At 45.3% G+C, this 56,640-nt stretch carries 58 protein-coding genes (1 of these 58 only partly in view); 38 read left to right on the top strand and 20 right to left on the bottom strand.

The window, feature by feature from the left end:
* Positions 1 to 480, bottom strand: the 5' portion of a protein-coding gene (locus QUA70_RS16830) for a PIN domain-containing protein (RefSeq protein WP_333329254.1). The gene continues 360 nt to the left of window position 1, outside the view; the window shows 480 of its 840 coding nt (coding positions 1-480); it begins with the start codon at positions 478 to 480; its stop codon lies beyond the left edge, outside the window.
* A gap of 1 nt (position 481) precedes the next feature.
* Entirely contained in the window at positions 482 to 952 is a 471-nt protein-coding gene (locus tag QUA70_RS16825) for a helix-turn-helix domain-containing protein (protein ID WP_333329256.1), read from the bottom strand.
* A 366-nt stretch (positions 953 to 1,318) separates the two neighbouring features.
* Here QUA70_RS16825 and purB point away from each other — a divergent pair, with 366 nt between their 5' ends.
* The 3 genes from purB to QUA70_RS16810 all read left to right on the top strand — a co-directional run bounded on the left by purB (position 1,319) and on the right by QUA70_RS16810 (position 4,443).
* The gene (gene purB, locus QUA70_RS16820) at positions 1,319 to 2,614 is read left to right on the top strand and encodes an adenylosuccinate lyase (protein ID WP_242725653.1); all 1,296 of its coding nucleotides are present in this window, start codon (positions 1,319 to 1,321) and stop codon (positions 2,612 to 2,614) included.
* A 169-nt stretch (positions 2,615 to 2,783) separates the two neighbouring features.
* Positions 2,784 to 3,644 (top strand): Uma2 family endonuclease, encoded by an 861-nt coding sequence (locus QUA70_RS16815; RefSeq protein ID WP_333348599.1) that lies wholly within the window; start codon positions 2,784 to 2,786, stop codon positions 3,642 to 3,644.
* A gap of 73 nt (positions 3,645 to 3,717) precedes the next feature.
* Positions 3,718 to 4,443 (top strand): M15 family metallopeptidase, encoded by a 726-nt coding sequence (locus QUA70_RS16810; protein ID WP_333329264.1) that lies wholly within the window; start codon positions 3,718 to 3,720, stop codon positions 4,441 to 4,443.
* A 73-nt stretch (positions 4,444 to 4,516) separates the two neighbouring features.
* Here the strand turns inward: QUA70_RS16810 and QUA70_RS16805 are convergent, their stop codons facing one another.
* Positions 4,517 to 5,356, bottom strand: coding sequence for an SH3 domain-containing protein (locus QUA70_RS16805; RefSeq protein ID WP_333348600.1), 840 nt, complete (start codon positions 5,354 to 5,356; stop codon positions 4,517 to 4,519).
* Positions 5,357 to 5,602: 246 nt separating this feature from the next.
* Here QUA70_RS16805 and QUA70_RS16800 point away from each other — a divergent pair, with 246 nt between their 5' ends.
* From QUA70_RS16800 to QUA70_RS16780, 5 genes are all read left to right on the top strand, one after another.
* Positions 5,603 to 6,970, top strand: coding sequence for an NACHT domain-containing protein (locus QUA70_RS16800; RefSeq protein ID WP_333348602.1), 1,368 nt, complete (start codon positions 5,603 to 5,605; stop codon positions 6,968 to 6,970).
* A gap of 151 nt (positions 6,971 to 7,121) precedes the next feature.
* Entirely contained in the window at positions 7,122 to 8,105 is a 984-nt protein-coding gene (locus QUA70_RS16795; protein WP_190740298.1) for an alpha-ketoacid dehydrogenase subunit beta, read from the top strand.
* A gap of 185 nt (positions 8,106 to 8,290) precedes the next feature.
* Positions 8,291 to 9,688 (top strand): protein translocase subunit SecD, encoded by a 1,398-nt coding sequence (gene secD / locus QUA70_RS16790; protein WP_333348604.1) that lies wholly within the window; start codon positions 8,291 to 8,293, stop codon positions 9,686 to 9,688.
* Between the two features lie 121 nt (positions 9,689 to 9,809).
* Positions 9,810 to 10,778: a protein translocase subunit SecF gene (gene secF, locus QUA70_RS16785; protein ID WP_333329276.1), complete on the top strand. Its 969-nt coding sequence runs from the start codon at positions 9,810 to 9,812 to the stop codon at positions 10,776 to 10,778.
* A 102-nt stretch (positions 10,779 to 10,880) separates the two neighbouring features.
* Positions 10,881 to 11,261: a hypothetical protein gene (locus QUA70_RS16780; RefSeq protein WP_333329279.1), complete on the top strand. Its 381-nt coding sequence runs from the start codon at positions 10,881 to 10,883 to the stop codon at positions 11,259 to 11,261.
* A 75-nt stretch (positions 11,262 to 11,336) separates the two neighbouring features.
* Here QUA70_RS16780 and QUA70_RS16775 read toward each other — a convergent pair whose 3' ends face one another.
* A complete protein-coding gene (locus tag QUA70_RS16775) occupies positions 11,337 to 11,501 on the bottom strand; it encodes a hypothetical protein (RefSeq protein WP_333329282.1) in 165 nt (54 codons plus the stop codon).
* On the bottom strand, positions 11,494 to 12,978 hold the full coding sequence (locus QUA70_RS16770; protein WP_333348606.1) for an ATP-binding protein: 1,485 nt from the start codon (positions 12,976 to 12,978) through the stop codon (positions 11,494 to 11,496). The genes QUA70_RS16775 and QUA70_RS16770 overlap by 8 nt, the downstream gene beginning before the upstream one ends.
* 1,428 nt (positions 12,979 to 14,406) lie before the next feature.
* Here QUA70_RS16770 and QUA70_RS16765 point away from each other — a divergent pair.
* Both QUA70_RS16765 and QUA70_RS16760 read left to right on the top strand, forming a co-directional pair.
* Entirely contained in the window at positions 14,407 to 14,805 is a 399-nt protein-coding gene (locus QUA70_RS16765) for a DUF4342 domain-containing protein (RefSeq protein ID WP_333348608.1), read from the top strand.
* Positions 14,806 to 15,789: 984 nt separating this feature from the next.
* Complete coding sequence (locus tag QUA70_RS16760; protein ID WP_333348610.1) at positions 15,790 to 16,632, top strand: hypothetical protein; 843 nt, start codon at positions 15,790 to 15,792, stop codon at positions 16,630 to 16,632.
* Positions 16,633 to 16,958: 326 nt separating this feature from the next.
* Here QUA70_RS16760 and QUA70_RS16755 read toward each other — a convergent pair whose 3' ends face one another.
* Positions 16,959 to 18,344, bottom strand: a complete 1,386-nt coding sequence (locus QUA70_RS16755; protein WP_333348612.1) for a hypothetical protein — start codon at positions 18,342 to 18,344, stop codon at positions 16,959 to 16,961.
* 811 nt (positions 18,345 to 19,155) lie between these two features.
* The gene (locus QUA70_RS16750; protein WP_333348614.1) at positions 19,156 to 20,685 is read right to left on the bottom strand and encodes a YifB family Mg chelatase-like AAA ATPase; all 1,530 of its coding nucleotides are present in this window, start codon (positions 20,683 to 20,685) and stop codon (positions 19,156 to 19,158) included.
* A gap of 356 nt (positions 20,686 to 21,041) precedes the next feature.
* Between QUA70_RS16750 and QUA70_RS16745 the strand changes: the two genes are divergently transcribed.
* The 3 genes from QUA70_RS16745 to lnt all read left to right on the top strand — a co-directional run bounded on the left by QUA70_RS16745 (position 21,042) and on the right by lnt (position 24,903).
* Positions 21,042 to 21,389 (top strand): histidine triad nucleotide-binding protein, encoded by a 348-nt coding sequence (locus QUA70_RS16745; protein WP_172188364.1) that lies wholly within the window; start codon positions 21,042 to 21,044, stop codon positions 21,387 to 21,389.
* A gap of 549 nt (positions 21,390 to 21,938) precedes the next feature.
* Positions 21,939 to 23,021: a photosystem II q(b) protein gene (psbA, locus tag QUA70_RS16740; protein WP_333348616.1), complete on the top strand. Its 1,083-nt coding sequence runs from the start codon at positions 21,939 to 21,941 to the stop codon at positions 23,019 to 23,021.
* 187 nt (positions 23,022 to 23,208) lie between these two features.
* Positions 23,209 to 24,903, top strand: coding sequence for an apolipoprotein N-acyltransferase (gene lnt / locus QUA70_RS16735; RefSeq protein ID WP_445251647.1), 1,695 nt, complete (start codon positions 23,209 to 23,211; stop codon positions 24,901 to 24,903).
* 122 nt (positions 24,904 to 25,025) lie between these two features.
* Here the strand turns inward: lnt and QUA70_RS16730 are convergent, their stop codons facing one another.
* Positions 25,026 to 25,931, bottom strand: coding sequence for a bestrophin family ion channel (locus tag QUA70_RS16730; RefSeq protein WP_333329304.1), 906 nt, complete (start codon positions 25,929 to 25,931; stop codon positions 25,026 to 25,028).
* 378 nt (positions 25,932 to 26,309) lie between these two features.
* Between QUA70_RS16730 and recJ the strand changes: the two genes are divergently transcribed.
* On the top strand, positions 26,310 to 28,391 hold the full coding sequence (gene recJ / locus QUA70_RS16725; RefSeq protein WP_333348618.1) for a single-stranded-DNA-specific exonuclease RecJ: 2,082 nt from the start codon (positions 26,310 to 26,312) through the stop codon (positions 28,389 to 28,391).
* Between the two features lie 121 nt (positions 28,392 to 28,512).
* On the opposite strand, the gene psb30 is transcribed toward recJ, so the two are convergent.
* Positions 28,513 to 28,653 carry a photosystem II reaction center protein Ycf12/Psb30 gene (psb30, locus tag QUA70_RS16720; RefSeq protein ID WP_190740284.1) on the bottom strand — a complete coding sequence of 47 codons (141 nt, stop codon included), beginning with the start codon at positions 28,651 to 28,653 and terminating at the stop codon, positions 28,513 to 28,515.
* Positions 28,654 to 28,870: 217 nt separating this feature from the next.
* Here psb30 and QUA70_RS16715 point away from each other — a divergent pair, with 217 nt between their 5' ends.
* The 3 genes from QUA70_RS16715 (at position 28,871) to QUA70_RS16705 (ending at position 30,152) form a co-directional block, all read left to right on the top strand.
* A complete protein-coding gene (locus QUA70_RS16715; protein ID WP_333348619.1) occupies positions 28,871 to 29,239 on the top strand; it encodes a YkgJ family cysteine cluster protein in 369 nt (122 codons plus the stop codon).
* A gap of 74 nt (positions 29,240 to 29,313) precedes the next feature.
* Positions 29,314 to 29,637, top strand: a complete 324-nt coding sequence (locus tag QUA70_RS16710) for a hypothetical protein (protein ID WP_333329314.1) — start codon at positions 29,314 to 29,316, stop codon at positions 29,635 to 29,637.
* Positions 29,638 to 29,864: 227 nt separating this feature from the next.
* Positions 29,865 to 30,152, top strand: coding sequence for a YggT family protein (locus tag QUA70_RS16705; RefSeq protein WP_333329317.1), 288 nt, complete (start codon positions 29,865 to 29,867; stop codon positions 30,150 to 30,152).
* A gap of 259 nt (positions 30,153 to 30,411) precedes the next feature.
* On the opposite strand, the gene QUA70_RS16700 is transcribed toward QUA70_RS16705, so the two are convergent.
* The 4 genes from QUA70_RS16700 to QUA70_RS16685 form a co-directional block, all read right to left on the bottom strand.
* Complete coding sequence (locus QUA70_RS16700) at positions 30,412 to 30,843, bottom strand: hypothetical protein (RefSeq protein ID WP_333083661.1); 432 nt, start codon at positions 30,841 to 30,843, stop codon at positions 30,412 to 30,414.
* Positions 30,844 to 30,950: 107 nt separating this feature from the next.
* The gene (locus QUA70_RS16695; protein ID WP_333348621.1) at positions 30,951 to 31,952 is read right to left on the bottom strand and encodes a shikimate dehydrogenase; all 1,002 of its coding nucleotides are present in this window, start codon (positions 31,950 to 31,952) and stop codon (positions 30,951 to 30,953) included.
* 184 nt (positions 31,953 to 32,136) lie between these two features.
* Positions 32,137 to 33,501 carry a P-loop NTPase fold protein gene (locus QUA70_RS16690; protein ID WP_333348623.1) on the bottom strand — a complete coding sequence of 455 codons (1,365 nt, stop codon included), beginning with the start codon at positions 33,499 to 33,501 and terminating at the stop codon, positions 32,137 to 32,139.
* A 908-nt stretch (positions 33,502 to 34,409) separates the two neighbouring features.
* Positions 34,410 to 37,190 carry a phycobilisome rod-core linker polypeptide gene (locus QUA70_RS16685; protein WP_333348625.1) on the bottom strand — a complete coding sequence of 927 codons (2,781 nt, stop codon included), beginning with the start codon at positions 37,188 to 37,190 and terminating at the stop codon, positions 34,410 to 34,412.
* A 475-nt stretch (positions 37,191 to 37,665) separates the two neighbouring features.
* Here QUA70_RS16685 and QUA70_RS16680 point away from each other — a divergent pair, with 475 nt between their 5' ends.
* Together QUA70_RS16680 and QUA70_RS16675 are read left to right on the top strand one after the other, a co-directional pair.
* On the top strand, positions 37,666 to 37,842 hold the full coding sequence (locus tag QUA70_RS16680; RefSeq protein ID WP_333329328.1) for a hypothetical protein: 177 nt from the start codon (positions 37,666 to 37,668) through the stop codon (positions 37,840 to 37,842).
* Between the two features lie 37 nt (positions 37,843 to 37,879).
* Positions 37,880 to 39,130, top strand: a complete 1,251-nt coding sequence (locus QUA70_RS16675) for a class I SAM-dependent methyltransferase (RefSeq protein ID WP_333348627.1) — start codon at positions 37,880 to 37,882, stop codon at positions 39,128 to 39,130.
* A gap of 206 nt (positions 39,131 to 39,336) precedes the next feature.
* On the opposite strand, the gene QUA70_RS16670 is transcribed toward QUA70_RS16675, so the two are convergent.
* Positions 39,337 to 39,618, bottom strand: a complete 282-nt coding sequence (locus QUA70_RS16670) for a hypothetical protein (protein ID WP_333201940.1) — start codon at positions 39,616 to 39,618, stop codon at positions 39,337 to 39,339.
* Between the two features lie 183 nt (positions 39,619 to 39,801).
* On the opposite strand from QUA70_RS16670, the gene QUA70_RS16665 reads away from it, so the two are divergent.
* The 7 genes from QUA70_RS16665 to QUA70_RS16635 all read left to right on the top strand — a co-directional run bounded on the left by QUA70_RS16665 (position 39,802) and on the right by QUA70_RS16635 (position 43,996).
* Positions 39,802 to 39,978: a hypothetical protein gene (locus QUA70_RS16665; protein ID WP_333348629.1), complete on the top strand. Its 177-nt coding sequence runs from the start codon at positions 39,802 to 39,804 to the stop codon at positions 39,976 to 39,978.
* A gap of 91 nt (positions 39,979 to 40,069) precedes the next feature.
* Positions 40,070 to 40,315, top strand: a complete 246-nt coding sequence (locus tag QUA70_RS16660; RefSeq protein ID WP_193972035.1) for a hypothetical protein — start codon at positions 40,070 to 40,072, stop codon at positions 40,313 to 40,315.
* Between the two features lie 398 nt (positions 40,316 to 40,713).
* Positions 40,714 to 41,286, top strand: coding sequence for a hypothetical protein (locus QUA70_RS16655; RefSeq protein ID WP_333410503.1), 573 nt, complete (start codon positions 40,714 to 40,716; stop codon positions 41,284 to 41,286).
* Positions 41,279 to 42,259, top strand: coding sequence for an SEC-C domain-containing protein (locus tag QUA70_RS16650; protein WP_333348633.1), 981 nt, complete (start codon positions 41,279 to 41,281; stop codon positions 42,257 to 42,259). The genes QUA70_RS16655 and QUA70_RS16650 overlap by 8 nt, the downstream gene beginning before the upstream one ends.
* Before the next feature lie 74 nt (positions 42,260 to 42,333).
* The gene (locus QUA70_RS16645) at positions 42,334 to 42,996 is read left to right on the top strand and encodes a hypothetical protein (RefSeq protein WP_333348635.1); all 663 of its coding nucleotides are present in this window, start codon (positions 42,334 to 42,336) and stop codon (positions 42,994 to 42,996) included.
* Between the two features lie 177 nt (positions 42,997 to 43,173).
* A complete protein-coding gene (locus QUA70_RS16640) occupies positions 43,174 to 43,767 on the top strand; it encodes a Uma2 family endonuclease (protein ID WP_333348636.1) in 594 nt (197 codons plus the stop codon).
* Positions 43,768 to 43,801: 34 nt separating this feature from the next.
* Positions 43,802 to 43,996, top strand: coding sequence for a type II toxin-antitoxin system HicB family antitoxin (locus QUA70_RS16635; protein WP_333348638.1), 195 nt, complete (start codon positions 43,802 to 43,804; stop codon positions 43,994 to 43,996).
* Here the strand turns inward: QUA70_RS16635 and QUA70_RS16630 are convergent.
* Both QUA70_RS16630 and moaA read right to left on the bottom strand, forming a co-directional pair.
* Positions 43,916 to 44,428 carry a hypothetical protein gene (locus QUA70_RS16630; protein WP_333348640.1) on the bottom strand — a complete coding sequence of 171 codons (513 nt, stop codon included), beginning with the start codon at positions 44,426 to 44,428 and terminating at the stop codon, positions 43,916 to 43,918. The two genes, QUA70_RS16635 and QUA70_RS16630, sit on opposite strands and share 81 nt — an antisense overlap.
* 61 nt (positions 44,429 to 44,489) lie before the next feature.
* Complete coding sequence (gene moaA, locus QUA70_RS16625; protein ID WP_333348641.1) at positions 44,490 to 45,479, bottom strand: GTP 3',8-cyclase MoaA; 990 nt, start codon at positions 45,477 to 45,479, stop codon at positions 44,490 to 44,492.
* Positions 45,480 to 45,656: 177 nt separating this feature from the next.
* On the opposite strand from moaA, the gene QUA70_RS16620 reads away from it, so the two are divergent.
* The 9 genes from QUA70_RS16620 (at position 45,657) to QUA70_RS16580 (ending at position 52,541) form a co-directional block, all read left to right on the top strand.
* Positions 45,657 to 46,106 (top strand): nitrate reductase associated protein, encoded by a 450-nt coding sequence (locus tag QUA70_RS16620; protein WP_333348643.1) that lies wholly within the window; start codon positions 45,657 to 45,659, stop codon positions 46,104 to 46,106.
* Between the two features lie 329 nt (positions 46,107 to 46,435).
* Positions 46,436 to 46,897, top strand: coding sequence for an ATP synthase subunit I (locus tag QUA70_RS16615; protein ID WP_333037348.1), 462 nt, complete (start codon positions 46,436 to 46,438; stop codon positions 46,895 to 46,897).
* A 55-nt stretch (positions 46,898 to 46,952) separates the two neighbouring features.
* On the top strand, positions 46,953 to 47,708 hold the full coding sequence (gene atpB / locus QUA70_RS16610; protein WP_333348645.1) for a F0F1 ATP synthase subunit A: 756 nt from the start codon (positions 46,953 to 46,955) through the stop codon (positions 47,706 to 47,708).
* Between the two features lie 128 nt (positions 47,709 to 47,836).
* Entirely contained in the window at positions 47,837 to 48,082 is a 246-nt protein-coding gene (gene atpE, locus QUA70_RS16605) for an ATP synthase F0 subunit C (RefSeq protein ID WP_242717122.1), read from the top strand.
* A 97-nt stretch (positions 48,083 to 48,179) separates the two neighbouring features.
* The gene (locus QUA70_RS16600) at positions 48,180 to 48,665 is read left to right on the top strand and encodes a F0F1 ATP synthase subunit B' (protein ID WP_333348647.1); all 486 of its coding nucleotides are present in this window, start codon (positions 48,180 to 48,182) and stop codon (positions 48,663 to 48,665) included.
* A gap of 87 nt (positions 48,666 to 48,752) precedes the next feature.
* Entirely contained in the window at positions 48,753 to 49,280 is a 528-nt protein-coding gene (locus QUA70_RS16595) for a F0F1 ATP synthase subunit B (RefSeq protein WP_333348649.1), read from the top strand.
* 3 nt (positions 49,281 to 49,283) lie between these two features.
* Entirely contained in the window at positions 49,284 to 49,829 is a 546-nt protein-coding gene (atpH, locus tag QUA70_RS16590; protein ID WP_333348651.1) for an ATP synthase F1 subunit delta, read from the top strand.
* Positions 49,830 to 49,940: 111 nt separating this feature from the next.
* On the top strand, positions 49,941 to 51,458 hold the full coding sequence (gene atpA / locus QUA70_RS16585) for a F0F1 ATP synthase subunit alpha (RefSeq protein ID WP_333348652.1): 1,518 nt from the start codon (positions 49,941 to 49,943) through the stop codon (positions 51,456 to 51,458).
* Between the two features lie 129 nt (positions 51,459 to 51,587).
* The gene (locus tag QUA70_RS16580; RefSeq protein WP_333348653.1) at positions 51,588 to 52,541 is read left to right on the top strand and encodes a F0F1 ATP synthase subunit gamma; all 954 of its coding nucleotides are present in this window, start codon (positions 51,588 to 51,590) and stop codon (positions 52,539 to 52,541) included.
* 150 nt (positions 52,542 to 52,691) lie between these two features.
* Here QUA70_RS16580 and QUA70_RS16575 read toward each other — a convergent pair whose 3' ends face one another.
* Positions 52,692 to 53,000 carry a DUF2442 domain-containing protein gene (locus QUA70_RS16575; RefSeq protein ID WP_333348655.1) on the bottom strand — a complete coding sequence of 103 codons (309 nt, stop codon included), beginning with the start codon at positions 52,998 to 53,000 and terminating at the stop codon, positions 52,692 to 52,694.
* A complete protein-coding gene (locus QUA70_RS16570) occupies positions 52,981 to 53,217 on the bottom strand; it encodes a DUF4160 domain-containing protein (RefSeq protein WP_333054534.1) in 237 nt (78 codons plus the stop codon). The genes QUA70_RS16575 and QUA70_RS16570 overlap by 20 nt, the downstream gene beginning before the upstream one ends.
* A gap of 108 nt (positions 53,218 to 53,325) precedes the next feature.
* On the opposite strand from QUA70_RS16570, the gene QUA70_RS16565 reads away from it, so the two are divergent.
* Positions 53,326 to 53,694: a hypothetical protein gene (locus QUA70_RS16565; protein WP_333327230.1), complete on the top strand. Its 369-nt coding sequence runs from the start codon at positions 53,326 to 53,328 to the stop codon at positions 53,692 to 53,694.
* 38 nt (positions 53,695 to 53,732) lie between these two features.
* Here QUA70_RS16565 and QUA70_RS16560 read toward each other — a convergent pair whose 3' ends face one another.
* Entirely contained in the window at positions 53,733 to 53,945 is a 213-nt protein-coding gene (locus tag QUA70_RS16560) for a helix-turn-helix transcriptional regulator (RefSeq protein WP_332958465.1), read from the bottom strand.
* A 57-nt stretch (positions 53,946 to 54,002) separates the two neighbouring features.
* Entirely contained in the window at positions 54,003 to 54,215 is a 213-nt protein-coding gene (locus QUA70_RS16555) for a helix-turn-helix domain-containing protein (RefSeq protein ID WP_006631112.1), read from the bottom strand.
* A 191-nt stretch (positions 54,216 to 54,406) separates the two neighbouring features.
* Between QUA70_RS16555 and QUA70_RS16550 the strand changes: the two genes are divergently transcribed.
* Positions 54,407 to 54,850 carry a hypothetical protein gene (locus tag QUA70_RS16550; RefSeq protein ID WP_333327228.1) on the top strand — a complete coding sequence of 148 codons (444 nt, stop codon included), beginning with the start codon at positions 54,407 to 54,409 and terminating at the stop codon, positions 54,848 to 54,850.
* A 451-nt stretch (positions 54,851 to 55,301) separates the two neighbouring features.
* Complete coding sequence (locus QUA70_RS16545) at positions 55,302 to 56,636, top strand: restriction endonuclease PLD domain-containing protein (RefSeq protein ID WP_333348659.1); 1,335 nt, start codon at positions 55,302 to 55,304, stop codon at positions 56,634 to 56,636.
* The last annotated feature ends 4 nt before the right edge of the window (positions 56,637 to 56,640 follow it).

The raw sequence follows: 56,640 nt of genomic DNA, 5'->3' as shown, positions 1-56,640 counted from the left end.
ATTATGAGGAGGGTTTTTTAGATCCTCAACCTGCTGCCGAATTACTTCGACCATCGACTCGGGATCGTTATCGAAAAGCTCAGTTAGAAATACATCCGGGTGCTGTGCCTCAATGCCATAAGGTTCCAAAGCCTCCTTTGGGAAATGTTTGAGGTTATCTGTAACGATGACCTTAGCATTTGCTACAATCGCAGCAGCTACAACATGACGATCGCCCGGATGATTTGTCATTGCTTCCACCAAACTTGCAGGCACTTCGATAATTCCTTCAGGAAAGGTGTTCTTTATCACCTCCTGAAAACGTGCTGCTTTGACCTCTGTCATTCTTCCTTTTTTTACCAGATTGCGGGTAGCACCATCTAAAATTTCTTGTGAAAAGTGAACCTCGTATAACTCAGCCTCAGCAGCACGTAGTAGTGTATCGCATAAAGGCATAGGGAAGATGACACAGGAGTCTAGAATAACGGATACGACTTCCATTCTACTCCTGAGTTATTGGGTCAACACCAGCTTCGTAAAACCCCTCATCCTGAATAAATTGGGTTAATTCCTTTAGTCCTTGGCGACGTTTCACTTGACGCTGTTCTTTGTAGTTAATTACATCTTGAAAAAGGACACGCCGATGTTTTCCTACTTTACTACAAGGAATTTCTCCCCGATCTAGTAACTTGACGAGAAATGGTCGCGATACATTAAGGATATTAGCTGCCTCCTGCGTTGTCAACTCGCAATTGTGAGGCATCAGAGAAATAGCTTGACCTGATGCCATTGCACCTACAATCTGACGCAAAAAGTTGTAGACTGATTCGGGAAGCAGGATCTCTTCTCCGTTACTTCCGACTAATTTTGGCTGTGCAGACTCTCTGCTCAGTATTTGCTCTAACTGAGCTATTGATTCCTTTTCTTGTTCTTGAACCAAAACTGACTCAAGTGATGTTTTTTGGTTCAACATAATTAATCTCTTGTTTGATGTGATTGTTTTTGAAGCACAGAGTAAATATGGTGGTATAAGTTGGTATAATCAGCGGTTTAAACCGCTGATTATACCAGACCCCGTTTTATTGGTCAGCAGACAGAATCTGCGATCGGGCAAAACCTGTGCACCCATTACTGGAAGGGTATGTAAGTATTGGGCCGGCATATACTTGGTTGTTTCCTTCACGATAACACTTACCGTGCCATAAACGCAATATCCGAAACAAACGAAATATTCAAATTCCCCAAAGGGACAGTTCGATCGCCCGAAATTCCCCATCCCGACTGAAGACGGATGCCTCGCAGAGGTACAATAGGACGATCGCATTCCCCAACTCCCACCGTGATAGAGCGCTACACTTTGCCCGAAATGGGCAACATCTGGACTGAAACCGCCAAACTGAAAACCTGGCTGCAAGTAGAAATCGCTGTCTGCGAAGCTCAAGCCGAACTCGGCTACATCCCCGCCGCCGCAGTCGAAGAAATCAAAGCTAAGGCTAATTTTGACCCGAAACGAGTCCTCGAAATTGAAGCCGAAGTCCGCCACGACATGATCGCTTTCTTGACAAATGTCAACGAATATGTAGGCGATGCCGGCCGCTACATTCACCTCGGTTTAACCAGTTCCGATGTGCTCGATACTGCTTTGGCGCTGCAATTAGTCGCTAGCGTCAATATCTTGTTAGAACGTGTCGAAGAATTGAGTCAAGCTATTCGCTATCAGGCTCAACAGCATCGCAATACCGTCATGGTTGGCAGATCGCACGGAATTCACGCCGAACCCATCACCTTTGGCTTTAAACTAGCAGGATGGCTGGCAGAAGTCTTTCGCAACCGCGCCCGATTGGTGAATTTGCGATCGTCCATTGCAGTCGGCAAAATCTCCGGCGCAGTCGGAACCTATGCTAATATCGATCCGCGAATTGAAGCGATCGCCTGTCAAAACCTCGGACTCGAACCCGATACCGCATCGACTCAAGTCATTTCGCGCGATCGACACGCCGAATACGTCCAAACCTTAGCACTCTTAGCAGCATCGATCGAGCGTTTTGCAGTAGAAATCCGCAACCTGCAACGCACCGACGTTCTCGAAGTCGAAGAATTCTTTTCCAAAGGGCAAAAAGGCTCATCCGCCATGCCCCACAAACGTAACCCGATTCGATCGGAAAGACTCACAGGCATGGCGAGAATCGTCCGCGCCAACGCCGTCGCAGCCTTAGAAAACGTGGCGCTTTGGCACGAAAGAGACATCTCTCACAGTTCCGTAGAACGGATGATTTTGCCCGACAGTTCCACTGTCACCCACTTCATGTTAGTAGAAACCACAGACTTAGTAAAACACCTGCTAGTCTATCCCGAAAACATGAAGCAAAACATGAACCTTTACGGCGGAGTCATCTTCAGCCAGCGCGTGATGTTAGCCTTAGTAGAAAAAGGCACGAGTCGCGAAGACGCCTACAAAATTGTGCAATCTTGTGCTCACGAAGCTTGGAACAAACCGGGCGGCAATTTCTACAATTTAATTGCTAAGGACGATCGGGTAACAGCTAAGATGACAACCAAAGAAATTGATGATTGTTTCGATCCGCAGTATCAATTGAGGCACTTAGATTTAGTGTATCAACGCTTGGGAATTTGAAGAAATTTTGAATTTTCTAGCTAATGGGACTTAGACATTTTCACCTCAGTTTTTGTCTAAGTCCCACTAGGTTATGTCAAAACCTGCTTTGATCGACACAATTGCAGCAGCAATCGCTATGCTGTGAACAGAGCATCAGTCCCGATCGCCAATCGATCGCGTACCCGTCATGACCCAAAGCCTTAGTCCTATAACCCCAGTCCGCGCCTTCCCAGATCACACGCAACTCCCCGAGTCCGACGGCACGTTTGTGAAAAACTTCCAAGAACATCCTCAGTGTATCCTGCTCACCGACTCCCTGGGAACCACGCTGCAAACCCTCCACCCCGACGGAATGTATGCGATCGGGCAAGATAGTGGCATATACTGGCGTGAAACCGACCCACCAGAACGCGGAGCCGAAGCTCCCGACTGGTTCTACGTCCCTAACGTCCCACCCCTGGTAGATGGAGAAATTCGTCGCTCTTACGTGTTGTGGCGCGAGTATATGGTGCCGCTAATTGCGATCGAGCTTGCTAGTGGAAATGGTTCGGAAGAACGCGATAATACTCCTCTATCTCGCAGCTCAGAAGGTGTCACTCAGAAGCCTGGAAAGTTCTGGGTATACGAGCAGATTATTCGGATTCCCTACTACGCTATCTACATCATCAAAACCGGTGAACTAGAAGTCTACAACTGGGTGAATACTCGTTATATTCGCTTGCAACCAAACGATCGCGGACACTACTCGATCGAACTAATGGGAGTAGAGTTGGGTCTATGGGAAGGTAGTTATCAAAATCAAACACAGCGATGGTTGCGTTGGTGGGATAACCAGGGTAATTTGTTGCTGATTGGAAGCGAACAAGCCCGACTCGAACGCCTTCATACCGAACAGGAACGCCAACGGGCTGAAGCTGAGAGCCAACGGGCTGAAGCTGAGAGCCAACGAGCTGAAGCTGAGAGCCAACGGGCCGATCGGGAACAGCAACAAAAAGAACGATTAGCGGCTTATTTGCGATCGCAGGGTATTGATCCCGATCTGATTTGAGCCTTGGCGATCGGTGTGTTGCATTTAGCTTTTGGTTGTAATCTACTCTCTAAGACTCACAATCAGAACAGCTATGAAATTTAAACGTTTTGGAAAATACCCGATCGCATTTATGCTAGTGTTGCTATGTGCGATCGGTCTGCACCATACAACATTTGTCCGCGCCCAGGAGCCGCCACAAGTGCAAATTACCCAACCAGGAACAAACCCAGTAGTACCTGAAAGTATTTTCATGAGTCAACTTCCCAGTGGGGCGCGACTGGTTGATATCCGCACCGTAAATCCCAACATTCGCCTCGATATCCGATACGCCACTACTAACAACTTTTTGAAACGAAAACTTTACCCTATATCGAAATGCGCCTTGAGAAGTTCTGTTGCTCAAAAGTTAGCGCTAGTTCAAACAGATTTGGAAAAAATCGGATTGGGTTTAAAAGTTTACGATTGCTACAGACCTTTCTCAGTGACTAAGCAAATGTGGGAAGTTTGGCCAGATCCGCGCTATGTTGCTAATCCTGCTAGAGGTTCGCGGCACAATCGCGGTGCTGCTATTGATTTGACTTTAGTCGATCGCACTGGCAAAGAATTAGAAATGCCCACACCTTACGATGATTTTACCGAAAAAGCTCACGCAGATTATCAAGGTGGCAGCGCCGAATCTCGGAAAAATCGTCAAGTGCTTAAGAATGCGATGAAAAAACACGGATTTATGGGTATCACAACCGAATGGTGGCACTTTGATTCGGAAGATTGGCAGAAGTTTGCAATTCTTGATATATCGCTTGGGGCGATTCCTTAATTCTACTATTTATTAAAACTCGCCGATAGGGGGAAGACAAGGCACTGCTGTATCCCTAAAGATGTCAGGAAAATTATCGCAATTCAACAGAAAACTCGTAGTCGTATCCCCGGAAATTGGAGTCTAATTGTAATGTGTAATTGCCTGTTACTGGCACTTTTCCCGTCCACTCTGTTTCATTGCCTTGATAAGGATCTCCGGCTAAAAGTTTGCCACGAGGAGTTATAATTTGCGGGAAAACTTCTTGCCGATTCCTAACAGTCATTGTTTGACCTTTTCTGGCGCGAATCCGGTAAGAGTGGCTACCGCTGCCGATAATTCTACCTTTAACGATCGCCTCATCTCCTCCCGGCAGAAAATTAATCTGCCGGTTGACGTTAGAACAACTGCTTTCGGTGCGGTTTTTGGCAATCCAACCGGGCGGATCGGTAATTCGCAGCCAACCGTTTTGTTCTTCAGCAACTGAAACAAAGGTATTATTTTTAAGTTTTCCTACTATGTTGCTGCCCCTTACTTGCGGCATCGATCGCACATTTAGCGGTGGATTCCGATCGCTGACTACAGCTTGGCTGATTTTGCAACCCGAATTTGGCGGTGTGACAACTACTGGCCCAACTTTTCGGGGGGAGACTCCTGCAACTAGCGAGGATTGAACAGCCGGGGTTTTTGCAGGTTGGGGTTGGGATTTCGGAGATTCTGCAGCCTGGGTTTGTGCTTGCAGAGATTTTGGTTGCCGAGATTCAGGGTTGTTCGTCGGCCCTGCAATCTGGTTTCTGGTGGATGCGGGCGATTCTGCAAGGGGAAGATGGGATTGTTTCATCGCACCCGACTGTATAGTTGCAACAGCTACTCCCACCGCTGTTGCCAGTCCTGCTAAGCTTACTGTGATGATTTGAGCCTTCGTAAATGACATAAAAAACCCTCTCTGTATCTATAACTAATAATTTTTGTTTGGGAGTTGAGGCGATCGCCAGTTAATTTATAGTGGAAATACCTAGTGCGGGCCACAGGGTCAGGATTTTTAGATAAAATTTCAGATCCATAATTGCCGCAATAATTGGAGTGAATATATACTGGACGCCTATACTGATGGTAATCTTGCTCTGGGTTATTTGCGCGCAAATTTGCGAAGGTAAGCGTTCAGCGCGAGGTACATAAAATGTCAAAATTGATTCCTCTGAGATTACAACCGCCTCGCGATCGATTGTTGGAGGAGGTGAAGCAGGAAGTCCAAGCAGGACGATCGCAGTCTTTGCACGCCGCTGTGCTGGCTAACCTCAGCCAAGACTCGCCGCCTGTTGGTGTTAACCGCTGTTGGGATGTGGAAGTGAAAGCCGGCAACCGTCCGAGTTTTCGGCTTCCTCCCAAGGCAAGCGTTGCTAAAGTGTTCGATCGCACCGGTGGCAAATTGGTAATTTTGGGAGCCACGGGTGCAGGCAAAACTACGACGCTGCTAGAATTAGCTCGGGTGTTAGTTTCCCGCGCCCAAAAAGATGCTAGTTTGCCAGTACCAGTGCTGTTTGAACTCGGATCATGGAAAGCAGAATCCGGGGCGATCGCAGATTGGTTAATTGCTCAACTTCAGTTCAAATACGGCATCTCTCCTGCTGTCGGCAAAAAATGGGTCGCCGAACAAAAATTGCTACCTCTCCTCGACGGCTTGGACGAAGTGGAAACCCACCGCCAAAATATCTGCATTCAAGCAATCAATCAGTTTGTTGAAAGCGAATTTAAACCAAAACATTTAGTAGCTTGCAGCAGTTTTGAAGCTTACAAAAAGTGCGATACTAGATTTCGCCTGCAAGCAGCGGTTTTATTGAAACCTTTAACAGAAACTCAAATTCAAAATTATCTGCTAGAAGCCAGAAGCCGCGAACTTTGGTACAGCATTGAGCGCGAGCCGGAGTTGTTGAAATTGGCAAAAATTCCCTTGCTTCTGAGCATGATGGCTCTGGCTTACGACGATATTTTAATTGAAGCTTGGAAGCGCATAACTTCCGCAGAAGAACAGCGCAAATATCTGTTAACTGCCTATATTCGCCACCAAATCACCGGGGAAGTCAAGCAGTATCCCAGAGGTAAGGAACTGCGGCCCGAACAAATACGCCACTGGCTGGGATGGTTGGCGAGAAGGATGGAAGAGCAAGGAATTCAAGAATTTTACCTCGATCGCATACCGTCTAGCTGGCTGCAAACAGAGGAGCAACGGCGCAAGTATCAGTTTGGAGTTAAGCTGCTTGGCGGGCTGATTTTGGTGATTTTAGGATTAATTGCCAGCCTAGTCTCTGGGTCAATTTGGGGATTAATTACGGGTGCTGTTGCTGCGGTAATTAGTGCTTTGTTGCCGGGAATTCCGGGGATTGAAAGGTTTATATTGCACCTCGTGCTGTGGTCGAAGGGCTACATTCCTTGGGACTACAGGCGTTTTCTCGATGCTGCGACCGATCGCTTGTTGCTGCAAAAAACTGGCGATCGGCGTTATCGATTTATTCACGATTTATTGCAAAAACATTTTTCCGAGATATAAATGCCGGAGCTTGACATAATTAAATAATTATGATAGGTATCTTGCCAATCGTGCAGGGTTCAATTGCCGAATTTGCGATCGCATCCTCATCCACACCCCCAAAAGGTTAAGATTCTAATCTGACCCTCCTGCAATCATTGCTTAACCTCCTATGGCAGAAACCTTATTGTTCAACGCCCTCCGCGAGGCGTTAGACGAAGAAATGGCCCGCGACTCCGCCGTATTCGTACTCGGCGAAGACGTAGGTCAATACGGCGGTTCCTATAAAGTCACAAAAGACCTCTACAACAAATACGGCGAACTTAGAGTGCTCGACACCCCGATCGCCGAAAATAGCTTTACAGGCATGGCAGTAGGCGCAGCAATGACGGGACTGCGGCCGGTCATCGAAGGCATGAACATGGGCTTTTTGCTGCTGGCCTTCAACCAAATTTCCAATAACGCCGGAATGCTGCGCTACACATCAGGCGGCAACTTCAAAATGCCAATGGTAATTCGCGGGCCAGGCGGCGTGGGCCGGCAACTCGGCGCCGAACACTCCCAGCGGTTAGAAGCATATTTCCAAGCAGTACCGGGTTTGAAAATAGTCGCCTGTTCGACTCCCTACAACGCCAAAGGACTCTTAAAATCAGCCATCCGCGATGATAACCCCGTTCTGTTTTTCGAGCACGTTCTTCTTTACAACCTCAAAGAAAATTTGCCAGAAACAGAATATTTAGTGCCACTGGACAAAGCAGAAATTGTGCGATCGGGCAAAGATGTCACTATCGTGACTTATTCCCGGATGCGGCACCACGTCATGCAAGCCGTACCCGCCCTGGTAAAAGAAGGTTACGATCCAGAAGTAATCGACCTAATTTCTCTCAAACCCCTGGACATGGAGACCATCGGCGCATCCATTCGCAAAACTCACAAAGTAATTATTGTAGAGGAGTGCATGAAAACAGGAGGCATCGGTGCCGAACTAATTGCTTCGATTAGCGATCGATTTTTTGATGAACTCGACGCACCGGTTTTGCGGCTGTCTTCACAAGATATTCCCACACCTTACAACGGTAATTTAGAAAGACTGACAATTGTTCAGCCCACTCAAATTGTCGAAGCCGTCCAAAAAATGGTAGCATTGCGAGTATAAATAGTCATCAGTCATTAGCCATTAGTCATTAGTTATCACTCTTTGGTTGTTCTCTAAAACTAACGATATCTGCCAGCAGGACATTAATGCTAAAACACGGATGCACAGATTGATTATTTCTTCCACCTAACTACTGACAAATGACTAATGGCTAATGATTAATGATTAATGACTAATAATTAAGTATGCAAAAACAACGTTCAATATTAGCCCTAATTTTTGTTTTAATCATCGCCGCCATTACTGTAATAGTAACAATTCCGACGCGGCTGGGATTAGACTTGCAAGGAGGGTCGCAACTCACCATTCAGGTAAAAACTACCCCCACAATTCCTAAAATAGACCAGGGAATGTTAGAAGCAGTGCGGCGGATTGTCGAAAACCGCGTCAACGGTTTGGGTGTTTCCGAAGCATTAGTGCAAACAGTAGGAGAAGACCAAATTCTCGTGCAGTTGCCCGGAGTAAATGACCCGCAGCAAGCAGAACGAGTTTTGGGCGGCACCGCCAAGCTAGAATTTCAGGAACAACTGCCCGGAACAGAAGCACAATTAGGCATTGAAAGGCAGTTGCAGCAGGAATTGCTGGTCAAACAAGAAGAATTGAAAATTAACCCGAATGAGGCTGCTATTAAAGAAAATCAGGCTGCTTTGAAAAGAAGTAATGAGGCGATCGCCAAACTATTCAAAAGCAGCGGCCTCGGCGGCGAAAACCTCAAAGACGCTCAACCTCAACCCTTGGCGGCTGGGAACAACTGGAACGTTGCTCTCGTTTTCGATACCCAAGGAGGCGAACTCTTTGCCCAACTCACTAAAAATTTAGCCGGCACCGGACGCAGTATCGGTATTTTCCTAGACGAAAGAATGATCAGTTCTCCAGTCGTCGGTGTTGAATTTGCCCAAGCAGGAATTACTGGTGGGAGTGCCGTGATTCAAGGCAACTTTACAACGCAAGAAGCTAACGATTTGGCAGTGCAATTGCGGGGCGGCGCTTTGCCGGTGCCTGTCGAAATTGTAGAAAACCGCACGATCGGCGCTAGCTTGGGTAGAGACAGCATTCAAAGCAGTATTAACGCAGGTATCGGCGGCTTAATTTTGGTCTTGATTTTCATGGTTGCCTACTATCGACTCCCCGGCGTAATTGCCAATATTGCTCTGTTAATTTATGCTCTGTTAACTTGGGCAGCTTTCGTGCTTTTGGGAGTGACATTAACGCTGCCGGGAATTGCTGGTTTTGTGCTCAGCATCGGGATGGCCGTGGATGCTAACGTGCTGATTTTTGAGCGCACGCGGGAAGAGTTGCGGGCGGGGAAATCGCTTTATCGATCTGTAGAATCGGGTTTTTACCGCGCTTTTTCCAGCATTTTAGACGGTAACGTCACAACAGTTATTGCTTGTGCTGCTTTGTTTTGGTTGGGGGCAGGTTTAGTTAAAGGGTTTGCTGTAACTCTGGCATTGGGCGTAGTAGTGAGTATGTTTACTGCTATTACTTGCAGCCGCACTCTGCTGTTCGTAGTATTGAGCTTTCCAGCATTGCGGAAACCTCAGTGGTTCTGTCCTAATTTGTCGAAAACTGCTAATAGTTAACAGTTAACAGTTAGCTGTTGACTGTTAACTGTTGACAGTTGACTGTTAACTTCTTCCTTCCTTCCTTCCTTCTTACATCCGTTACACAATCCGTTGCCGAACTTCCCTATTCCTTCAAATTATGAAATTCAGTGTAATCAAATATCGATCGCTCTGGTGGAGTATTTCCGCCGCTATAATCCTCGCAGGTATAGTGTCGATGGCGATTTCTTGGACTCGTCCCGACATCCGCGCACCACTGCGCCCCAGTTTAGATTTTATCGGTGGCACTCGCCTGCAATTTGAACTCGACTGCACGAAACCGGAAAATTGTAAACCCATCGATCTTGCTGCTGTGCGTGAAGTCCTGGACACCCAAGGTTTAGGTGGCAGCAGCATTCAAGTTATCGGCCAAGAACAGCGCGGTTTGTCGCTGCGAACAAAAACTTTGGATGTCGAACAGCGGACTAATCTGCAAACAGCTTTGAGCGAAAAGATAGGCGCTTTTGCTCCTCAATCTACTCAAATTGATACGGTTGGGCCTACCCTCGGCAAACAGTTGTTTACTTCGGGTTTGCTGGCTTTGTTGCTTTCTTTTGCTGGAATTACTGCTTATCTGACATTCCGATTTCAGTTGGATTATGCCTTTTTTGCTTTTGTGGCTGTGTTTCACGACGTGTTGGTCACGCTTGGTGTTTTCTCGTTTTTGGGTTTAGTTCAAGGAGTGGAAGTTGACAGTTTATTTGTGGTAGCGCTTTTGACGCTTATCGGTTTTTCTGTTAATGATACTGTGGTAATTTACGATCGCGTGCGAGAAGTAATCAAGCTAAATCCGGGACAGTCGATCGATCAAATTGTCGATGATGCTGTCATGCAGACGCTGGGAAGGTCAATTAACACAACGTTTACCACGCTGCTGACATTGTTTTCAATCTTTTTGTTTGGCGGCGAAACCCTCAAATACTTTGCTTTAGCTTTGATTATCGGTTTTATTGCTGGTTCGTATTCGAGTATTTTCGTTGCCAGTACGCTACTAGCTTGGTGGCGCAGTCGCACCGGCCACTCCATCCCCGTCCCTGCAGAAGGAATCAACCAGTCAGAGGAAGTTTAATTAACTGTTGACGGTTAACTGTTGACGGTTAACTGTTGACTGACTAATAATAAATCATCAATAACCAATAACCCATGACAAATGACAAATGACAAATAACCAATGACTACTGACGAAACTTTTCAAATTGAAGTCCAAAGGCTTCACAAACTAACAGTTTACGGCCGCTGGTTAACAGTGATATTGCTGTGGATTAGCGTCGGTTCTTTGAGCATTTGGGGTTTGCGCCGCGAAATAGCTTTGTGGTTAGAACACTTCACTTGGGCGGCGGTGCGCTACGGTTTATCTTTTCATCGCTGGCCGACTCTCGGTTTGGGTTTGTGCTTGGGAATGACTTTAGCTGTGCTAACTTGGCAAAGTCGCAATAGGGTGCGAGGATTGCCCCTGCGGGAAAAACAGGGTTTGGAACAACAAGTTCGCCGCATTCGCCAACAGGGGCCGAGTCATCCTTTGTGGAAGTGGGTTTGCAAAGGTTCGCGGTAGCTGACGGGCTTTATTCTTTAGTCTCAAGCGAGAGGAACGAAAGTTTGACAAGAAGCAGTTTCAACAGCCGAGTCCCTAACTTTTATTGATTCTTCCTCCTTCCTTCTTCCTTCTTCCATTTTCCATCTTCCTGACATCCGTTACAAAATCTGTTGCCGAACTTCCTTCTTCCTGACATCCGTTACATCCGTTACAAAATCCGTTGCCGAACTTCCTTCTTCCTTCTGCTATATCACGCAAAGCGAGGCAACATCTGTGCTAGGGAAGACTGTTGAAGGGGAATTTCGATCGCAAATTCTGCACCTTTTCCCGGTTCCGAAAAGCACTTCAATTGGCCGCGGTGTTGATTGACAACAATTTCATAGCTAATCGACAGTCCCAAACCCGTTCCTTGGCCGACCGGCTTAGTAGTAAAGAAAGGGTCAAACAACCGCTTCCGAACATCTTCTGTCATCCCCGGGCCGTTGTCAGAAATTTTAATTACTACCTTTTTTTTCTCAATTAACTCCGTGCGAATCCGAATCGTAGGAATCAGGCGGGTAGACTTAGAAACTGATGATTGAGTCTTTGTAAAAGACTGCTTTTGCTCGCCTGATTGCGACTTCTGCGGGCTTTCTTTATCAACATTTTCGTATTTATTAGACTCAACAAGAGCGTAAATTGCATTAAGTAAAATATTCATAAATACCTGATTGAGCTGTCCGGGATAGCACTGTACCAGTGGCAAGTCGCTGTATTCTTTGTAAATTTCGATCGCCTCCTGCCCCGGTTTCCCTATAAGCTGGCTTTGCAACAGCATAATCGTGTTGTTGATACCGTCGTGAATGTTGACCTGCTTCATTTGAGCTTCGTCTAATCTGCAAAAATTCCGCAGCGACAAAACGATGTCGCGCACTCTTTCTGCACCTTTCTGCATAGAATTTAACACTTTCGGCAAGTCTTCTAGCAAATAATCGAGTTCGATTTTTTCTGCTTCCGCTTCAATTGCTGCGATGGGTTCGGGACAGTGCTGTCGGTAGATGTCGAGCATCCGCATTAAACCTTGCGTGTACTCTTTAGCGTGGTGCAAATTGCTATAAATAAAGCCGATCGGATTGTTGATTTCGTGAGCTACTCCTGCTACTAACTGCCCCACAGAAGACATTTTCTCTGTTTGAATTAGTTGAGTTTGAGTGCGCTGAAGTTCCAGCAGGGCAAGTTCGAGCTGTTGGGCTTGATGTCTCAATTGCGCTTGCGACTCGCGCATCACCACGGTTGATAACTCGTGAATTTGCAACTGAGAAAGCAGCAGTTGATGTACGTCTAAAAGTTTGTAAGTTTCCGGTTCTACTTGTACTACAATTGGTTCGTGGATTAGTTCAGGCGATCGCTCCAAAGACTGCCGGACTGCGGTCATAATTGAGGTTTCGCGATCGAGAACCAACATATCCGTTTTAGTAAAGCGGTAGAGTATAAACAAAGGCTGTTGAGAAAATAACTCCAAACTGTAGGGGCGGCTCATGTGTTCAAAATAACGCCGCCGCGAAATCATCCCTATAAACTTTCCTTGCTGAGTGATGATGATGCCGGGAACTAAAGGGTTTGCTTGAAAAATTTTAGCAACTTCGTTCCCCGGGCACTCAGATTCTAGGAGAAAGTCGTACAGGGTTAATTCCTGTAGAGTCGATCGCAAACCAAGCGGTGATTTCAGGGGACTCAACCCGTCATTTTCATACACTGCTCCCTCCTTTGGTAATTGACCGTAGCGGTTTGCTGCTGGAGTATTGCTTACTATTTGTACTGCATTTTCTATTTTTTTATAGCTATGAAATCAACTCTACTTTGCTCACTCAAATTGAGTTAATTCAGCAGAATTTTTTGGATTTTAAATCGTGCGGGTCTCACCCGAAACGCTATTGCAGGTTAGATTAATTTAACAGCAGACACTCCTTTGAAACCTAATTATGTAGTAAATTTGACCGATCCAAGATTCTACTAATCCGAATATAACAGTCATAACTATTTTTAATGTTTGATGACATTAATTTGGTTCAGATGGATAGACATCTGGGACCTGTGGTAGTACATTTGGTATTACCCCTTGCGTAAAATTATATTACAATAAGACAAGAATAGCGACAAATCGGCAGCCGATCGCCTATTTGACAATTCAGGCAAAATCGGTGTCGGCGAATTGCCAAGAAATGTCAATTGTCAGTTTTTTCGCACAAATGCCGATCGCACTCAACCCGAAGATTGTATTGTAGGTAGTCTCCGAGCTACGGACAGCCGATTGCGAGCAATTTGTCAAGTTCGGCCGTTTATACTTTAGCCACATCGAGACTCCAAAGCTTCACCGACGAAATTTTTCTCGGCAGATGCTAAAGTTGTGCGATCGCAACTAAAACTCACATTCCACACATCCGCTTGATGTGCCTTAAAAGTTTCCCGAAAAGTACCGTCGGGGCACCAACTGGAGATTCAAATTCTGTCGCTGGCCAATCGGACACGGAGAATCAAGAGGAAGCAGAAGCAAATAATTCTATTTTACCCGCATTTTCCCCAACTTCAACTTCAATTTGAGGAAGTTGGTTTAGTTGCGATAATATTTCGATCATTATTACTTCTCCTCCCCCTTGATTTTAGGCAATTCTCATTAGAAACTCTAAGATGTTGATTTGAGGAAGATCGGGGGATGGGGTTTGGTTGGGCGATCGCACTGAGCTAAATTGAAATGACATTTGAGGAAAGTAAGCGACGGTTTCCATGTGCGGTTTCCCGAACGAGAGGTGGTAATTGTATACACGGCGGGACGATCGTACTTTCAGTACAATGTCAGTATTTCAACCTGTACACCTATTGAGTCTGAGTCTCTGAGAGTGTGAAAGTCGCTCTCATCCTTTCGTTGTCAGGATTAGAAGTTTTTCAAGGGTGGGGCGTTGCGAGGGCCAGAAGCAGACAGTTAACTAAACGGCACAAGGAGATAGGGACAGATAGGATAAGCCCAGAAGCGAGAGAGTGAGGGAATTTTCATTATCATACCTTCAGAAAATCACGACAGCAGCAGCAAGATCACCCAAAAGAATGATTGATTCAAAAAAAGTTGCGTGTTATATTTCAATATAATTCTATACAAAAATACTTTTACCTAAAAGGAGAACAAAAAATGGACACACCTACAGATCGCGTACAAGAACCAGTCGGGACAAGAGATCTCGAATCAATACCTGTATCTGAAAAAGTTTCGGCCCAAAAAGTTGCTGAGGTTAATTTTGAAACGACTCCTTTACAAACCCCTGCTTATACTCAGGAAAAAGTTAGCGTCGAGGAGGTAAAAATTAACGGCGACGATTTGGTTACTAAAGTTAAAGAACTGATTCACGAAGGAAATATCCGCCGCATCATTATCAAAAATGAAGAGGGACGGATCTTAGTAGAAGTTCCTCTGACGGTGGGAGTAGTCGGTGGAGTCATCGGTGCGGCCTTGTTTCCAGTCATTGCAGCAGTAGGAGCAATAGGTGCATTGGTCGCTCACATGACCATTATCATTGAAAGAACAGAATAACAGAAACTCAGTTGTTAGTAATGTTCCTGTCCGGTTAATATCCCGTAATCAAGCTTGTTGGTAGTGAGTACGACCATCCTCTCTTGATGGATGAGAAAAAAGTGGCGTTTATTACTACTAACTTAATTGTGGTTATCTAACCGGACTTAAACAAATTTCAAGCACAAACTGGCTTTATAAATAGATGGGTAGTAACTGTTACTACTCCCTTCTCTTTTTTCCCCATTTCTCTGATGTATTGCCTTGCCACTCCGGCAGTAAAGTTGCCATTTTTAAGGGTGCCATAAATTATCTATGATGAGGTTAAATCCTTGGCTGATCGTGATTTGATGACACTGATTCATTATCCAAGTGGCGTTGATTCATTTCGCTGAATGACCAAGGCGCTGCGCTTAAAAAAGGGCGTAATTTGTGGTAAGTTACTCGGACGGCGTGTGCCACCATCGGCGAGAGGTGGTTTGGCTCACTTTCTCCCAATAAGTCGCCTAAATAATTCCTAAACTCCCGTTTTTGGGCTTGATAACGAAAGATATCGTCAAATCTTGGATCAAATTAATCAAAACAGGGGGGCAGCATGGCGGGGGCTGTCTCTTTCATTACTCATCTTTTCAGCTTATATGCTTGCAGAGCAAGCATTATAAATAACTCATTTAGCCGGTATTCTTTGTAGAAGTTCGGCTAATTTTATTCCTTTGGGGACTCGGAAAATCACTCTTAGGGTAGAGCCTGGTTAATACCTCGGCGAGTTAGATTGGATACAAATGAAGGAAAAACCAAAAGTTCTCTAAACTCCCTAAGCAGAAAGCTGTTAAGTATTTAAACTGGGTATGAGCAAAACGCCCAACGTTTACACCTGAATCTTGTCTCAACCTTGACAGTGAGTTGAAATAAGTGATTCAAATGGTCAACAGCTTAGCTCAAGTTTTCAAACCAGAGCATCTCCTACATACAAATATTTTTTGAATAGTTGTGCCGAAGATAATTATGAAACCTAACGAAGAAAATAGCTCTAGCCGTGAAATTCATCAAGAAGTTCACACCGATGCAACTAACGGTCACGTCAGTACAACGCGAACTACTACAAGTGTTCCGAGTACAACGGGGAAAGCTTCTAAAGAAGCAGCTCATCACCAAGGTTATGTACAGGGTGAAATGGCCGAAAACCAGCGCCAAGTTGGAGTCCAAGAAGTCCGCGATAATGAGAATGCGGGTCGCGGGTTACTGTTAGGGATTCTTCTTGCTTCTTTGGTAGGCTTAGTTCTGGGCAGTGTATATTACTTCAATCGGGGTGAGGAGGCTCCTACTCCTACTGCTGCTCCTGTGATTGTTGTACCGAAAGCGAATCAGCCTTCAGCAACACCAGCTCCGACTCGGACTATAGAGAGAGAAAAAACGATCATTCAAAAGATTGTTCCGGTTCCGGTTCAACCAAGTCCAGCTCAAAACGCAACTCCGGCTCCTCAACCAAGTCCAGCTCAAAACGCAACTCCGGCTCCTCAAGCAAATCCGGCTCCCAATATCAATATTACGCTTCCAAATTCACAGCAGCAAGATGCACCCGCTCAGCAAGCAGCGCCGGCTCCATCTTCGCCGTCAAATAATACCAATACTACGGTTCCGACTCCGCAGAATGAGCCAGCTTCCCCTCCGCCAACTCCAGCACCTGAGAGTTCAATTACTCCATCTCCAACTCAAGATGATGGTGCTTCTGGAGCAGGTACGAGCGACGAAACTAATACGGAAAGCCAGAGCGATTCTAATCCTACGGATACGGGTGTACCTGATAGCAAATCCGGCGCAGAGGGTGCGGCTGGTTCACCGCAATAGAAGTTGGATGTCGAATTAGTCCGCCAGGGGTTCAAACCCCAGACTCATCGCTAAAGTCCTTTAAAGCTCATATGTTGCACGATTCTCAATTAGCCTTTTATGAACAGGCAAGATGCCTGTTCCACAAAGAGTAGATTTTCATGTGGGGTGGGCTTCTAGCCCGCCCAACCCCTACTCCCCACAAAAAAACTCATTCTTTGTGGAACAGGCCCGAAAGCCTGTTAAGCGAGAATGGTGCAACATCTCAAACTAACCGGACATTGTGGCTGAACTCAAGAAACTTGGTTTCTGCAATGGAAAACGTTTTAAGATTGTGCCAACCTATCCTAAGAAACGGTTTGGTGAACTAATTTAACTTTCCCTAAAGCCGTCTTTCTGCTGTCAAAGAGTTTCATCACGCCGGAGGAGATGGTCTCGATGACATCGGGAGCGCAGTAAGAGAGAAACTCTTCCGAGGAAATATGACCGGCAAAAAACTCTTGAGCTTTCTTCAAAAAGTTTTCAGTTTCAGCAAAGCCGATAGATTTGATAATAAACGTAGAAACCGGGGAGTTTTTAATATCATAGCGCGATTCTTGATTGCGTCCTATTTCTAGCAGGTCTAACACTTCTCTTTGCAACTGACTTTCTAATGGGTAGGCGATCTGTTTGTTGGGCAAGTAATCCTCCAAAACCGATGTTTGAAATCCGGGTGCGCGCAATTCTCCCATCATAGTTGAAAGCGGAATATCGCGCCCCAAGCGGTAGGAAAGAGCTTCTAAAATGGCGATGGTAATTAGCTTGATAGCCAGATAAAGTTTAGCAACTTCGATATTTCTTCGAGTTCGGGCAATCCGGTTAGCGTAGGTTGCATCGTCCGGCTCTTGCCTAAACTGCTGGAAAACCAGTTCTGGTTTGAGGAACTTCAAAAATCCTTCCATTTTTTGTAGAGACCTGCGATATTCGACAACAGTATAGGTATTGGCCTGGCTCAATTCGTGGTTGGTTTCTGGCATCAAGTTCCAGGTATTGTCTAAGAAATTAGAGGAATTTCGAGAGGCAAAATTCTCGACATCTCTATTTGCTAACCTGACAGCACGCTTGACAAGTTCTACAATTTCTGCAGGGTTCCATCCCAAGTTAAAATCGCAATTTATACTTACCAAACGCTCGTGCAAAAGTTCGATCGCGCTCAAACCACTGGGCGAAACCGGACGAAAAGGAATAGTAGCCTCAATGCAAGCTGTTATCTCAGCGATCGTACTAGCTGGCAAAAAAGGCTCCAAAGATTTGGCAGCAATAACGGCACTCAAAAATTCGTTTTGGCCCGCAAACGGAGAGAGAGTCTTGCCGGGAATAAACCCAAATACTGAGGCCACTAGCTGATACATGGCATCGTCGGGCAGTTCGCTTTCATCTCTAATAACTAACTGCGATCGCACTTCTTTGACAAAAGGACAAAGGGCGCTGCTAATATTGAAACTAACGCCCTGATCGACTTGCACGTACACGAGGTCGTGAAACAGCGCAGCCAGCACCTCGATCGGATCGACTGACCCCCCGACCTCAAAAATGTGTTCCGACGTGTGAAAGTAGCGCCAAGGCCCTCTCATCGTTTGAATGATTAGCTCAGCTATCTGCTCCAGCTTTGGAATGTCTACTCGACCTCCCAATTGCTCGATCGAGCTTACCAAGCAATCCAAGCACCGTTTTTGTTCTGCCAAAAGCTCCATTTACACACCTCCAGTGCATTCCCTGATTGTCTTGCGCTTGATTGCATGGTATCAAAACGCGCTGCGATCGTGCCATGATTTGTCACTCAAAAATTTTAAATTTTAGGGTGAAACAGCGAGAGGGGGCCAGGAAAATAGGAAGAGAGAGGAAGAGGGAGGGAGAAGGAGGGAAAGGGAGAGCGAGAAATTAAATATTAAAAATTCCGCCGTTGTGGAGATTAGGGCAACTTGGGTGATCGGTATCATAAATTACAGTAAAAATGACAACAAGTGGCTAAAAACTTGATGAATTTTTGATTAAATTATGAGGAATTTTTGACAAAAGCTGTGGGTGGGTGGCATTGACACCAGCTTCAAGCTGCGGTGGTATAAATACTGCGTGTGGCCTCAGAATAAGATTCCTAGACGTGCTGATAAACATCTTAATAGTTGCGCTGATACACTTCAGTTGATTAGCTTTCGGGCAGTTGGTCTAAAGCTTCCGCGATCGCCACTTTAACTGCTGCCTTGGTTTGCTGTCGCCTCCCCCAATCTAACACTAACCGAACTTACGCAACTGTCACAAGTGATCCTGGCACCATGCAGCACACAATCAGACAATAAACATAGGAACATCGGGGCATTTCACTGGCTCAATTAAATAATTGGACAACATCAATCGAGCTTAAATACCCCCTTAATCTCTTAGTCCCCCTCTGCTGGGACTTCGTATGTTTAGAAGTGATTGAAATCGCCGAATCAACTGTTAGATCCCTAACTTCTTTAAGAAGTCGGGGTTCGGGGGGATTGTGTCTTTTGAGCCGTTGCTGACTTACTGCATCCGATCGATCGTCCGATACTGCACCGCCTCCCCCACATGATTCGTTTTCAAGCTTTCATCCCCCGACAAATCAGCAATAGTTCTAGCAACCTTCAAAATGCGATCGCTAGCCCTAGCCGAAAGCCCCAACTTCCGAATCGCCATCTCCAATAAATTCCGAGAAGCATCATCCAACTGACACCATTTGTTAATGTGGCTGCTTTGCATCTCCGCATTACAGCGCAAACTAGATTCCGACTGAAAACGGCGAGTTGCGAGCTCTCGCGCCCGCTGCACCCTCACCCGCACCGGTTCCGACTCCTCCCCCGTCGGCTGTCGCGTAATTTCCTCGGGTTTCAAACGATTAACCGCCACTTGTAAATCAATCCGATCCATCAAAGGCCCCGAAAGTTTAGCCCAATATTGCTCCCTCTTTTGCGGCGAACAAGTACACTGTTGAATCGAATCGCCGTAATAACCGCAAGCGCAAGGATTTGTACTCGCAACTAAAGTGAATTGCGCCGGAAACATCACCGATTGTCTAGTTCTAGAAATTGTCACATAACCATCTTCCAGCGGTTGTCGCAAAAACTCCAAAACATCTCTTTTAAACTCAGTTAATTCATCCAGAAAAAGAATGCCGCGATGTGCTAAAGAAATTTCACCCGGACGCGGAAAACTGCCGCCACCTACCAAAGAAGGGCCGGATGCCGAATGGTGAGGACTGCGAAAAGGTCGATCGCCCACCAAGCTTCCCTTATCCTTCAACAACCCAGCCACCGAATGAATTTGAGTCACATCCAAAGCTTCCTCAAAAGTCAGCGGCGGCAAAATACCCGGCAAACGCCTCGCCAGCATAGTCTTACCGCTTCCAGGCGGCCCCACAAAAATTAAATTGTGTCCCCCCGCCGCCGCAATTTCCAAAGCGCGCCGCGCGTGAATTTGCCCCTTTACATCCTTTAAATCTAAACCCGGAAACCGCGTTTTTGCTAACTCTTCTCGACCGTTTACTTCTACAGGCGAATAAACTCCAGGATTGTTCAAAAAATCAGTAACTGCAAAAATATTTTCAAAACCATAAACAGATATTCCGTGCACCAAAGCCGCTTCCTGCGCGTTACCAGCCGGTACAACTAACCCCGAAATACCCATTTTTTGAGCAGCAGCGGCGATCGGCAAAACCCCAGCCACAGGCCGCAAACTCCCATCTAAAGAAAGTTCCCCTAAAAACAAATAATCTCCCAAAAGTTGAGCGCTGACTTGTTCGGATGCTGCTAAAATGCCAATGGCGATCGGCAAATCAAAACTCGGCCCTTCCTTCCGCAAATCTGCCGGCGTCAAATTAATCACAATACTCCGCATCGGAAAACCATATCCCGAATTTTTTAGCGTAGCCTTAACCCTTTCTTTAGCTTCTTGCACCGCAGAATCGGGCAATCCCACAACCACGATTTTCGGTAGCCCCCCTGACACATCAGCCTCAACACCAACCTTTACCGCGTCAATTCCAACGATCGATGCACTCCAAACCCTAGCAAGCATTTTTCTTTATCCTTAATTTGCCTGTCCTTGATTCATCATCTATTATGATTAACAATGACTAATGAATATCGGAAGAGGCAAGAAAAACTTTTCCTTGCCTCTTCCTTTTCTCCTCTTGCTTCTCTCCTGCTGGGTCTTCCATCTTCCCTTGAACCCTTCGGCCTTCCATCTTCCGTCAAAATTGATTTGTTAAATCTAACATCTTGCACCATTCTCAAGAACAGGCAAGATGCCTGTTCCACAAAGAGTGTATTTCTTGTGAGGTGGGCATTCAGCCATAAAAGGCTTATTGACAATGGTACAACATTTCAGTTAAATCCCGTACACTGCTTCGTTGCCGAACTTCGTTAACACCCATGACAACTCAAGAAACGCTTTTTAGCAAAATCATCCGCAAAGAGATTCCCGCAGACATCGTTTATGAAGACGACTTGGCCCTCGCGTTCCGAGATATCCATCCGCAAGCACCCGTCCACATCCTCGTCATTCCCAAACAGCCTATTGCCAAATTAGCCGATGCCGAGTCGGAAGATCATGCTCTCATGGGACACCTGCTGCTGACTGTCAAGCGCGTAGCAGAGCAACTCGGACTTAGCAACGGCTATCGCGTCGTCATTAATAGCGGCAGCGACGGCGGCCAAACTGTAGACCACCTGCACCTTCACATTCTCGGCGGACGGCAGATGAAGTGGCCCCCAGGCTAAAGCCTAATTTTTACGCCCAACTTGCGGACTCATCCTCAGAAACCCGATTGATTTCTATTGCCCAGCGCCTCAGAAACCGGGTTTCTTTTTTCGTCAAACCGGCTTGATTCGAGATTATTGAGAATGCAGCCCGATCTCACTAAAAACCAGCTTTTCAGTATTCTCCCGATAAAAATTTCCCCTCGCAAGAGCCACCAGTTATATGTTAATAAATATTAAAAATTATCTCTTCAAGACCTAATTAACAGATATTTAGATAGAAAGAGAATCGACCTGAACAAAAATAATTTGCTCAAACTGGTGAACCCATCTACAGCCAATAGATTCAGTTCTTCAGATCGCTATATTTAACGTGTTAGGTGGGTAATATTACTTTGTAAAAAACTATAAATATTTACCAAGAATCCAATTTTTGTAAATGTTTGTAAAATATTTAAATTGTCACCAGTAATCCCTTGGCAAACTAGAGTGAATGGTGTTACTAATATAAGCGTGGGGCATCCCCACAACGAACCTTGAAAATTCAATAATTAAGCAATCATAAACCAAATGACAACAACCGTACAGCGTCGCGAAAGCGGCAACGTTTGGGAGCAGTTTTGCAACTGGGTAACATCCACCGATAACCGCATTTATGTGGGTTGGTTCGGCGTCTTGATGATTCCTACCTTGCTGAGCGCCACCATTTGCTACATAATCGCCTTCATCGCTGCTCCTCCTGTGGACATCGACGGCATCCGCGAACCAGTTGCTGGTTCCTTGATGTACGGCAACAATATCATTAGTGGTGCTGTTGTGCCTTCATCGAATGCGATCGGGCTTCACTTCTATCCCATCTGGGAAGCAGCTTCCCTCGATGAGTGGTTGTACAACGGCGGCCCCTACCAATTAGTAGTATTTCACTTCCTAATTGGAATTTTCTGCTACATGGGTCGTGAATGGGAATTGTCTTACCGCTTAGGTATGCGTCCTTGGATCTGCGTCGCTTACTCTGCACCAGTTGCAGCAGCAACCGCAGTATTCTTGATTTACCCGATCGGACAAGGCAGCTTTTCTGACGGTATGCCCTTGGGTATCTCCGGCACATTCAACTTCATGATCGTGTTCCAAGCTGAGCACAACATCCTGATGCACCCCTTCCATATGTTGGGAGTTGCTGGTGTCTTCGGCGGTGCTCTGTTCTCCGCCATGCACGGTTCCTTGGTAACATCTTCCTTGGTTCGCGAAACAACCGAAACTGAATCTTTGAACTACGGTTACAAATTCGGTCAAGAAGAAGAAACCTACAACATCGTTGCAGCCCACGGCTACTTCGGTCGTTTGATTTTCCAATACGCTTCATTCAACAACAGCCGTTCTTTGCACTTCTTGTTAGGTGCATGGCCAGTTGTCGGTATCTGGTTTACCTCTTTGGGTATTTCCACGATGGCGTTTAACTTGAACGGTTTCAACTTCAACCAATCGGTTATCGACTCGCAAGGTCGCGTCATCAACACTTGGGCTGATGTCATCAACCGCGCTAACCTGGGTATGGAAGTAATGCACGAGCGCAACGCTCACAACTTCCCCCTCGACTTGGCCGCCGGTGAAGTCACCCCAGTAGCAATGGTTGCTCCTTCCATCAACGGCTAAATTTAGCTTTTGATTTAACAAAAAGCGCTCCTAGAAATAGGGGCGCTTTTTGTTTTGGCAAGTAGAATTGGATAGATTTTTTTCTGTTAAATTCGTTAAATCCCATACACTGCTCGTTGCCAAACTCCCTTCTTCCTGATTAATTTGATATATTAATTAGGAATTATTATTTTTGGCAATCATCAAAGTGGCGATATTTAACAGGCACAAATTTGAAAAACTCGTGGTTCATAAATCCAAAACAGTAGCCTGGGCGATCGCATTTTTTAGCGGCATTTTGATGGCATTGACAACCGCACCAGTAAATGCTTGGCTATTGGCTTGGGTAGCCCTAGTTCCTCTCTGGATTTTGGTTGTTAGTTATGAAAAGCCAAAGCAAGAAGTAAAACAACAAAAATTCTTCCTTCTGACTTCTGACTTCTTCCTTCTTCCTTCACTCTGGGGAATTGGCTATCACGGATTAGCTTTATCTTGGATTATGGGAATTCACCCGATGACTTGGTTGGGAGTTCCTTGGTGGCCGAGTTTGGCGATCGCACTTTTTTGCTGGGCCTTCATCACCCTCTGGGGAGCTGCCTTAGTCGCCGTTTGGGCGTGGCTATTGGTAATTCTCAACTCCCTAACTTTACCAGGCAAAAATCCTATTCTTATTCTTAACTCCCCCCCTTTACAAGGGGGGGCTGGGGGGCGTAAAACTCAATTTTCAGCATTAACTCGCGTTTTAATTGGCACAGCTTTGTGGTGCGCCTTAGAAAGTATTTGGAGTACAGGTTCGCTGTGGTGGACATCCCTATCATATACGCAAAGCCCGCACAATTTAGCAATATTGCACCTCGGTCAACTCTCCGGGCCCAGCGCAGTAACAGCCGCTATTGTAGCAGTAAATGGCTTAATTGCAGAAGCTTGGCTCGAAGGAAGAAGGAAGAAAGAAGAAGTCAAAACGAAGAATTGGATTCCTTATATTTTGCCTGCGAGTTTGTGTTTAGTTTTGCATATTGCAGGATGGAGTTTATACAACCGCCCTTTGAATCAACAAGCTGCAACCGCTTTAAAAATTGGCATTATTCAAGGCAATATTCCTAACGAGATTAAGTTTGACTCAGCGGGTTGGGGGCGTGCTTTAGAAGGTTACACCACTGGATACAAACAGTTAGCAGACAGACAAGTCGATGCTGTGTTAATTCCAGAGACGGCTTTGCCTTTTATCTGGACAAACGAGTATCAACGTTCTACTCTTTCTTTTTACCAAGCTATTCTCGAACGCGGCGTTGTGGCTTGGGTTGGAGGATTCGGACAGCAAGAGAATAGTATCACTAACAGCTTATTGGCGATCGATCGCACTGGAGAAATTATCGGCCGCTACGATAAACTAAAGCTAGTGCCTTTAGGCGAATATATCCCTTTTTACGAAATCTTAGGCGGGATTATTAATCGGCTTTCGCCCTTAGATGCTCATTTAGTACCCGGTAATTCTAAACAATTGTTTGATACGCCGTTTGGCCGCGCCATTGTCGGAATTTGTTACGATTCCGCGTTTGCGGAAATTTTCCGATATCAGGCGGCGAATGGAGGCGAATTTATGCTCACAGCTTCCAACAATGCCCATTACAAACCGCCCATGTTGGATCAACATCATGCTCTAGATGTGATGCGGGCAATTGAGACGGATAGATGGGCAGTTATCGCAACTAATACGGGTTACTCTGCTTTTGTAAATCCTCGCGGCGAGACGGTTTGGAAGTCGGGAATTAATACCTATGAAGTCCGAGATGCTACTATTTATCGGCGGCAAACTCGAACTTTGTACGTGCGCTGGGGAGATTGGCTGACGCCTGTATTGTTAGTATTGGCTGGGTTAATGCGGTTTATTGTTAGAAATTAACGTTAGTAAAGAATTTTCGGGTGGGGCGGGGGCGGGTTTATTAAATCTGTTTGCACTGTGAGGATTATTGGTGAACCCGCCCCTACAGTTCACTAATGACTAATGACCAATGATTAATGACTCTACTTATCTTTAACGTGTTCATGAACGCTAGGAGATAAAGTAATTAAATCATCGATATTGCGCTGCATGGTAGCACAAATATTGGTCAAAGGCAAATCATTGGCATCGTGCCCGAAAGGATTTTCTATTTCAATGCCGATTTCTTCGATGCCGAACAAAGTAAAACTAATTAAAGCTACAATTGGACCGGTTCCCCAAGTCAAATCGTTCACCATTTGAAAGGGCAGTGCCAAACAGTAAAGCAACAATAGTTGTTTCAGGTGAATCGCGTAAGCCAAAGGGATAGGGGTCTTCAAAATCCGCTCGCAGCCCCCTAATACATCAATCATAGAGTTTAGCAACTCCTTCATAGCAGTTAACTGATAGACATCAACGCAATTGCCCTCATACTGCTCGTGCAAGTAATCCTCAATCCAAAAGGCAATTTCTAGAGGCGGATTGTTCATCGACTTGAGCTTTTGGTAGTGCGCTGGAGACATTAACGGCTCCAATTCGGGATTTACAGATTCTTGCCGCAAGTGCAGTTTCAGGGCCACTGCAAAGGCGGGTAACAGGCGCAGGACTGACTTTTTGAGTTCGATATCCTGCGGTTTTTTTTCCTCAATTGCTACCCAGATTTGGCGCGCCAAATTGCGGACGTTGTTGATTAACGTGCCCCAAAATTTTCGACCTTCCCAAAATCTTTCGTAGGCTGTATTTGTCCGAAAAACTAACAGTAGACCCAGGACAATACTCGGTACAATACTCGACAAAATTGGTAATGAAACCGGCCACTTTAAAAAGTGCAGCAGGGAAATAAGAACTCCAAAGCCGCCGCACAGCAAAACGCGGGGCAAAATTGAGGGAATGACAGACCCCTGAACCTGTAATGCAATTTTAAACCAAGGTGGTCGATCGCCACTCATGCAAGTCTCCTCATTAAATTAGTAGTCTGCGCCCTAGGGCGGGCAGCGCAAATGCCTGCTGCACTTCGTTTTTCGGCTCCCGCGAGTCGATTTGAGATTCGAGATTTTAGATTGACTCCACAGATAAATTTGGGGGGTTTGAACTTTGGTCTAAAATTTTTTGGCCTCCACCACTGCTGGCGGGGGCTTGTATCCCTATTTGGGTGCGGTGAGAGCTTCCGAAAAAAGCTTTCCTACAAACAACCTTTGGATTTTACCCAAAAAACTCATCTTTAGGCTCAATCTAAAACCTAAAATCTAAAATCTAAAATCTAAAATTGATTGACTGATGCACTTAATTCAGTAAAATTAACTATGTATCTTTAGACCTCAGCTTCCGTGCAAGAGCGAACGACATCTGTGCCCCCGCATTTTCACCGATTGCCAAACCAACGGTGGCAAATTTATTCGCCTCAACCACAGCAAGCCGAACAGTTTGCCACTGAAATCGCTTTGTCGCCCTTGCTGGCACAGGTACTGATTAACCGGGGCATCGACTCTCTGAAAGAAGTGCAAGGGTTTATCGAACCGGAATCTCTGGTTTTGCCCGCGCCAATGGATGAGTTTCCCGATTTGGCTGCGAGTGTCAAATTGTTGCGGGAGGCGATTTCAGGAGGGCGAAAAATTGCGATTTGCGGCGACTACGATGCTGACGGGATGACGAGCACGGCTTTGTTGCTGCGAGCTCTGAGGCTGCTGGGGGCGAATGTGGATTATGCTATTCCCAGCCGGATGCGAGAAGGTTATGGGATTAACGATCGCATTGTAGAAGAATTTCACTCGGAAGGTGTCGCTCTCATTCTCACGGTTGACAACGGAATTGCAGCCTACGGCCCGGTTGCCAGAGCGCGAGAACTCGGTGTCAAAGTTATTATTACAGACCACCACGATTTACCCCCAAAACTGCCACCGGCTGATGCTATTCTCAACCCGAAATTAATTGCAGAATCTTCGCCTTATCGCGGTTTGGCTGGCGTAGGCGTTGCTTATGTTTTGGCTATTACTTTGGCTCAGGATATGCAGAAACTGGGCGGGTTGGTGAATCCCCTGCTGGAGTTATTTACTTTAGGAACTATTGCGGATTTAGCACCTTTGACAGGAGTTAATCGGCGCTGGGTGAAGCGGGGTTTGCGACTGTTGCCTCACTCGCAATTGGCGGGTATTCAGGCTTTGATTCAGGTGGCTGGAGTGCAGCCGGGAAGTGCGGAAAGTTTACCTCTTCTGAATTCAAAAAGCCAAGCTAGCAATACGTTAAAGCCTGAAGATATTGGTTTTAGGCTTGGGCCCCGGATTAATGCTGTGGGGCGACTGGCTGATCCTCAAATTGTGATAGAGTTGCTGACTACGGACGATCGCGAATTGGCTCTCAAAAACGCGATGCAGTGCGAACAAATCAATCAGCGCAGGCAGGAGTTATGCCAGGAAATTGAGCAGGAAGCCATCGCTTGGTGCGAGAAAAGTGAACTCGACTTGCAGCAAGAACGAGTTTTAGTTGTCGTGCAGCCCGGTTGGCACCACGGGGTGATCGGGATTGTGGCTTCTCGATTAGTGGAACGCTACGGCGTACCGGTGTTTATTGGTACTTTTGAGGATGAGGCTGTAGGGGCGGTTGCCCATAAAATTATCAGGGGTTCGGCGAGGGGAATTCCTGAGTTTAATGTATTTGACGGGCTGAATTTTTGCGCGGATTTATTAACTAAATTTGGCGGACACAAAGCGGCTGGCGGTTTTTCTATGCCGGCCCAGAATCTAGAACAATTCCGCAATCAACTGTCAATTTTTGCTAATCAATGTTTGCAGCCGGAACACCTAAAACCGCTGGTTTCAGTAGATGTGCAGGCAAATTTGGCAGAGATTAATCTCGACCTTTACCGACAAATTGATGCTCTGGAACCTTGCGGGATTGAAAATAAGGCTCCTGTATTTTGGACGCCTAATGTTTGCATAACTGAACAGAAAATTGTTGGTAAAGGAGGTCACGTTAAACTAACTGCAACTCAAGATGGAAATGTATCGGCTAGTGTGAAGGCGATTGCTTGGCGTTGGGGGGAATATTTTCCTTTGCCTCGGCGGGTTGATATTGCTTACCGATTGCGGGAAAATAGTTTTAATGGCAAGACATCGGTTGAGTTAGAATTGTTGGGCGTTCGGCTACCCGCAAATGCTGCTAGTTCCAGGCCGCCGATGTTTGGAAAAGTTGAGTTTGATTACTGCGATCGCACTTATTCTTGCAGTCTGTCTCCTGCAGGCTCGATCGAGGAATTGAGAATTCGCAACTCTCAAGGACAAGTTTTGGCTGTTGCACCCGGACAAAACATTGGTTTGTTAGGCAACTCTCGCAAAGATGCTAGAGAAGTCGATGTATCTCTACCTTTTTTTGAGAATTTGATTCAAACTGCTAAACACGCCCTCGGTATTTGATAACTCGGTATTTGATAACAAAGCAGGTGCAGCAGGGAAAATTGGCGATCGAGCGTTGTGAATTTTGCATAATTTAAAACTCAAAACTCCCAACTCTCGATCGCCCCGCAGCGTGCTATAATTACAGGTCGCCGCCTTTAGCTGCCAAGAGAAAAATCACGATCGGGCCCGAAAGCACGACGGCTGCGAGTAAAGCTACCTGAACAATGAGTTGGTAGTCTACACCAGCCATACCACTGAAAAGATCGGTTATAAAGTCCATGTGTCCTCCTGACTGTAGTGATTAAGTCTAGATTGTTGAATTAGAAAATCCGCTTCTGATTTTACCGGGCTATCGTCCCTATTTTTTAAGGAACTTTACAAAATTCAACAAAATGTAAACTACGATCGACCTCCCAGTGACAGGGAACCGGGGACTTGATGCCTCTTCCGGGAAAGTGCTCCGAATCTAAAATCTAAAATCTAAAATCGAACGAACTATGGCGAATTGGCGTTGCGTAAAGCAGTGCGGTGCTTGTTGTTACCTAGAACCAGCAGAACGCCCTGACTTAGACGAGTATTTATCTGAAGACGAATTAGCGCTCTATTTGAGCTTAGTCGGAGATGACGGTTGGTGTATCAATTTTGACCGAGCGACCCGAGAGTGCGGAATTTATGCCGATCGACCGCGCTTTTGTCGGGTAGACTCAGAAGTGTTTCAGGAAATGTACGGTGTTGAGCCGGCTGAGTTGAACGATTTCGCGATCGACTGCTGCTTGGAACACATTGAAGACCTTTATGGCGATCGATCTTTGGAAATGATCCGCTTCAACCAAGAAGTCGGAATTCTCGCCTTACCTGACAACTAACAATCTCCCAGTGTCTCACCGGGAGAGTGTCAAAATAAACAAATCAAAGAAATATCGCGCAGTTGAGTTGAGCTATGAGCAATCGAGAGGGTTTTACAGGCGGATTTATTGCCGGAGCTGCAGTTGGCGGCTTGGTGGGTGCTGTTTTGGGCGCAGTGCTGTCGCGGCGCGCTGCTGAAGCTTTACTGAGTGAACCTTCAGACGCAAAAACTAGAAAAATCCGCCAGAGGAAAGCCAGCCAACTCGAAGCCGAAGGGATGGAAGTAGCAAGGCTGAGTTTAGAAGATAAAATTGCCCAGCTAAATCAGGCAATAGATGACGTGCGACTGCAACTCGGCGACGTAAACGGCAACGCGCTGCCGCACAACAGCGAGGGTTCGATCGCTCAAGACTCCTAACTCCATTTAAGATTTTAGATTAGTCGGGCAGATCAATGCGGGCTACTCACATCTTGCACCATTCTCGCTTCACAGACCCGAAAGGTCTGTGAAGCGAGTGATTTTTATTATGGGCCGTTGCTCTTCTAGCCCGCCCGCAAATAGCCTGATGCTCCCCCTCTCCCCCACCTATGCTAAACTTTAAGCTAAAGTGTCTGTAAACTTTACTCAAACTTCAACGAGAATATATGAGTTATTCCATAGGCCTTTTGGCAACCACGCTGTCCACATTTCTGCAAATCTATGTAGCCCTAATGATTTTTAGGGTGCTGTTAAGCTGGTTCCCCAATATCAATTGGTACGACCCCCCGTTTTCGATTTTGAGTCAGTTAACAGACCCTTACCTGAATCTATTCCGATCTATTATCCCCCCCTTAGGAGGGATTGACTTTTCTCCGCTGATTGCGTTTTTTGTACTTCAGTTCGGCTCGGAATTCTTGATCGGTCTTTTGACCAACTTGCAAACAGCCTTGTAGTTAGAAAAGCTTAATTTTTTAAGCATCGAGTGTAAATTGTTTGGCAGACATAGCTGCCGGCAACTAAATTTTAGATTTGAGATTTTTAGATGAACTCCCCGGTTGAAAAGCTGGGGAGTTCATGGTACATGAGAAATGAGAAATTGCCAGCCACTCAACAATCTCAAATCTAAAATCTACAATCGAAAACTGCATTGCGGTTTCACGGGCAGCCAACCCAAAATCTCAAATCAGCAATCTAAAATCTCAAATAGTTTTGTTAACGGCGAACCACGCCAGTAAAACCTGTAGCTTTAAATTGCTTGAGCTTCAAAGGTGTTCGTTGATTGGCCGCAACGGAAATTCTGAGCTGAAAATCGCTAACTCCGGGAGGAACTTCTTCTATAGAACCCAAGCGAGTTCGGTTTTGCATCACCGGATTGTCGTCGGCATCATAAATGCGGCCGAAAATATCGGCATTGACAACTGGTTTGCCGGTGCTATTTTCAGCTTTCCCAGTAATCAAAAAGCAGGTAGCTTCCATAGAACTGCCACTGGTGACTGTTCCTTCTCCCATTTCTGCCGGACATTCGCGATAAGAAAGGTCGGAAAGTTTAATCTGGGTCAGAGCCCAAGCAGGTGGAGTGTATACCAAACTAAAAATTCCGATTAGGCAAGTAGCAAAAAAAAGGCTGATAGCTCGAAATTTCATGAATGGCGGGGCAAGTATATTTTAATTCTCAGCTTAGCGCGAATTCAGCCTCAAATTTCTACTTATACGAATTCGGAAAACTACAGCTACTTTTTGAAGAAATGGCATTAGTCTAGACCTAAATGCTGTCGCAAGGCTTGGCGCATCACATCAACTGGGACGGATTCTTTATCCAGCCAAATTTTTAAGGCGGCTGCTCCTTGTTGAACTAGCATTTCGAGTCCGTCAATAGCTCGCGCTCCCCGAAGCTTCGCATCTTTGAGAAACTGCGTAGGATTAGGGGTGTAAATTAAATCATAGACGATCGCACCTGCTGAAATTCGATCGATCTCACCAGCCGCAACCGGCGACTTTTCCCCCTGCGGATACATCCCCACGGGCGTCGTGTTCACCAGCAAATCTGCCTGCGAGATTAACATTGACAAATTATCCCAAGTATGAACCTGCAAATTCTGCACGGGCATCGGAGAATTGACCCAACTCTGCTGAAATTCCGCTAAATTTTGTTCGTTGCGGCCGACAACGTGAATCTCTGCACATCCCAATTGAGCGCATCCAGCCACAACAGCTCTCGCCGCCCCGCCATTCCCCAAAATTACCGCTACTTTCTGACTCCAATCGGAACCCGCCCCTAGGGGGGTTGTTAAACCCGGAGATCCCCCTAAATCCCCCTTAAGAAGGGGGACTTTGACACAATTCTCCCCCCTTGTTAAGGGGGGCTGGGGGGGATCGGAATCTGATTGGAAAGTTTGAAAATCCCCCGTTTGCAGCGGCGCGAGAAAGCCTTCAACGTCAGTATTTGTGCCGCACCAACCTTTGTCAGTTAGGTATACGGTATTGACTGCGCCGATCGATCGGGCGATCGGGGAAACTTCCGACAGCAGCGGTAAGATGGCTTGTTTGTGCGGAATTGTGATGCTAAATCCCCGAACCCCGATCGCCGCAAATCCTGCAAGAGCAGCTTTTAAATCCCCTGGTTTTACCGGAAACGGTAGGTAAACAAAATCGACTCCCAGGTGGGAAATAGCAGCATTGTGCATCGCCGGCGACAGAGAATGTTCGACGGGATGACCAATTACTCCCAACAGTTTAGTAGTGCCTTTAATCATTTTTGTTAGTTGACTGTTGACTGTTGACTGTTAACGGTTGACTGTTGAGTTTTGTTAGTTTTCATACCAGATCCTGCTACCGTTGGGCCCTTATTTTTTAGTCGGCGAGGAGTGAAGTTCGTTGGTTCAGAAGCGATTTTCCTCGCCGAGTGACTGTAAACCCTCAACTGTTAACTGTCAATTCTCAACTGTTAACTGTTTCCCGAAACTCTTTGGCGTCAGCCAAAATCGGATTGACATCAAACCAATAATCCTCGCCGTAACGGTATTCAAACACCCAGAGACTCCGCAGCAATATTTGGTATTTAGTTTCCCCACTCACAGTTTTGGTAGCGGATACTTGGCGCAGCAATTGCCACTCATCAGGTTCGATCGCCAAAGTAAGCTGGTGGCGGCGCTGCACAATCACATTTTCCAAAGTTTCCCGCGACAGAGGAGGGTCTTGTTTCTGCAGACAGCCATACAGTAGTTGCAGCAAATTGCGGACATGACCACCGCTGACTCGACACAGGCGATCGAGAGTTTCCGCAGAGTCGAAAACTTTGCCTACCAAAGCATAGCGTTGTGAAGGATGCACCGTCGGAAAAGCCCGCGCCAGAACCATCTGCCGCAGCAATTCCAGACCCTCAGAGCACTCAGAACCGTCGCTAAACTGCACCGGCACCATCGGCAAAACCTTCGGATCTACCCCAAATCGATTGGTCAACTGGCCCAAATCGTTAGAGAAAATCAGCACCAAAGGAATTGTATACACGACGTGGCAATTTAGTCTTGCCAACTGTTCGCCGCGATCGACAAACAGGTATTCCGGCTGCAGCCGCCCCGTCGGTTTCGCGCACAGGTGTATGCGATCGAGATTGTCGATAATTACCACAAGTCCCTGTTTTCCCTGGCGTTTCAGTTCCTGGTTAGCCGGTTCTAGCAACTCTTTATTAAGCGCATCTAAAATTACATTAGTTCGCGGCTCCAAATATTGCCTCAACTCCGATCGCAAATTCGGAGCATCTTTCGCTTTAGCAGTAATTTTGCCAATTCCCAGCGCCAGAGAAAACTCTCCCTCCGTGCTGGCATTTATTTCCCCCAAACCAGGGACATTAGCTTCAGCCCTCAAGTCTATTTGAGTTTGAAAAACATCAGCAACCCCTTTGAGCAAAGCTTTAAAACCCGTCGGTTGCAGCTTGATTTTCATTTTCTCGATGCTTTCGCTCACCTGACGAGCAACGCTCAACAAAATATCAGTGATATCTACATCTGCCATGTCTAAGTCTTTACTCGACTCAAAGTAAACAACATGAAATCCTTGTTGCTGCAATTGAGCTTGCAGCCGCAGCAATTCAGTTGATTTACCAGAGCCGATGTGACCGGTGAATAATTGACAGGTAGGTGCATCCGGGGACAGACGGCTGATGGTGCGCTCCAATTGTTCTACGATTGTGCCACCCCGCACTGAAGAGAAATCGATATAGTATTGTCGGTCTTTTTGATTTGCTACTGCCAGGGTGTAGCTGGGATTGCAGGCGCTATAAAATTTCTGTAAATTTAGTTCCATACCCTGTTCCATCTTTCACAACATTATGCCCTAATACCTTATTCGTTTCGCTACTTTACTAATCAGAAAAAGTTGCCCGTTTATTCTGCTGTTTTATTTTGCGGTCAATATCTTGATGTAGCTCATAAAATTTTAGATTTTAAATTTTAGATTTTAAATTTTAGATTGGTAATGACTCATCACTATCGGGGTTGGCTTCTTCCCTCCCTGGCTATTTTTTTTAAACTTTTATCATAATACGCGCTAACCAATTATACCTAATTTTTACATACAGGGAATGAAGGGAAGTCACTAATACCCGATAGCTAGGCAATCGCTCTGTCTCGATCGCGATTTTGTATATTGAAATCAATGACGAAGAGTGGGCCGTAATGTTCTCGCCTCAAAGTGGCTATTTTAGTACGGTTAACCGAATATATAAAGTGCGGGAACTTGCACCCGCCCCGATGCGGTTATCAAGTCAAGATCAACTCAAATCTGAAACCTCAAATTTAATTGCTTCAGCCAATCCCGTGGTAGATTTAACACTGTTAGCTGCACCGATTCGGCAGATTGGATATTGCCCAAAAACGGATGCTAGAATCCTACCATTTTAATGAAACTAGGACTTCCCCACGCTTTCTTCAGAAACCCGGTTTTTTTTTATATTTCTCCTTACTAAATCTCTTATTTTCGTAAAAAACGGCTTTCTTAGCACACTCTCTCTTCCCTAACTCTAAGCTTTTTGCGCCCTCTGCGGTTATTTCAAAAAGTCTTTATCCAACTAAAATAAAACTTTTATATCCTCTTTATCTGCGGTTAACAATCCCCAAATTATACAAAAAAAAGGGCTGGCAATTACGCCAGCCCTTCAACTAATTTTAGATATTAAATTATTGCTAATTTAACATCTAAAACCTCTAATCAATCTAGCTTCTGTCAGTAGCAGCTACTGGCTCAAAGCTTGGAACCACCAACTCATCATTCTGCTTAGTGAGTTGATTGTACAGCCGTTCGGTATTCGGGAAATTCGCAGCAGGCAGAGTCGGGAAGCGACGGTAAGGAACAGTATCCTCGCCAAACGCCTCGGCATATTCAACGCTGTTCAACATCGCGTTGATAAAGCCCTTAATCCCTTTACTTGCCAAGATTTGGTTGTACGTCCGAATCTCCGCTTGATTGCGGGGAGCGCGGCCCAAGAAGTGCTTGGTTCCCAACTCAATCACCTTAGTATTGGGATAAGGTGCGTAGAACTGTTTGACATACAGCGACGAGCAGCCCAAAGCCTCAATGAATTCCTTGAGATTGATTTCATTGTTGCCCAGTTTGCTTTCCAGCGCCGTGAATTCATTCTTCACAACATAGGGGTTGATGTCGCGCTCAAAAATTTGACGGTAAGCAGCTTGAATTAAAGTTTTCAAAGCTACTTTGTCCGAAGTAGTCGTCAGCTTGAACACCTTAGTTTGTTCGCGCCGCTTGCTGACACCTTGAGCGAGGCTATTTTGTAACTCGAAATCGCCCCGATCGAGCGCAGTGCCGAGTTCAATAAATCGAGGAGTTTCGGGCGTCTGAGCTTGGACATTTTGCTCAGCGACGGAACCCGATCGCATCGTCCGCATCGACAAACCACCGGGAGTTACATAGCGCTCGTAGGGCACTGTATCTTCCCCAAAAGCTTCGTTGTACTCCGTGCTGTCCAGGATGCTATCGACCAGCGCGTAGAAACCCTTCTTGGCGCAAATGTCAAAGTAAGCGTTCATTTCCTGGCGGCCATAGGTAGGGCGTCCCAGGAGTCGGCGGTGAATGTACTCGATCGCCTTACAAACGTAGAGCTTGCTCCAGTACATATTGCGGAACACGTCAGACTTCGCCAACATCCGAATAAACTCGCGCATCGGAATCTCGCCGTTTTCCAGCTTAATTTCCGCCACCTTTTGGCGCTGGCCGTCGAACACGTCGCGACCGAACACTTGCAGGTAAGCTGCCCGAATCACCGCTTGGGTGGAACTTTCGGTAAATTTGACACTGGAAGCACTGCTGTAGCCGCTGCCTACAGAAGCACCGCGGCCAGTGGTTTTTCTCGGAGCACTGTAGCCACCCGGCAACTGGTCTAATTTAAAGACCTTGGGGCCAAGAGAGCCGGGAGCCTTGCCGCGGGCTTGCGGGTTGCTCAATTGGTTTTCAATCCCCGCACCTTGACGGATCAGGATGCGGCGGGTGTCCTTGCCGAAGGGAGCGGGACGGCTCTTGGGGTTGCGAGTTTCTTGCGGGAAAATCGCGCCGAACTGAATTTCTAAGGGGTCATTGCCAACACCGTAAACGTGCTGGTCTGGTAGTGGCTGAGTGTAGCCTGCGAACAAAGTGATGAACTGAGGAACCTTGCGGAACGGAGCGCTGAAATTGAACAAATCAATTTGCGGGCCCCAGTTGCGACATTCCTGAGCTTCTTGGCCCAAACCGCGCAGGTAAGGCACTGTTTCTTCGCCGAAGTAATCGGAATACTCCTGGGAATAAACCATTGCGTCTACGAGGGCTGCCAGGCCGCCTTTGCTGACGATCGCAAAATACTTGCTAAATTCCTCCCGCGAGCTCAAACCGCGACCTAGGAAGTGACGGGCGGCTAATTCTACAGCACGGCTGTTGACAAACGGCTCGTAGAATTGCTGACGGTAAAGAGGAGATTTGCCAAGGCGGCGAATAAACTCTTTCATGGAGATTTCGCCATTTTTGACCTTGGATTCCAAGTCAGAAATGCTTTGGCTGTATGCGCGGCTAATGTCGCGCTCGAATACTTGGCGGTAAGCTGCTTTGATTACTTCTATCTTTTCGGCCGACGACAGACCGGTTTTCATGACGAATTTCGATCGCCGCTCGGCTGCGTTGAAGTAGATTTGAGGCAGTTGCAAGCCTTGCTGGTCGTTGCTTTCGCGCTGCCGGACCTTATCTGAAGGTGTGGGAGCTTTGAATTCGGTAATTGCTACGTCGAAATACTGTCCGACGATCGCACTTGCCTCTGCATTGTTTTTGAAATAGCCCAAAGATGCTGCCTTCATTTCCTGCATTGCCACAATTGTGGCCGCCGAAGAGCAAGCATTTTCGATGATTTCCCGCAATCCACGCACGTTCACCGAAATAATGTTCGGGTCGCCCGCGACAATTGCGTAGGTGATGTAGCGCAAAAACCAGCTCAAGTCCCGCAGAGATTTTGTCATGTTGCCCGGGCCGTAGCGCGAGACATTGATCGGCTGAAATCCTGCGGGGATTGGGCCGCTGTAGCCGCCACCGTTGCCAGAAAATAGATTTCCTAGCCCCAAGAAACCACCGCCGCCACCGCCGTTGCCGCCAGCGCGGCTTTCTACGTAGGTGACATTTCCCAGTTTCATGCCTTCAGAGACATTCGCCGTACCGCCACGAGCCGCGCCTGCTACAGCCATCGCAGGTTCTTGTGGTCTTTCCAAAAATGCCAGCGGGGAACCGCCGGTAAAAATCCGGTTGGCTGCGCGAGATACTATCAGTTCCGAATTTTTGGTCAGCGTCGCAGAGATATCGATCCGAAGAGCCCCTGAACTGAAATAACTTGCCAGTTCGCTGAGTTCGCCCCGCTGTAGAAAGCGGTCTTGCTGTTCTGCTTGCGAAATTGTTGCGACCGGTACAGTTTGATATAGTTGCGGACGCGCAACCGAGCTTCCACCACTTGCCTTTACAGTCATTAGACTCCTTCGCTCCCTATCTAAATCGTTGTAGCATTTACCCAGACTAACCCTGCCTTCTCATGCAGGGCAAAGTAGGTATTTTTGCTTTGTTTACTTTTTGCCTTTACCCGTCACGAGGTTCGGGCGCGCTTACTTTCTTAGATTAAAATGTTTTGGTTTCATCTTTCTGCCTGCCGGGAAATGTCCGGTCAGAAGGCAGGCACGGGGTACTCCCTCCGCTGCGCTCCGCCCGTACACCCGTGAAAAAAAAGACTTGGCAGGATATTTGACGAGTGGGCGATCGCAGTAAGTGCCGTCAATTAAGGGAAAAGAAAATCAAAAATTTTCTTCTGCCTTTTTCTCTTGCCTTTAACTTTCTGCTTAAAGACGCCTCCGCTTTACCCGAAAGCTCAGCGGTAGCGGTGGGTTATTGACAGTCCTCGTTTGTTAAAAAGCCTGTCGAGATTTATTGTATAGATTTAAGAGAGCGTATATGAGAAAAAATGATAAGTTTTATTACGCCGAAGCTGTCAGGGCTTGGCAGTCATGGGTTAGTCGATCGCCCGATCCCTCTGTTTCAGGCTTCCCAACTTGGCGAAACGCCACTTTTGTTGCGATTAACGAAGCATTAGAAGTGCATGGCCTAGCGCTGTTACCCCCTAGCTACTGACAACGAATCTCAAAACCCACGCACTATTACCTCACCTATGGATACTACGCCTGATATCAGCGCTGCCGTGCGGCGGCTTTACGATACTTTCCCTTTCCCGCCCGATCCTTTGTCCGATGAACCGCCCCCTGGGTACAACTGGCGCTGGAGTTGGCCTGATGCTTACAATTTTTGCACCGGCCAAAAGCCGCCAAAACTGGATATTCGGATTTTAGATGCTGGCTGCGGCACTGGTTCGAGTACGGATTATCTGATTCACCTCAATCCCGAAGCTTCGGTAACGGCGATCGACCTGAGTGAAGGTGCTTTGAAGGTAGCACAAGAACGCTGTCGGCGATCGGGAGCGCGCGAAGCAGATTTTCGCCACCTCAGCCTGTACGATGCCGCCGAGTTAGAGGGCGAGTTTGATTTGATCAACTGCGTGGGCGTGCTGCACCATTTACCCGATCCGATCCGGGGCATTCAAGCGCTGGCTGCGAAGTTGGCGGCGGGCGGTTTAATGCACATTTTTGTGTATGCTGAGCTCGGACGCTGGGAAATTCAACTGATGCAAAGGGCGATCGCACTTCTCCAAGGCCCGCAAAAAGGTGACTATCCCGATGGTGTGAAAGTCGGTCGTCAAATCTTTTCTTCTTTACCAGAAAACAACCGTCTTGTCAAGTACGAGAAACAGCGTTGGGCAGGAGAAAATCAGCGAGATGAATGTTTTGCTGATATGTACGTTCACCCGCAGGAAATTGACTACAATATCGAGACTTTGTTCGAGTTAATTGACGCTTCGGGATTGGAATTTATCGGTTTCTCAAATCCGGGATATTGGCAGTTAGAAAGACTTTTGGGGAAAGCGCCGGAATTGATAGAAAGATCTCAGGGTTTGACGGAACGGGAGCTTTATCGATTAATTGAATTGTTGGATACGGAAATCACTCATTACGAGTTTTTCTTGGGCAAAAAGCCTGTTAATAAAATTGATTGGTCGGACGATAAGGCACTTTTGGCGGCAATTCCAGAGTTGAGTGGTTGTATGCACGGTTGGCCGAGTCAACAAGTGTTTGATTGCAATTACCAATTGCTCAATTTATCAAGTGCTGAATTTGAGTTTCTGCAAGGTTGTGCACCCCCCCCAGCCCCCCCTTATCAAGGGGGGGAGAAAGAGGGAACCTCGCTTGGGCAAGGTAAAGGAGAGAAGACTGTTGGGGAGATTTTAGGGAATGTGGAGATTGGATTGGATGAAGTGCGATCGATCTTATCAAAACAGCTAATTTTGCTAACACCCGGTAAAATCTAAGGGCGGGCAAGATGCCCAACTCCTACTCCCCACAATCAAATTAGCTTTTTGTGGAACAGGCATCTTGCCTGTTCTTTGCTCGGAGTATAATTTATGTTAAATTCCCCATTAATCAAGGCTTTACAGTTGGAGGATTAACAGCCGTAATTTGTGAATAACGAGCGAAATCAGCAATGTTAAAAGTTAGGATATGGGTGAAAGCATATTTAACCTCTGTCTCCATAAATGCTCTCTCTGCTAATAGCTTCATCTGAAAGAGTGGGGAGATTTAGGGTACGATGACTGTCTACCCATTCTTGAAATGCTATTGACCATTCTGTTGGGGTAGCTGTTTCATAAAATGGACGTTGTTGAGGTTCAATTAGCTGTTTGAGCATCGCATCTAGTAATGGTTTAATCTGATCCGCCGTGCGGTTGGTGATTTTTCCCAAAACTTGAGTAATCGTCTGTATCTCTTGTTCGTGAGATTGCTGAAGATTGTGCAGCATAGTTATCCTTGAGTGTAAGTTTTTGGGCTGATGATAACAAAATCAATGGCTCTTTTTAAATTGATTTTAATATTATAACTCTAGCGCAAAGCCTAGGAAGTAGGCGATTGCTCGTTCCTAGACTCTTAGCCTGGGAACCAGTCCAAAACTTGTGCTGAGCGAAGTCGAAGTATCCAAAATGGATTGACACAGGCCCCCGTCTGCGGCTACGCTTTGAAGTTAGAGGTTGCTTTACTTGAAGAGGAAGTAGCCGGCGTCGCCCAAAAATCTAGTTGCACTGCCCAAAGCTGTTGCGAGCAGCAATGGACAGCTCACCGCCAAACTGGTATCAGCAGTCTGGAGGCTAACGGAGTATCTTAACATCCTCTGTAGCCGCCCTGCTATGCGTTGAAAAGCGGGGCGGCTGGGTTTTTGGGTTTTTCTAGAAAACCCAAAACCAGGAGAACATATTATGTCACAGGAATTCTTGCCTGACGACAACAAATTCGATCGGCCAAATGACGACTCAGCAGCAGAATCGGAACAGGATGTGGTGTGTGTAACGGTGACAGGTTCGCCCAAGGGTGTCAGGGAAACCATACTCACTTTGTACCGCCTGGGATTTGCCCAAGTTGGCGATTGGAGTCCCGTACAGCGTGCAGCCAATCCGAAGCAAGTGATGAGTGTGCTGATTCGCCGTCGGAAGCGCAAAGCGTAGGTGTTTGCTCGTTCCCAGGCTCTAGCCTGGGAACACATTCCATGAGCATCTGCCTCCTGTTTTTATTTTTATCCGTTAGCGAGGCAGATCCTCTGGATCTCGGTTCCCAGGCTAGAGCCTGGGAACCAGTTAAGAAGACCAACAAATATCAGGCACGTTACTTTACTAAATCAGGATAAGAGCATATCCTGATTTAGAGCCTCAAACATCTATAAATCAAGCTAGGCGGGGATACTCGAAAATCCCCAGCCAAAGCTTGGAACCCTTACAGGCAAAAATAGAGTGTTTCAAAGTTGGGTGCAACTTCCAGCAAGCGACAAAGCGACATCGGAGCAGGGGGTACAACATTAAGTTATAATTCTAAATAAAACCGATATAGAAAGTCGTATCCAACAAAAATGGCAGAAAATATGGAAAATGCTCAAGAGGTCAAAGATCAGTTTGTCGTAGAAAAGTCTGAGGTATCTTTCAATACTTGGTTGGCGAAACCGTATGTTTCTGATAATCTTCGCCAGCAGTTATCGCAGTCAAATATCTTGCTTTTGCCTCTAGAAAACTTCAGAGAGGGTACTGGAATTATTTTCCCCACAGGGACAGATGATGTTTTTAGCTACTTGAAAGAAAATTCCCCGGAGAATGTTTGTGTTGATATTTTAGTTGAGGATAGTGATTATAAAGAAATTGCACTTTTTAGCGACCTTCTCATACTATTAGGTGGTTTTATTGTAACGTCTTTAATTGCTCCAATTTTTGTTAATTTAATATCAGATTACTTACTTAAGAAGAGACTGCCTCAAAAAACAGCTAGTCAAGTAAGAATAGAAATTTTGGTTGAGGGTTACAAAGAAACAACTCGCGTGTACTACGAAGGCTCTGTGTCAGATTTTTATGAAACCGTTTACCCTGTAGTTGAATCACTTAGTTCGCAGCTAAATGAATTGAAAGAGTTACCTTCTGATCGCAATGAATAAGCTGAATCAATTAAGTGAAATCAGAAAGGTATTAAATAATTTTCTTTTTAGCCTTAATGAAGTAGAGCTAGAAGGTATTTTGATCAGGTTGGCAGAATTAAAAAGTTACTTTATCGCTGAAAATAATCAAAAAAGCTTGAAAGAGATTTGGTGTCTTGAGAAAATTATAGCAATTAAGAAAAAATATGTACTTGCTTTTTCTAAACTTAAGTCTAGAGAATATTATGAAGCTTGGTGTCTCCTGGAGGAAATAGAAATTTATTTAAGTCAGCTTTTTAGACATCTTAAAGAGGAGGACGAATTATTCTTTCTAATCGTTTTTATCGAGCAGCATAGTCTTCAGTATCAGTCTTTATTTCCATATAGCCTTTTTGCCAGCCCTGAATTCACAGTAAAAGATAAAATTTGTAGTATATGTCATAAAAAAAATTCGATTCGTCATTCTTGTGGACATAAGAATGGCGAGATTTATGATGGAAAAATGTGTTATCAAATATGGGAGGGAATTGAGTTTGTTTTATTAGCTATAGTTGAATTTCCTGTACAAAAGTTTTCCGTATTTTTTTTATCAGATCCTAACACGGGAGAAACGGTTGATCACTATGACTACGGTCTCCTTGAGTATCTCATGGATTGCTTACAGTCCCCTTTCCATTTTTGGGGAATCCATAACACAACAATAAGCCACCCTCACTCTAACTATCTTCATATTGAGCCTGATGATTATTGTCCCTGCGGCTCAGGTAAGAAATACAACCATTGTTGTTTATTAGAAGCGGGTGTTCTTCAACCGCATTGCGAACTTGGTTTATCCGTACCACCACCCAAAGACATAGAAAAAATAAAGTACCCAAAACTTATTTCAGAAAAAAAAGTTAAAGCATCAGCTCCAGCTAAAAACCATACATTGCTTGCCCTCTCCGACTATCTAGTTCAAACGGCTAAAGGTGACTTTGTTCAAATTAAGCTCTAAATCTGGAAAACACTACATATGATAGACTCTGTGCTAAAGATTAAACAGTTCAATTCCTTAATTTCATTTTTACTATGCTAACAATAAATCCTGAGTCGAAAAATATATTAATTTTGGCTTTTACTGGGAGTATTTTATGTGGAACATGGTTAGCATATAAACTAAAACTATTTAACTTTTTTAGTACCATTAATGACGAAAAAAAACTACTTTTACCTTCATTTCTATTTTTGTTTTCTCCATTTATATTACCATTTATTTTTAGCCACTATATGTTTCCTCAATCACCGGGTATTTATATTATTTTATCTGCAATAGTTTCAGGTATAATGCTACTAACTAGCAATTTTATCAATAATAAATTTCAACTTCAACGAGAAGAAAAACAACGCATCTGGCAAGAAAAAAGTGAACAACAAAAATGGTTTCGAGAAAAAATTTATGATTCTTATAAAACATCAATTCAGCTTTTGACAGAAATTATTCAAGTACGACATGAAATGGAATTTGGAAGTATGCGTACTCAAGAGAAATTTGTTCACTTAAACAAATTATACTTGGAATTCAACTCTGAATTTGAAATAATAATGATTGATTATCCAGACAAGGATTCTGAAGAATTTAAAGAAATATATGAGCCAATGAGGAAATATATGCAAGAAAATCCTTCAATTGCACGAATTTATTTTAGTGAAATAATGAAGCATGACTCAAGAATAAAAAGTATGAATAAATGATGCTAAAATCTCTGGCAGAGCCTTAAAAAATCTTGCCCGCCACCGCTCCAATCCGATCGCCCCGTGTCGATCGGACAGTGCTACCCAGCTTGTTAATTCAATGAAAATCACTGCGACCGCCGCTTCCCTCGGATGTGTAAGTATTTTAATAACAATAGCAATCCTGGAAGGTAAAAGATGACACAAGCCCACAAACAGAAACTTACCTTTGAAGAGTACCTCACCTATGAAGACGACACCGACAACCGCTACGAATTAATTGACGGAGAGTTAGTAACATTGCCACCCGAATCCGAACCCAACACCGCCATTGCTAACTATCTACTATTCACTCTGGCTAGTAGCGGGTTCATCCCACTGAGGCTGATCAGAACACATATGTGCGAAATCCAAGTTCCGATCCTGCGGGAGGGCGACGCAGCTAACCGCTACCCAGATTTGGTGGTTTTGCGCCCCGAACACATCTTGCTGACAGCAACCAGGCTAACCATCACCCAAACTATGCCACCTCCTCAGTTGGTTGTCGAGGTTGTTAGTCCAGGTAGAGTGGGGCGCGATCGCGATTACATTAGTAAACGAGCTCAATATGCAGCGCGGGGTATTCCTGAATATTGGATTGTTGACCCTCAAGAGGAGATAGTAGCGGTACTACGACTAGAATCAGGTGAGTATGTCGAAGTTGGGGTTTTTCAAGGGGAACAAGCGCTGATATCGCCGACTTTTCCGCAGTTGAACTTGACGGCCCAACAAGTCCTGGAAGGGGAGCTTTAGCCGCCGATTTACAAGGAATTCACAAGGAGAAAATATGAAAATTAGAGCAATTATTCATCCCGCAGAAGAAGGTGGCTATTGGGCTGAAGTACCTGCACTTCCTGGGTGCATTACCGAAGGAGATACTATGGAAGAAGTGATGGCTAATTTAAAAGATGCGATGGTCGGTTGGCTCGATGTTGCTAATAGTCGCGTAGCCTCGATCTTTACCCCACTCTATCCAAGCTGATGCCATCTGTTTTACCCTTCCCTTTTGTTCCGGTTTAATGGGATTTTTACCCGTAATTTCATTCAATGCAGCTAACCAGTAAAGGGGATTTTTTTTCAGTTCCGATAGCAACAGCGGTACGATTGGAGAACCCATATTAATAATTTCCTGATATGCAGGATGCTGAGACATTTGAGCTGTCGAAGACATTCCCCCAACTTCACTCTGCCATTCCGTAACAAGAGTATAAAATTTGTCAATTACCTCGATCGCAATTTCAGCATTTTGATGGCAAATATCTCGATCGGTATTTGCTGCGGGATTTTCTCGTTGCGCGATCGAGCTTTCAATGTTCATCAAGACTAATTCTTCGATGGATACATTCATCTCAGCAGCAACTTTTTGTAGCTTCAGCATCAGCAGGTCTGAAATGGCGATCGAGATGGTGTTCATCTGACTTACAAAATTGGATGATGTCTTAAGTGTACCAAATAAATTATCGATTTCGAGGAGTTCACCCGCCGATTTGAGACATTGTGCGGCTGTAATTTCCTTGAGTAGTTCCCGAATCTCGCTGCTTGAAATTAATCTCCGGTTTAATCTCTAATATGTGCCTCACTCGATCGCGCAATTCGCTGATAGGAGTCCCACCACGCAGAGCAGTTTTTAAGTCAATTTGCCCGGTTTCGTTCAGCAGACAAGGCCGCAGCCACCCGTCAGCAGACAAACGCATCCGGTTGCAGCGATCGCAAAAACACTCGGACATTTGGCTGATAAACCCTAAAGTGCCCTTCGCCCCCGGAATTTGAAACACATCCGCCGGCCCATTTCCGCGAATTCCCGACTCGGCTAACCCGTATTTTTCGCTAATTTGTTGCCGCAATTCGGCTGATGCTACCCAACCTTTATCGCCAAATAAATCCCCATTGCCGATCGGCATAAACTCAATAAAACGAACGTGCCAATTCCGGTTAATAGTTAACGCCGCTAAATCCAATATTTCGCTGTCATTCACACCGGGAATTACCACCACATTCAGTTTCAGCGGGTCGAATCCTGCTTGATAAGCCGCTTGAATTCCCTCCCAAACCTGCGTCCATCGCGATCGTCCCCGACTACCAATTATCTTATCGAAAGTCTCCGGTTCCAAGGAATCCAAACTGATATTAATCCGGCGCAAACCAGCATTGTAGAGATTTTCCGCCATTCCCGCCAGCAAAAAGCCATTAGTTGTCATTGACAAATCTCGCGTTTCCGGCATCGAGGCGATCGACCTTACCAATTCCACCACCCCAGGCCGCAGCAGCGGTTCCCCTCCAGTCAAGCGAAACTTGGTAAATCCCACGGGTATAAAAACTTCCCGCAGCAGAGTTAGCAATTCCGAGTGAGTTAACAACTGCTGCTGCAATACATAGTCCAACTCGCTACCTTCCGGCATACAGTAGAGACAGCGGAAGTTGCAGCGGTCTATCAAGCTAATCCGAAGGTAGTCTACGGTATCCATGTCAATAGTTTGTAATATTATTTAATTATAAATGCTGACTCGATTTTCTGCAATTATTGATAGATAGCAATAAACCTGCATCAATTTCTTTTCACCTTCCCCCTCCTCTCTTACTCTGCGCCCTCTGCGGTTAATAAAAAAAATCTCATTCACAACTCAAATAAACTTGCTAAATATATGTTCTTTGAATTTGAAGCTGATTTTGTGGAAGCTCTGCGCTGCATTCCGATGCAAGTACGTCTCAAGTTAGATACTTGCGGCATTAAATTGAAGTTGCAGGATTGGAATCATTTCAACCAAGCAGAACGGCAAAGTCTTGTAGAGTTACCTTGCTTAACAAAAGCCGAAATTATTGATTACCGAGAAAAGCTAAATCAAATATTAATTCAACAGACAGGCAAACCGGGAACTGATTTGGCGGTTGATGAAAATCCCCCGTGGATGGATGCTGCAACTGTACCGGAGTCTGTTTCTGCAAAAGCGCAAGAGCTCGGCGTGACAATTTCTTTGGCACAGTGGGCGAGTTTGCAGCCTCTACAGCGATTTGCTTTGATTAAGCTTAGTCGATCGAGCCACGAGAATAAAAACTTTCTCCCGGCGCTTCAAGAGTTTAAGGTTATTGAATGAGATCGAATTTGAATTAACTCTTGTAGCGCGCAGAGGCAGACAAGGGAGAGTTACCTCATCGATTCGCACGATCAGCCTCTGTCCCTTCTCACTAAGTGAGGCTTACTTAGTGAGAATCAAGAGAACAATGTGTAACTAAGTGCAGTGTGGCGGTGGGAGATTTAGGGTAAGGTCGATCGGACATTTAACGGGTTGAGGTTTCCGAAGCGCCCGACACCAAATTCCGAAAATATGATTAATTTTATTTTAAGTATTGTTACCGCAGCGTGGTATTATTTTTCTGAGTTTGCAAAGCACTCGCCTGCTACCTGCATTAGTTTCTGAGCTTCGTGAACACGCAAAACACACCCACCGAACCCACACCAGCAACCGAGGATATTCCTCAAGCTGGCACAGTCTCAACAGTCTCGACAGTCTCGTCCGAGACAACGAATCCCATGCAAGACTTTTATCGCCTCCAACAAGAGTTGTTGGCGTACACCCTTGCTTTTACGGCGATTATTTTTATCTCCGTTTGGATTTTTTACTCCCTCAACATTGCCCTGAATTATTTGCTTGGGGCGGTCACAGGTGTGGTTTACTTAAAGATGTTGGCTAGAGACGTTGAACGAATCGGCAGCCAAAATCAACGCATCAGCAAGACAAGGCTCGGTTTGTTTTTCGCGGTGATGATAGTAGGAACACAGTGGAATCAGCTACAGATTTTACCGATATTTTTGGGATTTCTGACTTACAAAGCTGCGCTGATGGTTTACGTGATCCGAAGTGCATTAGCACTAGATTACAGGTAAGTCAGGTAAGAAGAGCAAAACTCAACTCATCGATTTGTATGGGGAAGCCCGTTGAATGGCAATGCTTGACGTTCTAAACACCTTTAATCGTTTCCCCCTCGCCAAATTGGAAGTTGGCCAGCAGTTGTACTGGCAACTCGGCAATCTGAAAGTGCATGGACAGGTTTTTCTAACCTCGTGGTTTGTAATTGCTGTTTTAGTCGTAGTTTCGATTTTAGGAACCCGCAAAATCCAGCGAATTCCCAGCGGAATGCAAAATTTTATGGAGTATGCGCTGGAATTTATTCGGGACTTGGCTAAAAACCAAATTGGGGAAAAAGAATATCGCCCTTGGGTACCGTTTATTGGTACATTATTTCTGTTCATCTTTGTGTCAAACTGGTCTGGCGCTCTAATTCCTTGGAAGCTGATTAAGCTGCCATCAGGCGAATTGGGAGCTCCTACCGCTGACATCAACACGACGGTAGCATTTGCACTGCTGACTTCTCTAGCATATTTTTATGCAGGTCTCAGCAAAAGCGGCTTGGGGTATTTCGCCCACTATGTTGAACCGGTGCCTTTCATGTTGCCGTTCAAAATCATAGAAGATTTCACTAAGCCTCTGTCCCTAAGTTTCCGTTTGTTTGGCAACATTCTTGCGGACGAATTGGTGGTCGGAGTGCTAGTGTTGCTAGTGCCTTTATTTGTTCCTCTGCCAGTGATGGTTCTGGGACTATTTACCAGTGCAATTCAAGCTTTGATTTTTGCAACCTTAGCCGCAGCCTACATAGGTGAAGCTCTAGAAGGCGGTCACGGCGAAGAACACCATTAACTAACGATAAACGGCGAAGAATGAAGGAGGAAAAAGAAAATTTCTGAACTCAAACTTTCTCCAGTTAAATCGGACAATTCTGTAGACTATCTGTTCTCAATTTTGTACTTTAGATAAGGAAAATCATCATGGACTCAACAGTTGCTGCCGCTTCCGTAATTGCCGCCGCTTTGGCAGTAGGTTTAGCCGCAATCGGCCCTGGCATCGGTCAAGGTAATGCAGCAGGTCAGGCTGTAGAAGGGATTGCCCGTCAGCCGGAAGCAGAAGGTAAAATTCGCGGCACTTTGCTGTTGAGTTTGGCGTTCATGGAAGCGCTCACAATTTACGGTTTGGTCGTAGCCCTAGTGCTGCTGTTTGCCAACCCCTTCGCATAATAATTGGAAATTTTAGATTTGAGGTTTTGGCGATTCTAATCCAAAATCTCAAATCTAAAATCGATTAAGCGAATTAGATGGAAGCCGTCAAAAAATCATGATGCACTGGACAGTATTACTAGCAGTTGAAGAAGCGGCTAAGGAAGGGGGACTGTTTGATATAGATGCTACGCTGCCTCTGATGGCGGTGCAGTTTTTAATTCTAGTCGCAGTCTTGAATGTAATTTTTTACAAGCCGCTCAGCAAGTCAATTGACGATCGCGCCGATTACATTCGCAACACTCAAGTCTCCGCCCAAGAACGCTTAGCAAAAGCTCAGCAAATGGCGCAGCAGTACGAACAAAAACTGGGAGAAACTCGCAAACAGTCTCAATCAGTAATTGCTGCAGCTCAAGCTGATGCCCAAAAAATTGGGGCAGCCAAAGTAGCTGAGGCTCAACAAGAAGCTCAAGTCGCGCGGGAAAAGGCTGGGCAAGAAATAGAGCAGCAAAAGCAAGAAGCAATGCGCTCACTAGAACAACAAGTAGACGCGCTCAGCGGCCAAATTCTCGAAAAGCTATTAGGGCAGTCGCTGGCCAAATAGCGAGACCGAAGAGTTTTAGATTTTTGATGCAATCTCAAATCTAAAATCGCTTCACCCAATCTGCACGCGCAATTATGGAAGAGTATCATGGGGACTGTTTTATTGCTAGCCACAGAAGCTAGCGGCGAAGGTGGTTTCGGTTTAAATTTCGATATTTTAGAAACCAACCTGATTAACCTGGTCATTATTATTGCAGTGCTGTTTTATTTCGGGCGCGGATTTGTAGGTAAAATCCTGACAGAGAGGCGTTCGGCCATCCAAGAGGCGATTCAAGATGCAGAAAAACGCCAAAAAGATGCAGCAGCAGCTCTAGCAGAGCAACAGCAAAAATTGACTCAAGCGCAAGCAGAAGCCGAACGAATTCGTGCCGCTGCTGAAGAAACTGCCAAGAAAGCAAAAGAAGCAATTCTAGCTCAGGCAGCGCAAGACGTTGAACGCATGAGAGCAACAGCAGGTCAAGAGTTGGAAGCGGAGCGGGAAAGAGCGATCGCCCAACTGCGATCGGCGGTTGTATCTCTGGCATTAGCAAAGGTGGAAAGCCAGCTAAAAACTAGCTTGGACGACGGCGCTCAACACCAATTAATCGATCGCAGCATTGCGTTAGTGGGAGACTAAAACGTGAGTAAAGTCAGCACAGAAGTCTTACAGCCTTACGCATCTGCCTTGATGTCACTGGCTCAGTCCAACAATCTCTCAGAGAAGTTCGGCGAAGACATTCGTTCCTTACTGAGCCTGCTAGAAGGTTCGGAAGACTTGCGTCAATTTTTAGCCAATCCGCTGATCAAACCGGATGCTAAAAAAGCCGTGATTCAGCAAATAGCGGGTGAAGAAATGAACCCCTTGATGCACAGCTTTCTGAAGCTTTTAGTAGACAAAGGAAGAATTCTTTTTTTAGAAGGAATTGGCAAACAATACTTGGCAAGGCTCCGAGAACTCAACCAAACAGTATTGGCTGAAGTTACATCGGCTGTCCCGCTTTCAGACGCTCAACAGCAGACTGTTCGCGAGAAAGTGCAGGCGATGACCAGCGCTAGTCAAGTAGAAATTGAAACCAAAATAGACGCAGATTTAATCGGCGGTGTGGTAATCAAAGTAGGCTCTCAAGTAATTGATGCCAGCCTGCGGGGACAATTGCGCCGTCTGGGACTTCGCTTGAATTCCTGATAGTTAATAGCTGATGACTATTAGCTAATTTAATTAGCAGTTAACGGTTGGTAGTTTTGAACAACTGATAACTGACAACTGACAACAAACAACTGACAAAAAACAACTGACATGGCAGCAATCAGACCTGACGAAATTAGCAGCATTATTCGCCAGCAAATTGAACAGTACGACCAAGACGTAAAAGTCTCTAACGTCGGTACTGTTCTGCAAGTAGGCGACGGCATTGCCCGGATTTATGGCTTGGATAAAGCCATGTCTGGGGAATTGCTAGAATTTGCCGACGGCACTGTGGGCATTGCACTGAACCTCGAACAAGATAACGTGGGTGCAGTGTTGATGGGCCAAGGTCTCGGCATTCAAGAAGGTTCGGCAGTTACTGCTACTGGCAGAATTGCTGAAGTCCCCGTGGGTGAAGCAATGTTGGGACGGGTAGTTGATGCTTTGGCCCGTCCGATTGACGGCAAAGGAGAAATTAAAACTACTGAATCTCGCTTGATTGAATCTCCGGCACCGGGGATTGTTTCTCGCCGTTCTGTTTACGAACCGATGCAAACAGGAATTACCGCTATTGATGCGATGATTCCGGTGGGAAGAGGACAGCGGGAACTGATTATCGGTGACAGACAAACCGGTAAAACTGCGATCGCGATCGACACAATCATCAACCAAAAATCGGAAAACGTGATCTGCGTTTACGTAGCGATCGGTCAAAAAGCTTCTACAGTAGCTAACATCGTCAACGTCCTGCAAGAAAAGGGCGCGATGGACTACACGATCGTAGTAGCAGCCAACGCTAGCGACCCCGCAACCCTGCAATACTTGGCTCCCTACACAGGTGCTAGCTTAGCCGAGTATTTCATGTACAAAGGCAAGCACACTTTGGTCATTTACGATGACCTTTCCAAACAAGCACAAGCTTATCGCCAAATGTCCTTGTTGCTGCGCCGTCCTCCCGGTCGCGAAGCTTATCCCGGAGACGTGTTTTACCTGCACTCTCGCTTGCTAGAACGCGCTGCTAAATTGAGCGACGATTTGGGCGAAGGCAGCATGACTGCTTTGCCAATTATCGAAACCCAAGCTGGTGACGTTTCTGCTTACATTCCGACGAACGTAATTTCGATTACCGACGGTCAAATCTTCCTTTCTTCTGACTTGTTTAACGCTGGTTTGCGTCCCGCAGTAAACCCCGGTATTTCGGTATCGCGGGTAGGGTCGGCGGCTCAAACTAAGGCGATGAAAAAAGTAGCCGGTAAGGTGAAATTGGAATTGGCGCAGTTTGAAGAACTGGCAGCATTTTCTCAGTTTGCTTCTGACTTGGATAAAGCTACTCAGAATCAATTGTCGCGCGGTCAGCGCTTGCGGGAACTGTTGAAACAGCCCCAAAGCTCGCCTCTGCCGATGAACGAACAAGTGGCTGTAATCTATGCCGGTATTAACGGCTATATGGATGACATTCCTGTGGAAAAAGTCAGCAAGTTTACTGTTGGTTTGCGCGACTATTTGCGGACTAGCAAGCCGCAGTACGGCGAAATTGTTCAAGGCGGAAAAGCCTTGACTGATGAAGCTGAGAAGCTGCTGAAAGAAGGTATCGCAGAATACAAGCAAACTTTCTTGGTTTCTGCGTAAATCGAGTTGGAATTTTGAACCGCAGATGAACGCGGATAAACGCAGATTATCGGAAGTTCATCTGCGTTTATCTGCGTTTATTCGCGGTTTTAATTAAAAAGATGCGGGCAAGGGACTAAGGAGAAAATTATGGCAAATCTGAAAACTATTCGCGATCGCATTAAGTCGGTCAAGAACACTAAAAAGATTACAGAAGCAATGCGCTTGGTGGCCGCTGCAAAGGTGCGCCGCGCTCAAGAACAGGTGACTGCAACTCGGCCTTTTGCCGATCGACTGGCAGAGGTATTATACGGTTTGGCGGAACGCTTGCAGTTTGAAAACCTGGATTTGCCGCTGCTGAAAAAACGCGAAGTGCGATCGGTGGGACTGTTGGTAGTTTCGGGCGATCGGGGTTTGTGCGGCGGCTACAACAGCAACATCATCAGATACGCCGAAAATCGCGCTAAGGAAATCAAAGCTGAAGGCTTAGACTACAAATACGTGTTGGTAGGACGCAAAGCTACTCAGTATTTCCAGCGCCGCGAACAGCCGATCGATGCTACTTACGCTAACTTGGAACAGATTCCAACAGCACCGGAAGCAGCCATGATTGCGGACGAATTGTTGTCGCTATTCCTGTCAGGAACTGTGGACAGAATTGAGTTAATTTATACCAAGTTTGTGTCGCTAATTAGTTCGCGTCCGGTAATTCAAACTTTGCTGCCCCTCGACCCCCAAGGTTTTGAAGTGCAAGACGATGAAATCTTCCGCTTGACATCGAAAGGCGGAGAGTTTCAAGTATCGCGCGAAAAGGTTTCTGCACCTACTATGAAAAGTTTGCCCCGCGACATGATTTTCGAGCAAGATCCGGCGCAAATTCTGGAGGCTCTTTTGCCCTTGTATTTGAACAACCAATTGCTACGGGCTTTGCAAGAGTCTGCTGCTAGCGAGTTGGCGGCGCGGATGACGGCGATGAACAATGCTAGTGAGAATGCTAGCGATTTGATCGGTAGTTTGACGCTGACTTATAACAAGGCGCGGCAAGCGGCAATTACTCAGGAAATCCTGGAAGTTTGCGGCGGTGCTGAGGCTTTGAATGGTTAGGTTAGGGTTGACAATTTGTTGATTTTATGGTATGCGTCTGGGGGAACTCAGGCGCTTTTTTTTTGAAGATGATTCGGCGGTTGAAACCACTTCTTGTCAAACGAAGTCCGCCTGCGCGGACTAAGAAGGAGATTGAAGGCGGATTTGGTATTAGAGTATTTTCCCGCGTTCTTCTAACCACCGCTGAAATGACTTCTGACTTTCTCCAGATGGTTTACCGAGAATAATATTTTTGATGCTAATGTCTTCGTCAATATCAGACCAGTGGATTCCCTCATTTCCACCAATAAATCGCCAATTATTGCGTTCGTTTGATGTGCTATGCAATAGCCGAGGATACCAGGCTAAAGGAACAGAAATAGTACGACCATCGGATAGATCGACTGTTAGCGCGTCGTCTGTAACAACTACGTTTTGTGCTTGGGGGATTTCTAGCAACTCAACCATTAAAGAAGTCATTCCAACCTGCTAATAATTGCTGTTGATGTTCTTCAACAAGTTTCTGAATGCCATTGATTTCTGTACGATTGAAGCCTTTATTATTTTGAAGGCGAACTGGACTAAGCCAAAACTTAGCTTCTTCTCGATCGCGCTCAACGTGAACGTGGGGTGGTTCATCCCGATCGCCCGCATAGCAGAAGAAACGGTATGGGCCGACTCGGAGTAACGTAGGCATTCAGACTTATTAATCACAAATTGACTTCTCTATTTTAACCGATGCACGAGCTTTCATCTCTGATATAGTCGAAGTATTGAACGCGATTGTGCGATCGTCTTTAAAAAAATGGCAAAAAAAATTTGGATTGTCTACAAAACCGAAAGCATGAGTGCTCCGGGCTGGGAAGAACGTCAGCTTATGCCGAGGGGCTGTCTCACTAATATACTTTGGGAAAATTGGACTTGGGAAGAAAACCCAGAAATTCCTCAAGTAGGGGACAAAACCCGCGATTATGAAAATATATCTGACCCCGGTAATGGAGTCACCCACGGGAAAGATGGAGATTGGGTAGTTACTCGCGTTCAGCAGTTTTCTGCTTCCGATACTGAGGAGCGAATTGTGGTGTGTTACTGTTCTTACCAACCTGTTACATCTGATTGGGAAGCGCTACAACGGGGTGAGTCTGTCAATCAGATGCTAGCAACTGTCGAGTAATATTATTGACTGGATAATTAGTCTGTAAAAGCGATCGCCTATTCCTGCACAATCTCATACAAATCTTCGATCGACAAATCAAAAGTCCTTGCCAACTTATGCAAGGCTGTCACGTCAACTGTTGCTAATCCGGGCGATCGGGCATAGGTTCTGAGCGTACTGTAGACTACGCCCGATCGCTCAGAAACCTCTTTTAGAGTCCAGCCTTTCTCGGCAGCAAATTCTCGAACCCGCAACTTAATTAAGCCCATAAGCTCTTGAGATGTGATTGAGATAAGTCATTCGATTGTACTGTAAAAAGCGATCGACTACTCTTTGACGACCTCAACCAAATCTTCCACCATCACGTCAAAAGTACGTGCCAACTTCAGCAGACAAGTAAAATCAACCATTGCCATTCCCGGAGAACGTGAATAGGTGGTGAGTGTGCTGTAAATGACTCCCGATCGCTCAGAAACCTCTTTGATCGTCCAGCCTTTCTCAGCAGCAAATTCTTTAACCCGCAATCTAATTAAACCCATTGACAAAAAACTAGATTTAGTTTTTAATAAAAATATCGTAAAAAGCGATCGCCCCAACGTCTGGAAAACTTAAAGACGATCGCCTATCAAAGTTCAAATCCCATCAACTGGGATTTATTAACCATCTGAAATTCCCATCAAGTGGGATGTATCAACCATTGAAAATTCCCATCAAGTGGGATGTATCAACCATGTTAGCAAGCTTTCGACCAAAATCAACCCCCAGACACAGATTGAGCCGGTTTGTGACGAAAGAGGCGATCGCGTGGCTGCTGAAAATCAAGGTAGAACAAATATATCGCTTCGAGTGTTGGGCGCATATCCTGTACGTGCACGCCAAAGGCATGAGTCGGTTTGTGAGTTATGCCGACTTTCCGCCTGTTTTGGGAGTGGAATCGCCCTCTGGTTTAGATTTTGGTTATTGGAAGCGCCGTTGGGCGAGTCAGAAAGAGAGAAACGCGCCGGATTTTTGGGTAGATTTCTATGCGGATAGATTTCAGAAAGCTGTTTATGTTTCTGAATTGTTGGAGTGGGGGGAAATGGTGGGGGTGATTAAATTGATGTTGGGGGCGATCGGGCTGGAGTCGCTGCGAAAGGTTTACGCCCAAGAAAAATCTCTGCTGCAACATTTTTAAATTATGACTAAAACACGGGTGATTAGAAACCGGTTTTTTTTGCGAAAATACGGCATCCCAGCCTTTAACTAAGTGAAAAACCCGGTTTCTTTGCTGTGCGTAACTCTCATAAATCCGATCTCTGCCACAAATATTCAAAAATTGGTTCAAGCTCGACTGCAACAGTTATAATTTCTCCATGCGTTTCCCTCTCTATCCCTTGTTAAGCCCATGAGTAACCTTTCAAACATCCCAGGCGATCGCGGGAATTACAGGCTAAGTCCGCTCAGTCTGCGGTTATGCGTTTGGTGGGTTCCCGCCGTCGGAGTCGCAGTAGGCTTTGATTGAGTTGGTTGATTATGTTTTTAGTCAACTTTATTAGGTGCGAGCGCGCAGTTTTAGGGAAGATAATCAAGTTGTGGTTTATATCTTACCTAAAAATTTTTATATCAATTAATTGGAGGTATTTACGATGAATTATCAGTTTTTGTGCGACAATGAAGAAAACTTAGAAAATAAAATCAATATTTTATTAGAAGATTCCAAACAATTTTATTGGAGTGAAATTTATATTTTTTCTGCTTTTATTGATGATGATGGAGTGGAAAAAGTAAAACAAATTCTCTTACACAATTCTTTAACAGAAAATGCGAAAGTTGTGATTGCCATCGGCGGCAAAGACTTCTTTAATGAGATTAAAAATATTAAAAAATTATTAAATTTTATCGAATCAGAAAAATCAAAACAACTTAAGAATAAATCTGTTCAGTTTATATGCCCTAAGAATAACTTTCATATCAAAGCCTATTGTTTTTTAGGTCGGAATCGGAACAAGATAAAAGCTGACATTCAGATAGGTGTTTCGATCATAGGGTCATCTAATCTAACCAAGGCTGGTCTTGAATGTCAGGGAGAATTATGTATTAGTATCGTCAACTTCAACTTAACAAAAACATTAATTGCTCGTTTGTCTAAGATATATATTGATTCTAATGAATATGATTTATGGGAAGAAATAATTAACAAGTACAAGAACGATCAATATAATTCATGGGGAAAAAGAATTAAGGAATTTGAAGAAAAAATTAATAACTATAATGAAGAGTCTCCTGAAAATCAAAATGAAGCAGAATCTAACGAGGGTCAAGATCAAGCACCGCCGCCAAAGGGTAAATTCATTGAACTAGGTGTCTTGACTGATAGTGTTCTTATTGACAAGGGAACTAATCTCCTTAATGATAGTGAGAAAATAAGTTGTTTTCACTCGTCACACATAACTATAGAGCAAGCGAAAAAGAATTTTCCAAAAGGTTCTTTATGCCTATTGCTAACGGAAAAAAAGATATTTGAAATTGTTAAAATCATGGATTACGAGGATGACAAACAACCGACACAAGGATATTTTATAAGATTCAAGTTTAATGTGGCGGCTTTTTATTATGATGATATTCGTGAAATCCTTGATGATAACAAAGAAGAGTATGAAAAGATAAAAAGAGCTGAGGAAGAGTATGAGGGATATATGGCAAGGGATAAATACCCTGAATTAGAATATGCAACTCTAAATATTTTTGAAAAAAAAGTTAAGGAATATCAGGACATGATCAAAGATCGGAATTATCAAAAAGGGCTAAAAAAAGGTAAGAATAAGATGCAATTAGAAATTGACAGAATATTACAAATTGGCGATCCCATTAAAATGAAGGAAGAGCTAGAATTACTCCGTCAATTCATTAGACCTCTTGCAAAAAAAATCTATGCTATAATAGAAGGTTTTCAATTTAATCCCCCTAGAGCTAACTCATAATTAT

It is taken from the genome of Microcoleus sp. LAD1_D5 (assembly GCF_036702115.1).
Lineage (GTDB): Bacteria > Cyanobacteriota > Cyanobacteriia > Cyanobacteriales > Microcoleaceae > Microcoleus.
Note: the sequence above shows the minus strand (reverse complement) of the source record. Positions and strands in the feature narration are given on the sequence as shown.

What these genes read in the sequence shown, in the direction of transcription:
- QUA70_RS16805 (WP_333348600.1), bottom strand. Translation starts at nt 5,356, where the DNA reads ATGTCATTTACGAAGGCTCAAATCATCACAGTAAGCTTAGCAGGACTG.
- QUA70_RS16570 (WP_333054534.1), bottom strand. Translation starts at nt 53,217, where the DNA reads ATGCCTACGTTACTCCGAGTCGGCCCATACCGTTTCTTCTGCTATGCG.
- QUA70_RS16565 (WP_333327230.1), top strand. Translation starts at nt 53,326, where the DNA reads ATGGCAAAAAAAATTTGGATTGTCTACAAAACCGAAAGCATGAGTGCT.
- secF (WP_333329276.1), top strand. Translation starts at nt 9,810, where the DNA reads ATGAAATTCAGTGTAATCAAATATCGATCGCTCTGGTGGAGTATTTCC.
- QUA70_RS16575 (WP_333348655.1), bottom strand. Translation starts at nt 53,000, where the DNA reads ATGACTTCTTTAATGGTTGAGTTGCTAGAAATCCCCCAAGCACAAAAC.
- QUA70_RS16795 (WP_190740298.1), top strand. Translation starts at nt 7,122, where the DNA reads ATGGCAGAAACCTTATTGTTCAACGCCCTCCGCGAGGCGTTAGACGAA.
- QUA70_RS16545 (WP_333348659.1), top strand. Translation starts at nt 55,302, where the DNA reads ATGAATTATCAGTTTTTGTGCGACAATGAAGAAAACTTAGAAAATAAA.
- QUA70_RS16710 (WP_333329314.1), top strand. Translation starts at nt 29,314, where the DNA reads ATGAGCAATCGAGAGGGTTTTACAGGCGGATTTATTGCCGGAGCTGCA.
- QUA70_RS16750 (WP_333348614.1), bottom strand. Translation starts at nt 20,685, where the DNA reads ATGCTTGCTAGGGTTTGGAGTGCATCGATCGTTGGAATTGACGCGGTA.
- QUA70_RS16560 (WP_332958465.1), bottom strand. Translation starts at nt 53,945, where the DNA reads ATGGGCTTAATTAAGTTGCGGGTTCGAGAATTTGCTGCCGAGAAAGGC.
- QUA70_RS16645 (WP_333348635.1), top strand. Translation starts at nt 42,334, where the DNA reads ATGCTAACAATAAATCCTGAGTCGAAAAATATATTAATTTTGGCTTTT.
- QUA70_RS16660 (WP_193972035.1), top strand. Translation starts at nt 40,070, where the DNA reads ATGTCACAGGAATTCTTGCCTGACGACAACAAATTCGATCGGCCAAAT.
- QUA70_RS16815 (WP_333348599.1), top strand. Translation starts at nt 2,784, where the DNA reads ATGACCCAAAGCCTTAGTCCTATAACCCCAGTCCGCGCCTTCCCAGAT.
- QUA70_RS16620 (WP_333348643.1), top strand. Translation starts at nt 45,657, where the DNA reads ATGTTCTTTGAATTTGAAGCTGATTTTGTGGAAGCTCTGCGCTGCATT.
- QUA70_RS16675 (WP_333348627.1), top strand. Translation starts at nt 37,880, where the DNA reads ATGGATACTACGCCTGATATCAGCGCTGCCGTGCGGCGGCTTTACGAT.
- QUA70_RS16695 (WP_333348621.1), bottom strand. Translation starts at nt 31,952, where the DNA reads ATGATTAAAGGCACTACTAAACTGTTGGGAGTAATTGGTCATCCCGTC.
- psbA (WP_333348616.1), top strand. Translation starts at nt 21,939, where the DNA reads ATGACAACAACCGTACAGCGTCGCGAAAGCGGCAACGTTTGGGAGCAG.
- QUA70_RS16630 (WP_333348640.1), bottom strand. Translation starts at nt 44,428, where the DNA reads ATGAACACCATCTCGATCGCCATTTCAGACCTGCTGATGCTGAAGCTA.
- QUA70_RS16715 (WP_333348619.1), top strand. Translation starts at nt 28,871, where the DNA reads ATGGCGAATTGGCGTTGCGTAAAGCAGTGCGGTGCTTGTTGTTACCTA.
- QUA70_RS16780 (WP_333329279.1), top strand. Translation starts at nt 10,881, where the DNA reads ATGACTACTGACGAAACTTTTCAAATTGAAGTCCAAAGGCTTCACAAA.
- QUA70_RS16825 (WP_333329256.1), bottom strand. Translation starts at nt 952, where the DNA reads ATGTTGAACCAAAAAACATCACTTGAGTCAGTTTTGGTTCAAGAACAA.
- secD (WP_333348604.1), top strand. Translation starts at nt 8,291, where the DNA reads ATGCAAAAACAACGTTCAATATTAGCCCTAATTTTTGTTTTAATCATC.
- atpB (WP_333348645.1), top strand. Translation starts at nt 46,953, where the DNA reads ATGGCAATGCTTGACGTTCTAAACACCTTTAATCGTTTCCCCCTCGCC.
- QUA70_RS16640 (WP_333348636.1), top strand. Translation starts at nt 43,174, where the DNA reads ATGACACAAGCCCACAAACAGAAACTTACCTTTGAAGAGTACCTCACC.
- QUA70_RS16745 (WP_172188364.1), top strand. Translation starts at nt 21,042, where the DNA reads ATGACAACTCAAGAAACGCTTTTTAGCAAAATCATCCGCAAAGAGATT.
- QUA70_RS16730 (WP_333329304.1), bottom strand. Translation starts at nt 25,931, where the DNA reads ATGAGTGGCGATCGACCACCTTGGTTTAAAATTGCATTACAGGTTCAG.
- QUA70_RS16635 (WP_333348638.1), top strand. Translation starts at nt 43,802, where the DNA reads ATGAAAATTAGAGCAATTATTCATCCCGCAGAAGAAGGTGGCTATTGG.
- psb30 (WP_190740284.1), bottom strand. Translation starts at nt 28,653, where the DNA reads ATGGACTTTATAACCGATCTTTTCAGTGGTATGGCTGGTGTAGACTAC.
- QUA70_RS16755 (WP_333348612.1), bottom strand. Translation starts at nt 18,344, where the DNA reads ATGGAGCTTTTGGCAGAACAAAAACGGTGCTTGGATTGCTTGGTAAGC.
- QUA70_RS16555 (WP_006631112.1), bottom strand. Translation starts at nt 54,215, where the DNA reads ATGGGTTTAATTAGATTGCGGGTTAAAGAATTTGCTGCTGAGAAAGGC.
- QUA70_RS16810 (WP_333329264.1), top strand. Translation starts at nt 3,718, where the DNA reads ATGAAATTTAAACGTTTTGGAAAATACCCGATCGCATTTATGCTAGTG.
- atpE (WP_242717122.1), top strand. Translation starts at nt 47,837, where the DNA reads ATGGACTCAACAGTTGCTGCCGCTTCCGTAATTGCCGCCGCTTTGGCA.
- QUA70_RS16550 (WP_333327228.1), top strand. Translation starts at nt 54,407, where the DNA reads ATGTTAGCAAGCTTTCGACCAAAATCAACCCCCAGACACAGATTGAGC.
- QUA70_RS16690 (WP_333348623.1), bottom strand. Translation starts at nt 33,501, where the DNA reads ATGGAACTAAATTTACAGAAATTTTATAGCGCCTGCAATCCCAGCTAC.
- QUA70_RS16705 (WP_333329317.1), top strand. Translation starts at nt 29,865, where the DNA reads ATGAGTTATTCCATAGGCCTTTTGGCAACCACGCTGTCCACATTTCTG.
- QUA70_RS16650 (WP_333348633.1), top strand. Translation starts at nt 41,279, where the DNA reads ATGAATAAGCTGAATCAATTAAGTGAAATCAGAAAGGTATTAAATAAT.
- QUA70_RS16765 (WP_333348608.1), top strand. Translation starts at nt 14,407, where the DNA reads ATGGACACACCTACAGATCGCGTACAAGAACCAGTCGGGACAAGAGAT.
- QUA70_RS16655 (WP_333410503.1), top strand. Translation starts at nt 40,714, where the DNA reads ATGGCAGAAAATATGGAAAATGCTCAAGAGGTCAAAGATCAGTTTGTC.
- atpA (WP_333348652.1), top strand. Translation starts at nt 49,941, where the DNA reads ATGGCAGCAATCAGACCTGACGAAATTAGCAGCATTATTCGCCAGCAA.
- QUA70_RS16600 (WP_333348647.1), top strand. Translation starts at nt 48,180, where the DNA reads ATGATGCACTGGACAGTATTACTAGCAGTTGAAGAAGCGGCTAAGGAA.
- QUA70_RS16680 (WP_333329328.1), top strand. Translation starts at nt 37,666, where the DNA reads ATGAGAAAAAATGATAAGTTTTATTACGCCGAAGCTGTCAGGGCTTGG.
- QUA70_RS16595 (WP_333348649.1), top strand. Translation starts at nt 48,753, where the DNA reads ATGGGGACTGTTTTATTGCTAGCCACAGAAGCTAGCGGCGAAGGTGGT.
- QUA70_RS16685 (WP_333348625.1), bottom strand. Translation starts at nt 37,190, where the DNA reads ATGACTGTAAAGGCAAGTGGTGGAAGCTCGGTTGCGCGTCCGCAACTA.
- QUA70_RS16700 (WP_333083661.1), bottom strand. Translation starts at nt 30,843, where the DNA reads ATGAAATTTCGAGCTATCAGCCTTTTTTTTGCTACTTGCCTAATCGGA.
- QUA70_RS16670 (WP_333201940.1), bottom strand. Translation starts at nt 39,618, where the DNA reads ATGCTGCACAATCTTCAGCAATCTCACGAACAAGAGATACAGACGATT.
- QUA70_RS16760 (WP_333348610.1), top strand. Translation starts at nt 15,790, where the DNA reads ATGAAACCTAACGAAGAAAATAGCTCTAGCCGTGAAATTCATCAAGAA.
- QUA70_RS16800 (WP_333348602.1), top strand. Translation starts at nt 5,603, where the DNA reads ATGTCAAAATTGATTCCTCTGAGATTACAACCGCCTCGCGATCGATTG.
- moaA (WP_333348641.1), bottom strand. Translation starts at nt 45,479, where the DNA reads ATGGATACCGTAGACTACCTTCGGATTAGCTTGATAGACCGCTGCAAC.
- QUA70_RS16580 (WP_333348653.1), top strand. Translation starts at nt 51,588, where the DNA reads ATGGCAAATCTGAAAACTATTCGCGATCGCATTAAGTCGGTCAAGAAC.